Annotated in this window: 39 protein-coding genes, 2 tRNA genes and 1 pseudogene; 10 read left to right on the top strand and 32 right to left on the bottom strand. The window is 65.4% G+C overall.

What is annotated here, in order from left to right:
• Nucleotides 1–347: 347 nt before the first annotated feature.
• From F2Q65_RS16100 to F2Q65_RS16030, 15 genes are all read right to left on the bottom strand, one after another.
• On the bottom strand, nt 348–824 hold the full coding sequence (locus tag F2Q65_RS16100; protein ID WP_150094437.1) for an Hsp20 family protein: 477 nt from the start codon (nt 822–824) through the stop codon (nt 348–350).
• A 115-nt stretch (nt 825–939) separates the two neighbouring features.
• Nucleotides 940–1,980, bottom strand: coding sequence for a DUF4340 domain-containing protein (locus F2Q65_RS16095; protein WP_150094436.1), 1,041 nt, complete (start codon nt 1,978–1,980; stop codon nt 940–942).
• Nucleotides 1,981–1,983: 3 nt separating this feature from the next.
• The gene (locus F2Q65_RS16090) at nt 1,984–4,998 is read right to left on the bottom strand and encodes a Gldg family protein (protein WP_150094435.1); all 3,015 of its coding nucleotides are present in this window, start codon (nt 4,996–4,998) and stop codon (nt 1,984–1,986) included.
• On the bottom strand, nt 4,991–6,031 hold the full coding sequence (locus F2Q65_RS16085; protein ID WP_150094434.1) for an ABC transporter ATP-binding protein: 1,041 nt from the start codon (nt 6,029–6,031) through the stop codon (nt 4,991–4,993). Before F2Q65_RS16085 ends, F2Q65_RS16090 begins: the two co-directional genes overlap by 8 nt.
• A gap of 444 nt (nt 6,032–6,475) precedes the next feature.
• Nucleotides 6,476–6,766, bottom strand: coding sequence for a ribbon-helix-helix domain-containing protein (locus tag F2Q65_RS16080; RefSeq protein WP_150094433.1), 291 nt, complete (start codon nt 6,764–6,766; stop codon nt 6,476–6,478).
• 135 nt (nt 6,767–6,901) lie between these two features.
• Complete coding sequence (locus F2Q65_RS16075) at nt 6,902–8,482, bottom strand: long-chain-fatty-acid--CoA ligase (protein ID WP_150094432.1); 1,581 nt, start codon at nt 8,480–8,482, stop codon at nt 6,902–6,904.
• 139 nt (nt 8,483–8,621) lie between these two features.
• The gene (gene hemN / locus F2Q65_RS16070) at nt 8,622–10,091 is read right to left on the bottom strand and encodes an oxygen-independent coproporphyrinogen III oxidase (protein ID WP_150094431.1); all 1,470 of its coding nucleotides are present in this window, start codon (nt 10,089–10,091) and stop codon (nt 8,622–8,624) included.
• Nucleotides 10,084–10,407: a general secretion pathway protein GspF gene (locus F2Q65_RS16065; protein WP_150094430.1), complete on the bottom strand. Its 324-nt coding sequence runs from the start codon at nt 10,405–10,407 to the stop codon at nt 10,084–10,086. The genes hemN and F2Q65_RS16065 overlap by 8 nt, the downstream gene beginning before the upstream one ends.
• A complete protein-coding gene (prmB, locus tag F2Q65_RS16060) occupies nt 10,404–11,342 on the bottom strand; it encodes a 50S ribosomal protein L3 N(5)-glutamine methyltransferase (protein WP_150094429.1) in 939 nt (312 codons plus the stop codon). The genes F2Q65_RS16065 and prmB overlap by 4 nt, the downstream gene beginning before the upstream one ends.
• Nucleotides 11,343–11,530: 188 nt before the next feature.
• Nucleotides 11,531–11,995, bottom strand: coding sequence for an Rrf2 family transcriptional regulator (locus F2Q65_RS16055; RefSeq protein ID WP_150094428.1), 465 nt, complete (start codon nt 11,993–11,995; stop codon nt 11,531–11,533).
• Nucleotides 11,996–12,114: 119 nt separating this feature from the next.
• Nucleotides 12,115–12,645 (bottom strand): DUF1249 domain-containing protein, encoded by a 531-nt coding sequence (locus tag F2Q65_RS16050; protein ID WP_150094427.1) that lies wholly within the window; start codon nt 12,643–12,645, stop codon nt 12,115–12,117.
• Between the two features lie 191 nt (nt 12,646–12,836).
• Complete coding sequence (gene trxA / locus F2Q65_RS16045) at nt 12,837–13,211, bottom strand: thioredoxin (protein WP_150094426.1); 375 nt, start codon at nt 13,209–13,211, stop codon at nt 12,837–12,839.
• A 254-nt stretch (nt 13,212–13,465) separates the two neighbouring features.
• Nucleotides 13,466–15,361, bottom strand: a complete 1,896-nt coding sequence (locus tag F2Q65_RS16040) for a RyR domain-containing protein (RefSeq protein WP_150094425.1) — start codon at nt 15,359–15,361, stop codon at nt 13,466–13,468.
• Nucleotides 15,362–15,394: 33 nt separating this feature from the next.
• Nucleotides 15,395–15,856, bottom strand: coding sequence for an OsmC family protein (locus F2Q65_RS16035; protein ID WP_150094424.1), 462 nt, complete (start codon nt 15,854–15,856; stop codon nt 15,395–15,397).
• A 72-nt stretch (nt 15,857–15,928) separates the two neighbouring features.
• The gene (locus F2Q65_RS16030) at nt 15,929–16,882 is read right to left on the bottom strand and encodes an acetyltransferase (protein WP_150094423.1); all 954 of its coding nucleotides are present in this window, start codon (nt 16,880–16,882) and stop codon (nt 15,929–15,931) included.
• Nucleotides 16,883–17,075: 193 nt separating this feature from the next.
• Between F2Q65_RS16030 and ndk the strand changes: the two genes are divergently transcribed.
• The 8 genes from ndk (at nt 17,076) to der (ending at nt 25,356) form a co-directional block, all read left to right on the top strand.
• Entirely contained in the window at nt 17,076–17,504 is a 429-nt protein-coding gene (gene ndk / locus F2Q65_RS16025) for a nucleoside-diphosphate kinase (protein WP_150094422.1), read from the top strand.
• A 26-nt stretch (nt 17,505–17,530) separates the two neighbouring features.
• Nucleotides 17,531–18,607: a dual-specificity RNA methyltransferase RlmN gene (gene rlmN / locus F2Q65_RS16020; protein WP_150094421.1), complete on the top strand. Its 1,077-nt coding sequence runs from the start codon at nt 17,531–17,533 to the stop codon at nt 18,605–18,607.
• 4 nt (nt 18,608–18,611) lie between these two features.
• A complete protein-coding gene (gene pilW, locus F2Q65_RS16015; protein WP_150094420.1) occupies nt 18,612–19,403 on the top strand; it encodes a type IV pilus biogenesis/stability protein PilW in 792 nt (263 codons plus the stop codon).
• A gap of 18 nt (nt 19,404–19,421) precedes the next feature.
• The gene (locus tag F2Q65_RS16010; RefSeq protein ID WP_150094419.1) at nt 19,422–20,600 is read left to right on the top strand and encodes a RodZ domain-containing protein; all 1,179 of its coding nucleotides are present in this window, start codon (nt 19,422–19,424) and stop codon (nt 20,598–20,600) included.
• 15 nt (nt 20,601–20,615) lie between these two features.
• On the top strand, nt 20,616–21,914 hold the full coding sequence (hisS, locus tag F2Q65_RS16005; RefSeq protein WP_150094418.1) for a histidine--tRNA ligase: 1,299 nt from the start codon (nt 20,616–20,618) through the stop codon (nt 21,912–21,914).
• Between the two features lie 84 nt (nt 21,915–21,998).
• Nucleotides 21,999–22,634: a YfgM family protein gene (locus F2Q65_RS16000; RefSeq protein ID WP_150094417.1), complete on the top strand. Its 636-nt coding sequence runs from the start codon at nt 21,999–22,001 to the stop codon at nt 22,632–22,634.
• Between the two features lie 100 nt (nt 22,635–22,734).
• A complete protein-coding gene (bamB, locus tag F2Q65_RS15995) occupies nt 22,735–23,946 on the top strand; it encodes an outer membrane protein assembly factor BamB (protein WP_150094416.1) in 1,212 nt (403 codons plus the stop codon).
• Nucleotides 23,947–23,949: 3 nt separating this feature from the next.
• Nucleotides 23,950–25,356: a ribosome biogenesis GTPase Der gene (der, locus tag F2Q65_RS15990; protein WP_150094415.1), complete on the top strand. Its 1,407-nt coding sequence runs from the start codon at nt 23,950–23,952 to the stop codon at nt 25,354–25,356.
• A 94-nt stretch (nt 25,357–25,450) separates the two neighbouring features.
• Here der and F2Q65_RS15985 read toward each other — a convergent pair whose 3' ends face one another.
• The 8 genes from F2Q65_RS15985 to tig form a co-directional block, all read right to left on the bottom strand.
• Complete coding sequence (locus F2Q65_RS15985; RefSeq protein ID WP_150094414.1) at nt 25,451–27,409, bottom strand: SurA N-terminal domain-containing protein; 1,959 nt, start codon at nt 27,407–27,409, stop codon at nt 25,451–25,453.
• 126 nt (nt 27,410–27,535) lie between these two features.
• Nucleotides 27,536–27,612 (bottom strand) — tRNA-Asp (locus F2Q65_RS15980).
• 203 nt (nt 27,613–27,815) lie between these two features.
• Nucleotides 27,816–27,891, bottom strand: a tRNA-Val gene (locus F2Q65_RS15975).
• A 101-nt stretch (nt 27,892–27,992) separates the two neighbouring features.
• Entirely contained in the window at nt 27,993–28,265 is a 273-nt protein-coding gene (locus tag F2Q65_RS15970) for an HU family DNA-binding protein (RefSeq protein ID WP_150094413.1), read from the bottom strand.
• A gap of 175 nt (nt 28,266–28,440) precedes the next feature.
• Complete coding sequence (lon, locus tag F2Q65_RS15965; protein ID WP_150094412.1) at nt 28,441–30,900, bottom strand: endopeptidase La; 2,460 nt, start codon at nt 30,898–30,900, stop codon at nt 28,441–28,443.
• A 273-nt stretch (nt 30,901–31,173) separates the two neighbouring features.
• Nucleotides 31,174–32,454, bottom strand: a complete 1,281-nt coding sequence (gene clpX / locus F2Q65_RS15960; RefSeq protein ID WP_150094411.1) for an ATP-dependent Clp protease ATP-binding subunit ClpX — start codon at nt 32,452–32,454, stop codon at nt 31,174–31,176.
• A 188-nt stretch (nt 32,455–32,642) separates the two neighbouring features.
• On the bottom strand, nt 32,643–33,287 hold the full coding sequence (clpP, locus tag F2Q65_RS15955) for an ATP-dependent Clp endopeptidase proteolytic subunit ClpP (protein WP_150094410.1): 645 nt from the start codon (nt 33,285–33,287) through the stop codon (nt 32,643–32,645).
• Between the two features lie 169 nt (nt 33,288–33,456).
• Entirely contained in the window at nt 33,457–34,755 is a 1,299-nt protein-coding gene (tig, locus tag F2Q65_RS15950; RefSeq protein ID WP_150094409.1) for a trigger factor, read from the bottom strand.
• A 221-nt stretch (nt 34,756–34,976) separates the two neighbouring features.
• Here tig and F2Q65_RS20035 point away from each other — a divergent pair, with 221 nt between their 5' ends.
• Together F2Q65_RS20035 and F2Q65_RS15940 are read left to right on the top strand one after the other, a co-directional pair.
• Nucleotides 34,977–35,960 (top strand): lytic transglycosylase domain-containing protein, encoded by a 984-nt coding sequence (locus tag F2Q65_RS20035; RefSeq protein WP_170265778.1) that lies wholly within the window; start codon nt 34,977–34,979, stop codon nt 35,958–35,960.
• Nucleotides 35,961–35,962: 2 nt separating this feature from the next.
• Entirely contained in the window at nt 35,963–37,219 is a 1,257-nt protein-coding gene (locus F2Q65_RS15940; RefSeq protein ID WP_211354063.1) for a glycosyltransferase family 2 protein, read from the top strand.
• A 34-nt stretch (nt 37,220–37,253) separates the two neighbouring features.
• Here F2Q65_RS15940 and F2Q65_RS15935 read toward each other — a convergent pair whose 3' ends face one another.
• The 9 genes and pseudogenes from F2Q65_RS15935 to F2Q65_RS19720 all read right to left on the bottom strand — a co-directional run.
• Nucleotides 37,254–37,742 (bottom strand): GtrA family protein, encoded by a 489-nt coding sequence (locus F2Q65_RS15935; protein ID WP_170265777.1) that lies wholly within the window; start codon nt 37,740–37,742, stop codon nt 37,254–37,256.
• Nucleotides 37,739–39,142: an MBL fold metallo-hydrolase RNA specificity domain-containing protein gene (locus F2Q65_RS15930; protein ID WP_150094406.1), complete on the bottom strand. Its 1,404-nt coding sequence runs from the start codon at nt 39,140–39,142 to the stop codon at nt 37,739–37,741. Before F2Q65_RS15930 ends, F2Q65_RS15935 begins: the two co-directional genes overlap by 4 nt.
• 194 nt (nt 39,143–39,336) lie before the next feature.
• Complete coding sequence (locus F2Q65_RS15925) at nt 39,337–41,082, bottom strand: hypothetical protein (protein WP_170265776.1); 1,746 nt, start codon at nt 41,080–41,082, stop codon at nt 39,337–39,339.
• An 82-nt stretch (nt 41,083–41,164) separates the two neighbouring features.
• On the bottom strand, nt 41,165–41,809 hold the full coding sequence (locus F2Q65_RS15920) for a methyltransferase domain-containing protein (protein ID WP_211354062.1): 645 nt from the start codon (nt 41,807–41,809) through the stop codon (nt 41,165–41,167).
• A gap of 77 nt (nt 41,810–41,886) precedes the next feature.
• Nucleotides 41,887–42,897, bottom strand: a complete 1,011-nt coding sequence (locus F2Q65_RS15915) for a glycosyltransferase family 2 protein (protein WP_150094403.1) — start codon at nt 42,895–42,897, stop codon at nt 41,887–41,889.
• A 49-nt stretch (nt 42,898–42,946) separates the two neighbouring features.
• On the bottom strand, nt 42,947–43,519 hold the full coding sequence (locus F2Q65_RS19730; protein ID WP_211354061.1) for an IS66 family transposase: 573 nt from the start codon (nt 43,517–43,519) through the stop codon (nt 42,947–42,949).
• A gap of 40 nt (nt 43,520–43,559) precedes the next feature.
• A pseudogene (locus F2Q65_RS20460) lies at nt 43,560–43,931 on the bottom strand (IS66 family transposase); the annotation flags it as partial.
• Between the two features lie 879 nt (nt 43,932–44,810).
• On the bottom strand, nt 44,811–46,064 hold the full coding sequence (locus tag F2Q65_RS15905) for a hypothetical protein (RefSeq protein WP_150094402.1): 1,254 nt from the start codon (nt 46,062–46,064) through the stop codon (nt 44,811–44,813).
• Between the two features lie 3 nt (nt 46,065–46,067).
• Nucleotides 46,068–46,277, bottom strand: a 210-nt coding sequence (locus tag F2Q65_RS19720) for a hypothetical protein (protein WP_211354060.1), incomplete at its 5' end; no start/stop codon positions are given.

Below are 46,277 nucleotides of genomic sequence, written 5' to 3'. Positions count from 1 at the left end.
CAACGAACGTGATCGGCTGTTCTTTGCTACGCTCTGTCATTGGTCTGCTCCGCTACCTCGGTTGACGATGCTTCAAGATCATCGCTCATTGTGCCCGCTCTGGGCGCGTTGGAGGAGCGGGGCGGACCATTCCATTACCCTACGTGCTATCGTCCTCCCCTTCCAGGCTTTGCCTGGCGCAACGGAACGATGATCAAGGCCAACTTGTATACCGTCCCGTTATTGGAGGGGTTGCGCAAAAAGGCCGGACTAGGTCCGGCCTTTGTTTGGGCATTTTCGCCCGTTCAGCGATAACCCCTGGCGCCAGCGCCATGCTCAGTGCTGACGCCGGGGTTTCTCCTAAAGCGTCAAGCGGCGGCCTTGGTCTGCGCCGCTGCCGGTTCGCTTTCGATCAGCTTGCCGCTGTCGCCGCGGATTTCGATGGTCCGAGGCTTCATGGCCTCCGGGATCTCGCGCCGCAGTTCGATGTGCAGCAGTCCGTTCTCGAGCCTGGCGTCCACCACCCGCACATAGTCTGCGAGCTGGAACTTGCGTTCGAAGCTACGGTTGGCAATGCCGCGGTACAGGTAATTGGTGTCCTTGGGCTCGTCTTCCGAACGCGCGCCGGAGACGGTGAGCACGTTCTCGCGCACCTCCAGCGTCAGGTCCTTCTGCGAGAAACCCGCCACCGCCATGGTGATGCGGTAGTCGTTGTCGCCGCAGACCTCGACGTTGTAGGGGGGATAGCCACCTGGTTCGGTGCGATAGGCCGTCTCCAAGGCGTTGGACAGACGGTCGAAGCCGATCATGGAACGGAACAGGGGTGAGAAGTCGATAGTCGTCATGGACATATCCTCCAGTTGAGCAACATGTACTGATGTGCGTTCTTTCGAACCGCAGTGTTTGCAGGCCTCTATCGAGCGCCTACGTTATGTAAAGTAGTACCAGAACCAGATTATGTCAAGTCGATGGCGGAAGATTTTTTTCCTCGCCATCCTGCGCCGGTTCCGCAAGACGCGCCAGCGACAGGTCCAGCAGGCCGCCCAGATCGAACGCCGCCAGACGGTAGACCGGTCCGGTCGTCCCGACCCGCAACGCGTAGTCCTCGCCGGCCTCGAGCTCGCCGATCCGGTAGCGGCGCCCGGACCCGTCCGCGAGCTCGATATCGAGGGTCAGCAGCGGGGTTTCAAGGCCGTGCGCGGGCTGCTCCTCCAGCCCCAGCACACCGCGATAGCTGAGGGCGGACAGCGTCGTCAGCAGGTCCCCGACGACCGCCTCCGCGGGCGGTTTCACCTGGTCCTGCAGTTGCCAGTTGCCGGCCTCGTCCCGACGCAGGGTCCAGTCCGGCCCGGCGACACGGGTGATCCGCTCGCGGTCCAGTCGCAACTGGTCGCGAGACACCCAGTCATCGGCCTCGGCGGAGAGGTCGAACAGCGCGAGACGCAGGTCGTAAATGGCGTCCTCGCCGTCCAGCCGGGCAAACAGCCGGCGAAAGCCCGGTGAGTCACCAACGATGAGGGTGCGGATGTCGCCGTCCTTGCCGCGCAAGGTCAGGCGGCGCTCGAAGTCGTCGTCGGCGACCCTGAAGCGCGTCCGCGCCGCGGCGCTGGTCGCCACGGGCAGCGGACGGCGCAGCGCGGCGAGGCTGTCCAGCAACTGATCAATACGCGTGCCGCTGGCCGGGAAGTCGCCGAGCTCCGGCAGCACCCAGCCCGCCTCGCCCCGCGTCAGGGTCACGGACGCATCCCCCTCGCCGGCATCGATCCGGATGGTCGCGATCTGCTCCGGCTCGAAGCTGAGCAGCGTGATGTCCGTCGCCGCCGGCGCCATGCTGGCGCCCCTGCTCAAGAACAGTGCGAGCACCAGCTGAAGCGCCAGCACAACAAGCAGGCCAAGCACCAAAGGCGCCCGCAGGACCTGCCGCCAGCTCGCGTCAAGCCGCAGGCTCGCACGGCGCAGTGCGCTTCCGGTCGTTGGATAGTCCGATATCGCTTGGCTCATGGATCAGTCGCCTCCCGCAAGGATCGCTGCATAGGTCTGCTCGCGGCGCCGACGCAGCCTGCGATGCAGCCAGTAGACAAGGCCAAGGCCGCCCAGGGCCAGGGCATAGTTCAGGTACTCCCAGAACATGCGGCCCTCACGCCCGAGCGGCTCCAGCATGCGGCCGAACTGCCCACGTCCGCGCAGGTGCAGCAGACCGCGGTCTTCCAGCGACCATTCCACGGCGTTCTGTATAAGCTCAAGGGACTTGAGATACTGCGTCTGGGTCGCCTCGCTCGCCAAGCTGATGGCGGTGTCGCTGAGAAAGGTGGACGAGCCGATCAGGATCAGCCGCGCCGAGGACGGCGAATGCTTGACCACGGCGGAGACCGCCGGGGGTTCGGTCGAGGTCGAGGACGCCCCTGCCCCGCCCTCATCGAGCTCGGCAAATTCGGCATCGCGCTGCTCGTCCTCAGCGGAAGCCACTTCAGCATCCGCCGCCGACGCCAATGACTCGGCATCGGCCTCCGGCTCTGGCTCTGGCAGCAGCGGCGAACGCTGACCGGCGTAGGCCGACTCGAAGCGGCCCTCGATGGCCACGGCGAGCAGCTTGCGGCCGGTATCCTCGCCGCGCGGGAAACCGAGCGCGCCGTGGGCCTCGAAGTCCGGCTGCATGTCCGTCGAGTCGCTGGCCCAGGCCGCCGCGGAACTCTGCACCAGCGGCGTCACCTGGCGCTCGGCGTTGCGCTCGGCGTCGACGACGATGGGCGAGGACCAGTTCATGGTCAGCTGCCCGAGATTGGCGGTGATGCCGCTGTCCGCGGACAGCCCGTCGCCGCGCACGTCGGGAAAATAGGGATAGTCCAGGGTCTGGATCTCTTCGACCACGAAGCCTGCCACGCTCCGCTGCACCGGGATCGGGAAGGGGGTGTTCTGCGGATCCAGCACCAGGCTCGGCGCCAGCGTGACGCCCATGGTCGCGAGCCAGTCCTCCAGGCCCGTGGGCTGCTGGCGGGCGCTGATCTCGCGGCCGCCGAGGTCGACATGCAGGCCTGCAGCGGCCATGACCACAGTGCCGCCCTGCATCAGGAACTGGTCGATGGCAAACTGCTGTTTCGGCTCCAGGTCCTCAGGCGCGACCACCAGCAACAGATCGGCATCTTCCGGCACCTGACCCGAGCGCAGGTCGGTCTCGCGCAGCGCGAAGCCCTGCTGCAGGCTGTCCTTGAGCAGCGTGTAGCCGGGACCACCGCCTGCCCCGCCGCCTGCCCCTCCGAGGGCACCGCCCATGAAGTCCATCGGTGCCGGTTCCGACGTGTACAGGGCCAGCGTACGCATGACACCGGGCGCAAAGCGGCGGATCCCGGCCTCCAGTGCACGTTGCAGCCCGGCGCGGTCCAGCGACTCGGGCAGCGGCACGGGCACGGCCTGCTCACCCTGCTCCAGGACCATGTAGAAGTAGAAGGGCAGCGGGTCCAGCAGACCGAGGACGAGGGGCTGGAAGCCGAACTGCTCGGCGATGCGCTCGGCCAGCTCGGCGTCCTGGGCCGGGTCCTGGATCTCCCAGCTGAAGCGGCCGTCAGACTGGGACTCGAGCGCCGTCAGTAGAGACTCCAGGTCGGTCCGCAAGGCCGGCAAGGGCTCGGGCAGGACGCCCGCCTCGGAGATGAAGCCACGCAGCCGCACGGGCTCTTTGATGCCGCCGAAGACATCACCGCCGCCCTGATACCCGTAGAGCACCTTCTTGATGCTGCGGGTCAGGTCGTATTCCGGATTGCGCAGGCGCACGTCCAGGTCGGTCTCGCCCTGCACCTTGACCTCGATGAGCTCCTGGAAGCCCAGGGTCTCGAACTGATCGCCATACTGGATCAGGATGTCGAAATAGGAGTTGACCACCGACGACTGATACTTGGTCGCGGTCTGGAAGGCCACCGGGCGGATGCCATAGCGCTCGCCGGCCTCGCGCTCGAGCTCGGGCGAGCGCTGCGGGTCGACCAGCTCCACCTGCACCCGACCACCGCCGGCCACCTGATATTCCTGCAGCAGATCGCGCAATTGCGGCACCAGCGGTGCCAGCAGCGGGTGGGTCTCGGCGCTGAAATAGCCGCGGATCAGCAGCGGCTCCTGCAGCTGGTCGAGATAATTGCGGGTGGCGTCGGAGATGGTGTAGAGCGCGCCCTGAGTCAGATCCGCGCGCAGGGTGCCGATCTGCTGCAGCCAGAGGTTGCCGGCCACCAGGTTCAGGGCCGCCAGGGCGGTGATCAGGGTCCAGCGACGGTGCCCGACCTTTCGCGCGTCGTCGGCGCCGCCCTTGTCAGTCGCCCAGCGCAGACGCTCCAGGCTGTAGATGGTCAGCGCCAGGAAGACGCCGACCAGGCTCAGGTAGTAGTAGAGGTCGCGCAGGTCGATGACGCCGCGGGTGATGGACTCGAAGCGCGCGCCGCTGCCGAGCAGCCGCAGCAGCTCGCCACCGCCGTGCCCGACCAGGCCGGTCAGGGCCGCGGAGCCGATCAGATAAAAGATGGCGCAGACCAGGGTGGTGCCGATCAGCGCGACGATGGGATTGTCGGTGCGCGCCGAGACGAACAGACCGATGGCGATATAGGCCGCGGCCAGCAACAGCGTGGCCAGATAGGCACCGAGCACGGGGCCCCAGTCCAGCGGACCCAGGATGGCGACCGTGATCGGCAGCGGCAGCGTCAGGGCCAGCGCCACGGCCACCAGCGCCAGCGCGGCGAGGAACTTGCCGAGCACCAGCCGCCAGGTCGGCACCGGCAGGGTCGCGAGCACCTCCAGCGTGCCGGCCCGGCGCTCCTCGCTCCAGAGGCGCATGGTCAGCGCTGCGGCCAGAAAGATCAGCAGCACCGGCATCCAGTCGAACAGCGGCCGGGTATCGGCGACGTTGCGGGCGAAGAAGGCCTCGACCCAGAAGAAGACGAACAGGCAGGCGGCCAGGAAGGCGCCGATGAACAGATAGGCCACCGGGGAGCCGAAGAAGCACGACAGCTCCTTGCGGGTGATGCGAAGGATGTCAGACATGGGCGGCGGCCTCCCTTGCAGAGACCCCGGGAGCAGTCCCTGAAGCGGTCTTCGCGACGGTGCCGGCAGACATCAGTTTGCCGGAGACGTCACCGGCCGCCGTGCCGGACACGGCCCCAAAGAGCGCCTCCAGGTCCTGCCGCTCCAGCTCCAGGCCGTACAGGGCCCAGCCCTGTGCCGCCACCGCCTCGGCCACCCGCGGCGCCGCCGCCAGCGGATTGACGGCGCTGATGGCATAGGTACGGCACTGATCCTGATCCCGCACCGGTACCGGCAATTGCTCGACGTCGGTCTGCGCGCCCAGACCCAGGCCGTCGAACAGGGAGCGAACCTCCGCAAGGTCGCGATCCAGCGTCACCAGCAGGCGCGGGCGGGTGCCGATGTCGTCGAGGCGGCTGTCCAGCGCCAGGCGCCCGCCGCGCATGATCAGCACCCGCCCGCAGATGGCCTCCACCTCCTGCAGGATATGGGTGGAGATGATCACCGTCGCCTGCTCCGCCAGTTCGCGGATCAGGCCGCGCATGTGCTGGATCTGCGAGGGATCGAGACCGTTGGTGGGCTCGTCGAGGATGAGGATGTCCGGCTCGTGCAGGATGGCCAGGGCCACGCCGAGCCGTTGGCGATAGCCGCGCGACAGGGTCGCCACCGGCGCCATGGCCTTGGCGCCGAGTTCGGTACGCTCGATGGCTCGGCGCATGGCCGCCCCGCGCCGGGCGACCGGGATGCCATGCAGGGCGGCCTGGTAGTCCAGATGGTCCACCACGCTCATATCCGGATACAGCGGGCAGTTCTCGGGCAGGTAGCCGATCCTGCGCTGCACCTCACGGCGATGGGCCGCGATGTCCTGTCCGCCGATGCGGATGCTGCCGCTGCTCGGCTCCAGAAACCCCGTAAGCATCTTCATGATGGTGGTCTTGCCGGCGCCATTGTGGCCCAGCAAGCCGACGATCTCGCGGCGGCCGATGTCGAACGAGACGTCGTCCACCGCCCTCAGCTCGCCGTAACATCGGCAGAGCGCCCGAACTTCGATCATCTGCGTAATCCCTTTGGCGCCAGTTGCAGGTTGCAGCCAGTTGAACGTTGAAGCCATCGGCGTGAGCACCCGACAGGCGGCAGGGCTCACGCCGTCATGCCAATCGACGGCCGAATTTCACTGCAACCGCCGCGGCCGGCGCAAGCGCCCGAAGATGACAGTTTGGTAAGGGGGAGCGCCCGGCTCACGACGGGCACCTTTCTTGGGACACCGCGATAGGGAGATGCTGATTTATCGGGCACGACTCGTTCCCATGCGCCGCGTGGGAGCCAGCAGCAACCGAACGAGCGCGGTGCCCCAGAGGAGGTTGTCGATGCTTATCCTTCGAGCATCAGCAAACGAAGGTCACGGGCGCCATGCACCACGCGCACAATCTCGATGCCTGCGGTCCTGCTCTGCCCGCGCCGTCCGCTTGATTGTTGCCATCTGCCTCAGGATCCGGCGTCAGGCATCGTGCTGGCAAGATTCCTGTACCCCGACCAGACGGCGTCTCGCCTCGGCCTTGATCGCCGCCAGATTCCCGAGACGTCCCGGCCCGCTCTTCAGACCTTCCTCCCAGAGACGCCGCAACTCCTCGACCGCTTTTTTCTTGAGCATGCGCCTGTGTGTCCAATCGCGCAGCGCTTCACGCACAACCTCGCTGCTTGAGGCATATTCACCACTCTCGACAGCCTCACGCACGACGGCCAGCGCTTCCGGCGTCAGCGCAACACTCAGCTTCTCGACGTTGGGCATGGCGATCATCTCCCTGGGCACGAGCAGTAATCTTTATCACCTTAGGCGCGAGAAGGTTTAACCGCAAGCGCGACGTCCGGCGCAAGGCCCATACGATGAAAGCCTACCTCGTTGCCATGACGTGCAGCCGTGGGATCAGCGAACGCCGCGTTCCACCTCGCCCGAGCGGCGCAGCTCGCGCTTGAGGATCTTGCCGGCAGCGTTCTTGGGCAGGGCCGCGACGATCTCGATGCGGCGCGGGATCTCGTGGCTGCCGAGATGCTGGCGGCACCAGGCCTTGAGCGCGGCGGCAGCGGCGCCCGAACCGGAACCGGAACCGGAACCGGAATCCGGGGCGCTGGTGACATAGGCGATGGGGATCTCGCCATGGATGGGATGGGGCTCGCCGACGACGGCGGCCTCGACGACACTTGGATGCCGGATCAGCACCTCTTCGATGACCCTTGGATAGACATTCATGCCGTTGCTGATGATCAGGTCCTTGATCCGGTCCACCAGATAGAAATAGCCGTCGGCATCGCGCCAGCCGAGGTCGCCGGTGCGGAACCAGTCGCCAAAGAAGCTCTGGGCGGTGGCCTCGGGCAGGCCCCAATAGCCCTGCATCACCGAGGGACCGCGCACGCAGACCTCGCCGTGCTCACCGTCGGCGAGCCAGTTGCCCTGCTCGTCGGCGATGTGCATCTCCACGCCTCGGATCGGCGGCCCGATGGAGCCCGGCTTGCGCGGACCTGCGGGCGGATTGACCGCCGTCACCGGCCCGCATTCGGTGGGACCGTCGCCCTCCAGCACCGGCACGCGGAAGCGTTGCTCGAAGGCCTGCATCAGCGCCACCGGCATGGCCGCCCCGCCGGAGATGCACAGCCGCACGCTCGCCCAGCGGGCCAGTTGCTCATCGCCGAGACGCAGCAACACCGCATAGAGGCTCGGCACGCCGAGAAAGACCGTGGCCCGGTGCCGGCCGATGGCCTCGGTGATGACCTGCGGATCGAAGCGCGGCACAGGCACCAGGGCGGCACCGCAGAGCAGCGGCGTGAGGATGCCGACGGTGCCGGCAAAGGCATGGAACATCGGCAGGACCACAAGGATTCGGTCCGAGTCGGGTCTCAGCTCCAGCGTGTCGGCCACCGCCCGGGCGTTGCTGGCCAGATTGGCGTGGGTGAGCACCGCACCCTTGGGCCGACCGGTGGTGCCGGAGGTATAGAGGATCACGGCGGGGGCGGTAGCCGCATTGATGGCCGTCGCTGGTGGCGGCTCTGCATCCGGGGCCGGGGCCATTCGATGCAGATGACAATCGACCAGATCGGAATCGTCGTCGAAGCCGATGCCGATTCGCAGCAGGGGCAGGTCCGCCTCCTCCAGCGCCGCGCCGGCCTTGTCCGCCAGCGCCGCATGGAAGCAGAGTCCGCGCACCCCGGCATCGCCGAGCATGAAGGTGATCTCGCGCGGATTGAGCAGCAGATTGACGGGCACGACCACGGCGCCGGCCTTGAGGATGCCGAGATAGGCGACGACGAACTCGGCGCCATTGGGGCAGTACAGGGCGACGCGATCGCCCGGGTTGATGCCGCGCTCGGCGAGCCCGGCGGCAACGCCATCGGAGGCGCGATCAAGCCGCGCATAGGTCCAGTGATCGCCATCCACGAGAATGGCCGGCGCCTCGGGCCGCCCGGCCGCGACACGCCGGAACAGCGATGGCAGATCGGCGATCGATTGCATCCGGTTGCCCCCTGTTCCTGACTGCGTGGAGTGGAATGACAGCAACGCGAGGGTTCCCACGCGGCGCGTGGGCACCAGGGAACCTGCGCGAAGCCTCTCTTCTTGCCTCCGCGCCCTTCGCGCCTCTGCGGTAAGAAGATCAGATGACCTTGGAGAAGCCGACCTTGCCTTGCTTGGCCTCCATGTAGGCGTCGAAGGCCATGCAGATGTTGCGGATCAGCAGGCGCCCCTTGGGCAGCACGCGGATGCCACCGGCGTCGATCTCCAGCAGGCCATCCTTCACCATGCCGTCGAGCTTGGACAGGCTGGTGGCGAAGTAGTCGCCGAAGCGGATGTCCCAGCGCCGCTCGACGTCGCCGAAGTCGAGGCGGAAATGGCAGATCAGCCGGGTGATGACATCGCGGCGGATCAGGTCGTCGCGGTTGAGCTCGATACCGCGAAACACCGGCAGCCGGCCGGCGTCGATGTCGGCGTAGTATTCGTCGAGCTCGCGGCGATTCTGGCCATAGGTGTTGCCCACCATGCCGATGGAGGTGACGCCGATGCCGATCAGGTCGCAGTCGGCATGGGTGGAGTAGCCCTGGAAGTTGCGGTACAGGGTGCCGTCGCGCTGGGCCAGGGCCAGCTCGTCGTCCGGGCGGGCGAAGTGGTCCATGCCGATGTACAGCCAGCCGGCGCTGGTGAGACGCTCGATGGTGGACTGCAGGATCTCCAGCTTCACCTCGGGCGGCGGCAGATCCGGTTCGGCGATGCGCCGCTGGGGCATGAAACGCGACGGCAGGTGCGCGTAGTTGAACACCGACAGCCGATCCGGGCCCACCTCGATGATGCGCTCCAGGGTCTGCATGAAGCTGTCGGCTGTCTGATGCGGCAGGCCGTAGATGAGATCGATGCTGATGGAGCGGAAGCCCTGTTCGCGCGCCGCCTGCAGCACGGCCATGGTCTCCTCTTCGCTCTGGATGCGGTTGACCGCCTTCTGCACCTTGGGGTCGAAGTCCTGAACGCCCAGGCTCATGCGGTTGAAGCCGATCTCGCGCAGCAGCGCGATGGTGTCGGCATTGGCCTCGCGCGGGTCGATTTCGATGGAGAACTCGCCGCGGTCGTCGTCGGCCAGCTTGAAGTGCTTGCGCGTCTGCGCCATGAGCTCGCGCATCTGCGCATGGCTGATGAACGTCGGCGTGCCGCCACCCCAGTGCAGTTGCTCCACCACCCGGTCGTTGTCGAACAGGGCCGACTGCAGTTCGAGTTCCTTGTAGACGCGCTCCAGGTACGGCTGCGCGCGGGTACGGTCCTTGGTGGCGATCTTGTTGCAGGCGCAGTAGAAACACACCGTGTCGCAGAACGGGATATGGAAGTACAGCGACAGTGGCCCGCCGCCGGCATTGCTGGCGCGGCAGACCTCGGCATAGCGGTCGGCATCGAAGGCCGGATCGAACTCCACCGCGGTGGGGTACGAGGTGTACCGCGGGCCGCTCTGGTCGTAGCGCTGGATCAGCGCCAGGTCGAAGACGGTGCGCTGGTCCTGAGTGGAGCCTGTCGCTGCGGAACCTGTTTCTGCTGCGTTGGTTGGTGCAGCAGCGGCGGCTGCGGATTGGGGGTGATCAAGCATCGTCCTGGTCCACCTCGAGACCGCGGCGATGGGTCTCGTTGATCTGTTTCAAGAGGGTGTGGAAGGGGATATCGTCGGCGAAGCGCTCGACGATGTCCATGAACGGCAAGTCCTCGCGGCCGAAGGCGTAGGCGCCGTCCTGCATCGAACGGTACAGCGTCTGGATACCATCCTGCAGCGGATCGAGAAAGGCCGGAAAGCGCGACAGGTCCTCCAGCTCGAACTCCAGGCACTCACGCAGGTCCTGCACTTCGAACACCGCCTGCCTGACCCAGTCGACGTACTCGTCGACGCTTCTTGCGCGTCTGAGACTCATAGTCCGGCCACTGCCTCGGCAAACCGGGGATGGAACTCCAGCAGCTGGTCGCGCCGGAGCAGGAACACGCCTTCACCGCCGTGTTCGAACTCGATCCAGGTGAAGGGTACATCGGGAAACTCGCGCATCAGCACCGCTTCGGTATTGCCGACCTCCACCAGCAGGATGCCGTCGTCGGTCAGGTAGTCCGGGGCGTCGCGCAGGATGCGCAGCACCAGGTCGAGCCCGCGCTCGCCGGCGGCAAAGGCCAGGCTGGGCTCATGCCGGTATTCCTCCGGCAGCGTGTCCATCTCGGCTGAACCCACGTAGGGCGGGTTGGAGACGATGACGTCGTAGGCAGTCTCGCCCATGGACTCGCCGATGGCCGCGAACAGGTCCGACTCGATCAGCCGCACCCGCTCTTCAAGTGCGTTCAGGGCGCGGTTGCGGGCGGCCATGCGCAGGGCCGCGGGCGAGATGTCTGCCAGGTCCACGTCCGCGTCCGGCAGATGCGCCGCCACCGCCAGCCCGATGCAGCCGCTGCCGGTGCAGAGGTCGAGCACGCGGCTGATGGCCTCGGGCTCCATCCAGGGGGCGAAGCCTTGGCGAATCAGTTCCGCCAGCGGCGAGCGCGGGATCATCACATTGTCGTCCACCTCGATCTCGAGGCCGGCGAACCAGCTGCGCCCGGTGAGGTAGGCCGCCGGGCGTCGCTCGCTCAGGCGCCGCTGCAACAATGCGAGAACCTGGTCGCGCTCGGTGTCGGTAATCCGACAGGCGCCGTAGTCCGCCAGGCGCTCGACGGGCAGATGCAGCACATGGCCCACCAGCCAGGCCGCCTCGTCGAAGGCGTTGTCCGTGCCATGGCCGAAGTGCAGCCGGGCCTCGTTGAAGCGACTGGCGCCCCAGCGGATCAGATCTTGGATGGTGGTGAGTGCGTCGGTGTCGGCAGGCATGAGCATTGACCGTGCGAGCGGCGAACGCCGAAGGATACCACCATTGGCGCTGCCGCTTGCGTCACCTGCGAGCCGATTGACCTCGGTCACCCTTTGCCGGATGGCCCGGCCCGGAAACTGACCCGGCGAAAGCGGCCCCGCCGAACCGGCGCGTGCCGACAGACCCGCCGCCGGCTGCAGATGCCGCGTCAGGCCGCCTTCTGCTTGGCTGGATCCAGCAGACGGTTGGTGTCGGGGTGCTTGCGCTCGCGGCGCCCCCGCTCCACCAGTTCCGCCAGCGAGATGCGGCTGAGAAAGGTGAAGATCTCGTCACTGAGCTGGTCCCACAGCGAGTGCGTCAGACAGCGCTGGCCGTCGCGACAGTTCTCGCGGCCGCCACAGCGGGTGAATTCCACCCACTCATCGACGGCGCAGATGATGTCGGCGATGGAGATCTCCGCCGCCGGCTTGCCCAGATAGTAGCCGCCGCCCGGGCCGCGGACACCGCGCACCAGTTGCTTGCTGCGCAGGGCGGCGAAGAGTTGTTCGAGATAGGACAGCGAAATGCCCTGGTTTTGCGAGATGTCAGCGAGGGTGACCGGTCCCTGCCCGGAGTGCAGGGCGAGATCCAGCATTGCCGTGACGGCATATCTGCCTTTGGTGGAAAGTCTCATGGTGGTTCGCCTTGACGTTGTTGGCCATTTCCCACCCCACAAGTTGGTTTTTGATTGCGAATAGTCAAGCAAAAGGGTCGAGAATTTTCACCCCGGCAAGGCAGACCGGGCGACGCCGGTCAGGAGACCTGCGCGGGCTGGCGACGGCGTCGGGGCGGCTGCACCCGCGCGGAGGCCGGAAACCTGTGGCCCCGGTGCAGGCAGTAGGCCAGCCACTTGGACAGGAACAGGTTGACCTTCCACTTGGCCTGCAGCGCCGGGGGCTGGTAGTGGTTGAGCAGCGGCAGCACGGTCTGCCGCAGATCCAGCACCTCCACCTGGCCAGCGTCGTGGTAGGCCTTCAGCACGGCGTCCGGCTCGGTCGGTCGGGCGCACGCGCGGAGGCCGGCGTCGGACATGGAGCCGGGCACCGTCGGGAACAGATGGGTGAGGCGGAACAGGGTGGTGTAGCGGGCCTGCTCGCGCACCTCGAGCAGCAGGTCGATGCCCTCGCCTTCGTGGGACAGGTGGCGGCCGTGCAGTTGTGCCAGGCCTGGTGCCAGGGCATCCAGCGCCTGGTAGTTTTCCTCGCACACCTGCATCAGCCCGCCCACGGTCGGGTGCCGACCTGTCAAGTCGATCGTGGCAAGAAGCGGGGGGGCTGACTGCATGGCTGGCTGGATGGGCAGGAGGGATAGGACGCGCACTGAGCGCCTGCTGTTTCGAGATGAACGAAACGATGAATGTCGCGGGCTGGATCTTTCTGTGGATGATAGGAACAGAAAGATCCCAATCCTGCATTGGGAACGCGCCCGCCCTTTGCCGATGAGGCCCGGATCAGGCCAGACCGGAGCAAACCAGATCAGGCCTGCTGTTCGCTGCGCTGTTGCGCGATGTCTGCCCGCACCTTGTCCATATCCAGCTCGCCGGCCTTGCTCAGCAGGTCGCGGAAGGACCCCTCGGGCAGCGCGCCCGCCTGGGAGAAGATGATGACCTGATCACGGAAGATCATCAGCGTCGGGATGGAACGGATCTGGAAGTGGGCCGCGATCTGCTGCTCTTCCTCGGTGTTGACCTTGGCGAAGACGATGTCGTCGTGGTCTGCGGAGACCTTGTCGTAGACCGGCGCGAATGAGCGGCAGGGACCGCACCACGGGGCCCAGAAGTCCACCACGACGAAGCTGTTGTCGGTGATGGTGGATTCGAAGTTTTCGCTGGTGAGTTCGATGACGGCCATGTGCTTAATCCTGTGGTCGGCTGCAAGTTGTCGGGCAGTCTAACAGATCCGTGCAGAGGCGTCCGGGGCCGGCCGCTTCCCCGGCAGGCGCCAACAACGCCTTTGCCACAGCGTGATTGACCGCCAAGACGCAGAGAACGCGAAGAAAACCCAGAGTTTTTTCGCGTGGTTACTGCGTGTTCTCTGCTTGCTCTCTGCGTTCTCCGCACCCTGCGGCGTGACGCCGGAATTGTGGCCGTTTCCGGCTACGGACGTCAGTACTCGAAGTTCCAGCTCAGGCCCCGCTTCGGGTCCACCCGCACGCGTTTGCCCTGCCCCTTGCCCGCCGCCGCTGTCGCCGCCCAGGTACAGTCGATCTGCACCTGCGACCGGGTGTCGAGCCATCGCTGCAGTTCCTGCCCGCCGGCCAGCAGTACCCGGCGCTCGGCGCGCTCGATCAGCGACAGCACTGCGCGTTGCGCCGCCGCATCCGGCTGGGCGGCCAGCAACGCCGGCAGTGGCCATGGGCAGAGCAGGATCAGCCCGGCGTCATGGGCGTCCAGGGCCCGTTGCGCCAGCAGCCGAGACGGCGCATCCGCCAGCGTCGAGGCAATGACCAGGCCGCGATCGGGGTAGCGGGCGCGCAACCGCCGCAGCACGCGCTCGAACAACGGCCGCAACCGGGTATCCGCCGGAGCCGGGTCCGGGGCCGAAGCGGCCTCTGGCGCGGAAACAGGCGCAGGTCCGGGTGCCGGCGCCAGCGACATCGGCGCCATGCCGACGATGAGCATGCGCACCAGCCCCAGCCCGGAACGCGCCAGCAACGTCGGCACCAGGCGCACGGCGAAGCGGTCCAGGTCCTTCATCGGCGCCGACAGCTCGGCATAGGGGATGAGTTGCGGATGGTGCTTGCGCCGGTTGTCGCGCTCGGGCGCATACTGCCAGCCGTCCAGATAGCGGTCCGCGGCCCAGCGTGCGTGCTCGATCATCGCCAGCCGCTCCACCTCCGACGGCGCGAAGGCGAACGACTCCACCAGTTCCTCCGGCACGGCACGGCAGTCGGTCACCGCCAGCTTGGCCCAGAGGTGATCCGCCTGCTGCCGATTGGCGTCGCGGTAGGACTCCGCCAGCGTCTCCCAGGGTCGGGCAGAGGGCTCTCCGGCCGGATCGCGCCCCTGGGCCAGCGTGGTGTCGCGATAGTGCGCGTGCACCACCCGCGCCAGACGGTCGTCGCGCGCGTCGAGCAGGGTCGCCGCCTCCAGCGCCAGGCGCCGATAGGAGAACGGGATGATCTGCCCGTCCCAATCCGACAGCCTGCCGGCCAGTTCGGCGTCGCCGACCTCCAGCAGGACGGGCGGCGACACGCCGTGGGCCGATGCGATGGTCGCCACCAGTCGTTCGGCGACCTGCAGCCCGCGCGCCGGCGGCTCCACCAGCACGAAGACGCCGGTCACCGGCACCGCAGCGGGCAGGTCGGGCGGATTCGGCCGGTCCGGCAGATCGGGCAACCAGGGTGGACTGGTCGGACCGGGCGGATCCAGCGGACCGAATCGCAGTCGGCTGAAGGCCGGCGCCTGCGGCAGCCGCGCCTCGACGTCGGCCCGCCAGGCCGCAGGTCGGTCGTCGAGCAGGGTCAGCGTCGGCGGCCGATCGCCGTAGTGCCCCAATCGCAGCGCCTGCTCCAGCAGGGCCTCTGCCAGCGGCGTGCGCCCGGCCAGCAGCAGATGCACCGGCTGATCGAACAAGGGGTCGCAGGCATAGTGCAACGGCCAGCGCCGCAGCAGCACGCGTGCGGCCAGCCGTTGCAGCCGGAGGATTTCCACCGGCAGGCCGGCGGCCCGCACCGCATCGGCCAGCGGCTCGCGGCCGTCCTCCAGCACCAGCACCCGCGGCCGCCGGCGCGCGCCTTGCAGTGCGTCGGCGATGCGCGCCAGTTCGCGCTGGATGTCCGTTACACCGGCCAGCAACAGGATGTCGACGCGCCGCAACGCGCTCCCCGCCGGGTCCACCGCCTGCATCCGACGCACCCGCCGACCGTCCCGCCGCAGACTGTCCGCGACCGCGTCGGCCAGGGCACCCTGCCCGCAGAGCAGCAAAAGCGGAGATGGACGCAGACGCCTGCCCAGGACCTCCAGCCAGGCCGCTGCGGGCGCGTTATCGTCTACGGCCATCCGTTGTCGGTCACGGCCTTGGCGGATCGGGGGTCAGTCCGCCGCGTACAGCACCTTGCCGTCCTCATCCACCACGCTGACGGCGATGGGGATGCCGTCGCGGATGCTGGCGGAGACGACGCAGAAGTCCTCGAACAGCGCCTTGCAGCGGTCGAACCGCTTCGATTCCGTCAGGGCCGGTCCGGCGATGAGCCTGACCTCCATGCCGCCGATGCGCAGCCGCTTCTTCTCGTTGCGCACCAGGATGCAGGTGGCCTCGGTGCGCAGGCTGTTGTCCGGCGGCTCCTCCTTGCCCAGGCAGTACAGCAGGCTGGCGGAGAGGCAGTTGGCCGCCGCGGCCGCCAGCAGGCGCGAGGCATTGGGTCCGGACTGCTCGCCCAGCGGCGGCGGCTCGTCCATCAGCAGATCCGCCGCCCGGCGCCAGTCGAATTTGACATTGATCTGATAGCCTTCGAGCTGCTCCAGCTCGATGGTGAAACGACCTTCTTCGGACATGTGTTGCTCTCCTCCTCGCGTGGTTCTGTGTTCACCGGACAGATGCTGGTGACCCGATGCGGCCCGGGCGGTTCAAAAGGCCTCCTGAAAGGCATCGATGAAGCGCTCCAGGTCCGTCTCCGGCAGCTGGTTTATCCCGGCTGCGGCCTTGCGTCCACCGCCGGTGGCGAATTGCCTGCACAGGGCGTCGGCACCGTCCGGTGCGGCAAGCGGGGCACGCACGCTGATCACGAAACCGCCTTCCGGCAGCCGCGTCAGCAGCGCATGCGCCCGCCCGGGGGCCGCCTGCGCCAGCGCATTGGCATGCACGCCGCTGACCCGGCGGGCCCAGGGCTCGGCCGGCAACACCAGCACCGCGTGCCGATCGGTCTGCAGCAGCGGCGGCACACGACGGGCCTGCTCCATGTCCTCCGCATAGCCCCGACGCAGCAGGTCGAAGCACGGGTCCTCGCGGACGAACGCGAGCGGGTCCGCATAAGGCGCCAGCCGCCGGAACAGCGCATCCGGTGGCACATGCAGGTCCGCCACGGTAGCGCCGTAACCGTTGTAGTTGAGCAGGATACCGAGCTCCCGCAGCAGGTCCAGGTCCTCCGCGGACAGCCCCAGGGGCTCGGCGGCGCGCCGGGCCGCGGCGTCGAAGTTGTCGCCGAAGGTGCCGACCACCGCCCAGGCCCGCCGGGCGCCGTGCAGATAGTCGTCCACCAGCAGGCAGGTGCCCTTGTCCGGCAAGGTCTCCACATGCACCTCGAACGCGGGGTGCTCGGGGATGTCACCCGGAAAATGATGATCGAACCAGCGCACCCGGACACCGGCGTCCAGCAGCCGCAGCAGCGCGGGGCGATTCTTGTCCAGCGAGATGTCCAGCACCGTGACCTCGTCGCCGGATCGAGCCGCGACGCGCTCCAGCAGTGCGATGTCGCGCTTGACCCCGGTGATCAGCACCGACTCGCCGGGCTGCTCCAGACGCAACTGCTGCAGCGCGCAGAGACCATCCGCATCGCCGTTGAAGACATCGAACCGGGCCATGTTCCCCCTCCCCTGCCACCTTGACGCACGCTGAACGCCGAAGCCTAACAGATAGACGCCAACACCCGCGAACGGGTATGATGTCGGGTTCGGTATCCAGCAGACTCGGATAGACCGACGGTCTGAGCAGATGCCCAGTCTGCAGATACCCCGACTTTTCACCCATCTCAACCATCATATGTCAGGAGTCACCATGGCTGTCGAGACGACCCTCTCCATCATCAAGCCCAATGCCGTCGCCAAGAATGTCGTCGGCAAGATCTGCGACCGCTTCGAACAGGCGGGGCTGCAGATCGTCGCCGCGCGCATGCTGCACCTGAGCCGTGAGCAGGCCACCGCATTCTACGCCGAGCATCAGGGCAAGGGCTTCTTCGAGGAACTGGTGGGCTTCATGACCTCCGGCCCGGCCATGGTCATGGTGCTGAAGGGCGAGGATGCCATTGCCCGCAACCGCGAGATCATGGGCGCCACCAATCCCGCCGAGGCGGCCCCGGGGACGCTGCGGGCGGATTTCGCCGACTCCTTCACCGAGAACGCCGTGCACGGCTCCGACGCCCCGGCCACCGCGGAGCGAGAGATCGGCTTCTTCTTCCCCGAGGGCATCTGCGAGCGGACCCGCTGAGGGTCAGCGCCACCCGAGGCCACGCCATGACCGCTGCTTCCGTCATCGACCTGCTGGACCTGGACCGCGCAGACACAGAGGCGCTGCTCGCGGGCTGGGGGCTGAAGCCGTTTCATGGCCGCAACCTGTTCAAGTGGATCCACAAGCATGGCGTCGATGACTTCGACGCCATGACCGATCTGTCACGGGCCCTGCGCGAGCGACTCGCGCAGGAGACCCGCATCGGCATCCCGCGCATGGTCGCAGAGCAGCCCTCCGCCGATGGCACCGTCAAGTGGGTGCTGGAACTGGCCGACGGCCAGCGGGTGGAGACGGTCCACATCCCCGAAGACAAGCGTCGCACGCTGTGCGTGTCGTCGCAGGTCGGCTGCGCGCTGGACTGCCGTTTCTGCGCCACCGCCCGGCAGGGCTTCAACCGCAACCTCACCACTGCCGAGATCATCGGCCAGGTCTGGTTCGCCAGCCGCCGGCTCGGGCGCATGCCCACCAATGTCGTGATGATGGGCATGGGCGAGCCGCTGGCCAACTTCGATGCCGTGGTCAAGGCCATGGGCATGATGCAGGACGACTTCGGCTACATGCTGGCGAAACAGCGCGTCACGCTGTCGACCTCCGGCGTGGTGCCGAACATCCATCGCCTGGCCCAGGTCAGCGACGTGTCCCTGGCGGTCTCCCTGCACGCGCCGGACAACGCATTGCGTGACCAGCTGGTGCCGATCAACAGGAAATACCCGCTGGAAGAACTCATTCCCGCCTGCCGTGCCTATCTGCGCGGCGACCGGCGCCGCCGCATCACCTGGGAGTACGTGATGCTCGACGGCGTCAACGACAGCGACCGCCACGCCAAGTCGCTGATCCGGTTGCTGGAGGGTACGCCGTCCAAGGTGAACCTGATTCCGTTCAACCCGTTTCCGGGCAGCGGCTTCGGCACCAGCCCGCCGGAGCGGGTCGAGGCATTCCGGCTGCGGCTGTTGCGCTCGGGCCTGGTCACCACCACCCGCAAGACCCGCGGCGACGAGATCGCCGCCGCCTGCGGCCAGCTGGTAGGCAGGGTCCAGGACCGCAGCCGTCGCACCCTGCCGGTGAGCCTGCAGCAGCACTGACGCTATGGCTGCAAGGAGCATGCGCCCGCCCCGTGCATCGACCGGCCCGTCTGCCCGCGCATCGCTCGCCGTCGCCCTGCTGTGCGCCCTACTGGCCGGCTGCGCAAACACCCCGCAGCAGCAGGAGATGGCAGAGCTGGCGCCCAAGGAGAGCCCGGCCGACCTGTACGTGAACATGGCGGCGGCCTACTATCAGAGTGGCAAGCTGGACATTGCGCTGGAGCGCGGACTGCGTGCCCTGCGCGAGGACCGCAAGAACCCGAAGGCGCATTACGTGCTGGGCATCGTCTATCAGGCGCTGGGCAAGACCACCGAGGCGGCGCAGTCCCTGGCCGAGGCGGTGCGGCTGGATCCGGACAATCCGGATTTCCACAATGCCCGCGGCTCGCTGCTGTGCCTGCAGCAGCGCTACGGCGAGGCGCTGGCGGAGTTTCAGCAGGCGTTGCAGAATCCGCTGTACAAGACGCCGGAGGTGGCCCTGGTCAATGCCGCCGACTGCACCCGACGCGCCGGCGATGCCACCGCGTCGGAACGCTACCTGCGCGAGGCCCTGAGCCGCAACGCCCAGTACGCGCCGGCGCTGATGGCCATGGCCCGGCTCAACTACCAGCGCGGCGCCTACCTCGACGCCCGGGGCTACCTGGCGCGGTATTCACGCTCCGGTCCAGCAACGCCCGAGGCGCTGCTGCTGGCGTACCGGATCGAGACCGCCCTGGGCAACCGCAACGACGCCAAGGCGCTGGCACGGCAGCTGCGCCAGCGCTTTCCGGATTCGCCCCAGATCATGCAACTGTAACCGGCACGACCCGCAGACATGTCTTCGCCCAACCCGCCCAGCGACATCGCCAGCACCCTCAGCGACGAGCCGTCAGCGCCCGCGCCGAACGCATCGGAGGGGCCCGGCGCGACCCTGGCCCGCGCCCGCGCCGCCCGGCGGCTGAGCGTGGTGCGCATCGCCACCGAGCTGCGACTCACGCCCGAGGTGGTGGAAGCCCTGGAGCACGACGACTACGCGCGCCTGCCCAGCCCGGTATTCGTCGCCGGCTACCTGCGCAGTTACGCTCGCCTGCTGGATCTGGACCCACAGCCCATCGTCACCCGCTTCCATCAGCGGCATCCGGACGCCGAGCCGCCGTTGCCGCGGGTGGTGGCCGAGGTCAAGGGCCAGATGAAGCCCCGCAGCGGCACGCCCTGGCTACTGGCGTTGCTGCTGGCCCTGGTCGCCGGCGGCGGTTATATCTGGTGGAGCGGCTACCAGCGCTCGGGGCCGCCGGAGGCGTTCTGGGCGGATGCCCCGGCGACAGGTCCAGCCGGCACCGCCGACGAGGATGCCGCTGCAGCCCGCCCCGTGCCGTCCCCCCCGGCGCTGAGCACGGAACCGGGGCATGCATCGTCCACGGACACCAGCCAGGAACCACCGAAGTCGCCGGCAACGCGCGCCACCGTCGACGCGACCGGGATCGGAGCGAATGGTGACGGTGCCGGCAGCCCAAGCCTGGGATCACGCACGAGCGAGATCGAAACCGGCGGCAGAACCGGTTCCGTGACAGGGACTGACACATCTGGCACCACGACCGCCGGCCCATTCCCAAGCGTCACGGCAACCGGCTCCGATACGAATCGCGACAGCGGAGATCCGGCGGAGCAAGTCCCCGGCGAAAGCGCCGGCCGCGGGGCAGGCACGGCGGCGTCCGCCGCCGTCATCGACGACGGCCAACGGGTCGAGATCGCCTTCAGCGGCCCCTGCTGGGTCGACATCCGCGACGCCTCCGGCGAGGTCCAGCTGTTCGGCGAGATGGCCGATGGCGACCGTGAGATCCTGGGCGGCGAGCCACCCTACTCGCTGGTGATCGGCAACGCCGTCGCCACCGAGATCCGTGTCGGCGGGCAGCCCTTCGACGTCAATGCCGTGGCCCGAGGCAATGTCGCCCGCTTCGAACTCGACCCGCAGCAGCTGCCGCTGCCGGCCGCTAACGCGCCGACCACCGACTAAGGCCCCATCGACGTCATGGCAAAGAAGATTCAGGCCATCCGCGGCATGCACGACGTGCTGCCGCAGCAGAGCCCCCGCTGGCAGTTTCTGGAGGACCGCGCCCGCGCCGTGCTTGAGCGTTACGGCTACGCCGAGATGCGCACGCCGCTGGTGGAGGTGACGGAACTGTTCAAACGCTCCATCGGCGAGGTCACAGACATCGTCGAAAAGGAGATGTACAGCTTCGAGGATCGCGGCGGCGACAATCTGGCCCTGCGACCCGAGGGCACCGCCAGTTGCGTGCGGGCGGCCATCGAGCACGCGCTGCTGGACCACCCCCAGCGCATCTGGTACCGCGGGCCCATGTTCCGCCGCGAGCGCCCGCAGCGCGGTCGCTATCGCCAGTTCCACCAGATTGGTGTCGAGGTGTTCGGCCTCGACGGCCCCGACGTGGACCTGGAGGTGATCCTGCTGACCCGCCGGCTGTGGCAGGCATTGGGACTCGACAACCTGCGCCTGGAGCTGAACAGCCTCGGCGATGCCGACGAGCGGGCACGCTACCGCGAGGCCCTGGTGGCCTACCTGCTGGCGCATCAGGACGCCCTCGACAGCGACAGCGCCAAACGGCTGCACAGCAACCCGTTGCGGGTGCTGGACTCAAAGCATCCGGACATGCAGGCCGTGATCGCCGCCGCGCCGAGCCTGCTGGACTTTCTCGGCGAGACCAGTCGCCGCCACTTCGACACCCTGTGCGCCGGGCTCGACGCCGCCGGCGTGGCGTTTCAGGTCAACCCGCGGCTGGTGCGCGGGCTGGACTACTACAACCGCACCGTGTTCGAGTGGATCACTGAAGACCTGGGCGCCCAGGGCACGGTCTGCGCCGGTGGACGTTACGACGGCCTGGTGGCCCAGCTCGGTGGCCGACCGACCCCGGCGGTTGGCTTCGCCCTTGGCGTGGAGCGGCTGATCGAGCTGCTGGATGCCGACTGCGTCACGCCAGGCCCGGACGCCTATCTGGTGGCGGTGGGCGAACAGGCGCAGAACCAGGCCCTGCTACTCGCCGAGCGCCTGCGCGACAGCATGCCAGGCCTGCGTCTGCTGTGCCATTGCGGCGGCGGCAGCTTCAAGAGTCAGTTCAAGAAGGCCGACCGCAGCGGCGCCCGGGTTGCGCTGGTGCTGGGCGAGGACGAGCTGCAGCAGGGCACCATCGGCGTCAAGCCACTGCGCCACGACGGACCACAACAGCAGGTCGCCATCGCCGATCTGCCGGCCCTGCTGGCGCGGCCGGATACCGAACCGACGCCGGCGGCGCAACACGCATCCACCGATCAGTGACCAGCGATTTTCGGCTACCCGATCACTGACCATCGATTACTGATCATCGATTACCGATTACAGGGCAAGACGGAGAGTGCACCCATGGCAGAGCTGCTGACGGACGAAGAAAAGGTCGAAGCCATCAAGAAGTGGTGGAAGGCGAACGGCGTGTCGGTGGTGGCGGGCGTCGTCATCGGCCTGGGCGCGGTGTTCGGCTGGCGCGGCTGGGTCAGCTACCAGACAGGCGTGGCGCAGCAGGCGTCCATCGCCTTCGAGCAGTTGCTGGCCACCGCCGCCACCGGTCAAGTGGAGGCCACCGAGCTCCAGGCCGGCAGCATCGTCGACGACTTCGGCGGCACCCCCTATGCCATGTTCGCCGACCTGGCCCTGGCCCGGACGCGGGCTGACGCCGGCGATCTGCCGGGCGCTGCGCTGGCGCTGGAGGCCGCCATCGGGCGCGCACCGGAGCCCGCCCTGGCCCGGCTGGCGGCGCTGCGCCTGGCGCGGGTGCTGATCGCCGACGACCAGCTGGAGCGCGCCGCGGACGTCATCGACCAGCACGACGACGACGCCGCCTTCGCGGCGGACTTCGCCGCCCTGCGCGGCGACATCGCCCTGCGACAGGGACGTGCGGATGCGGCCCGCACCGCCTACCGTGCCGCCATCGACGGCGGTGCCGGCAACAGCCGGCTGATCGAGTTGAAGCTCGAGAACCTGCCGGCCACCGATGCATCCTGAGGGCCGGCGCATGAAGGCCACCAGAACCTCCAGCACATCACCGGCGCCCACGCGACGGCCAGTGTGGCCGCCCGGGCTGCTGCCAGTCGTGCTGCCAGCCATGCTTTTGGCCGCGCTGCTGTCCGGCTGCAGTGCCGTGCCCTGGATCGGCGGCGAGAAGGATCCGACCCCGCCGACGCCGATCGACAAAAAGCTGACGCAGGAAGTCAGCCCGCGGGTGCTATGGAAGACGCGCATCGGCAAAGGCACCCGCGAGCGGCAGCTGCGCCTGATCCCGGTACTGGCGGACGGCAAGCTGTTTGCCGCCGATCCCGCCGGGCGCGTCGTCGCGGTCTCCCCCGCAGACGGTCGCGTGCTGTGGGAGTACAAGACCGAGCGCAAGGCCCGGATCCCGTTCAGCGGTGGCCCGGCGGTGGCGGACGGCACCCTGGTGGTGGGCTCCAGCAACGGTGATCTGCTGGCCCTGTCAAGCCGCGACGGCACGCTGAAGTGGCGCATCCGTCTCGGCAGTGAGATCCTGGCGGTGCCGCTGATCGTCAACGACCTGGTGGTGGTGCACACCATCGACGACAGCGTCTACGGCATCGCGCTGGCCGACGGCAGTGAGCGCTGGCGCTACGACTATCCGGCACCGGTACTGACCCTGCGCGGCAGCAGCACGCCGGCAGAGGCCGATGGCGGCGTCATCGTCGGTCTTGCCGGCGGTCGGCTGCTGTACCTTGAACTGGAACAGGGCATGCCGGTGTGGGAACTCACCATCACGCCGCCGCGCGGACGCAGCGAACTGGACCGCATCGCCGACATCGATGCCGATCCGGTGGTGGTGGGCAACATCGCCTATGTGGCCACCTACAACGGCGACCTCGCCGCGGTGGACATCGCCGCCGGCATGATCCTGTGGCGTCGGGAGCTGTCTGCCCACGCCGGGCTCACGGCCGACGGATCCGCCCTGTATGTGACCGACTCCGAGGACAACCTCTGGGCCGCGGAACCGACCGACGGCGCTGGCCTGTGGCGACAGGAGGGGCTGCTGCACCGACGCTTGACGGCCCCGGCCCTGAGCGGCAACGCCCTGGTGGTGGGGGATATCGACGGCTACCTGCACCTGGTCTCGCGCCGCGACGGACGCATGCTGGGCTACACCCGAGTTGCCAAGGACCGCATCGGCCACCGACCGGTGGTGGCCAACGGCATCGTCTACATCTACGCCAACGACGGCACCCTGGCGGCCGTGCGCATCAACGCCGCGGCCGGCGACCAGGCCGGCGATCAGGCACCCGCCGCGGCTGCGGCTTCCGCCACACAGGACTGAGCCATGCTCCCGGTGATCACCCTGGTCGGACGGCCGAATGTCGGCAAGTCGACGCTGTTCAACCGCCTCACGCGCACCCGCGATGCCCTGGTGGCAGACTTCCCGGGCCTGACCCGCGACCGTCAGTATGGCGTCGGCCGTGTCGGGCCGGGCCCCTATGTGATCGTCGACACCGGCGGTATCAGCGGCGGCGACGGGGTGGAGTCGCTGATGGAGCGCCAGGTGCGCCTGGCCATCGAAGAGGCCGACCACCTGCTGTTCATGGTGGACGCCCAGCACGGGCTGAGCCCGGCGGATCAGGACATCGCCCAGGTGCTGCGGCGCACCGGCAAGCCGCTGACGCTGGTGGTGAACAAGATCGACAACATCAGCCAGGACCTGGGCAGCATCGAGTTCCACGCCCTGGGGCTGGGCGACCCCGTGGCCATCGCCGCCGCCCAGGGTCGCGGTGTCAGCGCGCTGCTGGAGCAGGTGTTCCGGCAGTTGCCCGCGGAGGCCGGGGCCGATGACACGGCCGACGGCCGGGACACCGCCGAGCAGGGCACCCAGATTGCCGTGGTGGGCCGGCCGAATGCCGGCAAGTCGACCCTGATCAACCGCATCCTGGGCGAGGAACGGGTGGTGGCCTTCGACAGCCCGGGCACCACCCGCGACAGCGTGTTCATTCCCTTTGCACTCGGCGAGCGCCGCTACACCCTGATCGATACCGCCGGCGTGCGACGCCGCGCGCGGGTCAGCGACGCCATCGAGAAGTTCAGCGTCATCAAGACCCTGCAGGCCATCGAGGCATGCAATGTGGTGATTCTGGTGCTGGATGCCCGGCAAGGCATCGGCGAGCAGGACGCCACCCTGGCCGGCCACATCGTCGACAGCGGCAAGGCGCTGGTGATTGCGGTGAACAAATGGGACGGACTGGACGCGGAGCTGCGCGACCAGATCCGCGACATGATCAGCCGCAAGCTGACCTTTCTGGACTTTGCCGCGACCCACTTCATCTCCGCCCTGCACGGCAGCGGCGTCGGGCTGCTGCTGGACGAGGTGGATGCGGCCTTCGCCAACGCCGTGCGCGACCTGCCGACGCCACTACTCACCCGCCTGCTGGAGGACGCGGTGCAGGAGCATCAGCCGCCGCTGGTGCACGGCCATCGCATCAAGCTGCGGTATGCGCACCAGGGCGGGCGCAATCCGCCCATCATCGTCATCCACGGTAACCAGACCGGCGACCTGCCGGATGCCTATCGGCGTTATCTGATCAACCGGTTTCGCAAGGCACTGAAACTGGCCGGCACACCGCTGCGGCTGCAGTTCAAGACCGGCAGCAATCCCTACGAGGGCAAGCGCAACACCCTCACGGCGCGGCAGGTCAAACACCGCCAGCGCCTGAAGCGCTTCGTCGGGCGAAAGCGTTAGAGCGGGCGCTTCAGTAGCCTCTGTCTTCACCGCCGGGTGAAGGGAGGCAAAAAGGGCTGAAGGGTGACTGCGACTGCAGTCACCCTCCTCGGGCTTACTGCGCTACGTCTTCGGCGCCGAGGGGTTCGCGTTCGATCTGCGCCCGTGACTCCAGGTCGTCCAGCAATCGGTCATAGGCCGAGCGGGCCAGCGCGCTGGCCAGCACCCGTGATTCCGCCGCGCGCGCGTCGGCAGCCATGGCCGCAGGATCACCGTCGATGACCTCGAACAACTGCACCACCACCACATCGCCATCGGCGGTGACGGTGCTGGCGGCCTGAGGCGAACCGGAGTCCGGGGCCGGTCGCGGCAGGGAGAACGCCAGATCCAGCACCGCGGGATCCACATCGGCGGTGTTGCGGCCCACCGGCCCTGGCGCCAGGATCGCCGGGCCACCCTGGCCTGCATCCACCTGCGCCTCGGCCACCTCCGCCAAGGGCTCCCCGGCCTCCAGGCGCTCTACCATGGCCATCGCGGCGGCCCGGGCGGCATCTGTGGCACGGCGCTCCTGGATCAGCGTCAGCACCTGCTCTCGCACCTCCGAAAGCGGCTGCACCGACGCAGGCCGATGCTCGTCGACCCGCAGCACGATGGCCTGCATCGCCTCCGGATCCGGCTCGATCAGATCGCTGTTGCTGCCGATGGCCAGCACCTCCTCGCTGAAGGCCGCCGCGACCACACGCGGGCTGGCGAACAGACCCTCGCCGCCGGCGCGATCGAACCAGTCGCTGGTCTGCACCGACATATCCAGCGCCTCGGCGGCGGGGATCAGGCTGTCCGGCGACTCATAGGTCAGGTTGGCCAGCCGTTCGGCCAGATCGAAATAGGCCGCCTCGGCGTCACCCCGGCTCAACTCCGCCAGCAACTGCGCACGCACCTCCTCGAACGGCAGCGGCGCACCACCTTCCACGGCGGTGACCTCCAGCAGGTGATAGCCAAAACGGCTGCGCACCGGCTCGCTGAGCACGTTCGCTTCGAGGGCGAAGGCGGCCTGTTCGATGGCCGGGTCCAGCACGCCCTGATCGACCATGCCCAGATCACCGCCGGCGGCGGCACTGCCTGGATCTTCAGAGGCCTCGGCGGCGATGTCGGCGAAAGGCTCACCGGCCAGGATCCGCTCACGCAGCGCCTCCATCCGCGCCTTGACCGCTGCGGCGGCCTCGTTATCCGCATCCATCGGCACCGTCAGCAGGATATGCCGCAGGCCACGCCGCTCCGGCTGCACGAACTGCTCGATCTGCTCCTCGTAACGCGCACGCAGCAGTTGCTCGTCCACCGCCTCACTGCTGCCGGCCAGGCTGTTCGCGTCCAGCAGCAGGTAGGAGACTCGCACCTGCTCCGGCACCTGGAACAGGTCCTGATTCGCATCGTAGAACGCCTGGATCTCGGCATCGTCCGGGGCCGTCTGCGGGACATACGCGTCACGACCGAGGCGCACGAACTCGAACCGGCGTTGTTGATCGAGCAGGCGGATGGATTCGTCCACCTGCCCCGGCAGCACGAACTCGGTGCCGCTGACGGCCCGCGACAGTTGGGTGGCCAACAGACGCTGGCGCAGCTGCTCCTCGTACATCGACGGCGTCAGACCCTGCAACTGCAGCACCCGACGGTAGGTGTCGTTGTCGAACGCCCCGTTCAGCTGGAACGCCGGCTCCGCCAGGATCGCCCCGCGGACCGCGGCATCCGATGTGGCCAGACCCATGGCGCGTGAGGCGTCCAGCAGCACGGTGTCGCGGATCATGCTGTCCAGTACCTGATCGCGCAGGCGCAGACCGCCGAACAGGTCCGGGTCGTAGGCATCGCCAAGGCGGTTGCGCAGTTCCATGCGCGTGCGCTGGACGTTCTGGTTGAACTGGCGCTCGGTAATCTCGTGGCCGTTGACCTTGGCCACCACCGGATCGCCCCCGACGCCGAGATACGACTGGATGCCCCACAGGGCGAAGGGAATGCTGATGAGGATGACGATCGCCCATGCGACCCACCCCTGCGCCCGCTCTCTGATCTCCGACAACATGATCGCGCCTCGGGATGCTGTAAGTCTGCTGGTTGGAGGTGGCACGGCATCTGGGCCGTACGTTTTCGGACGTGCACAAACAAAAAGCGGGGTACCTGCAACAGATACCCCGCTTTCTATCGGCATTGGCGGAGTGGACGGGACTCGAACCCGCGACCCCCGGCGTGACAGGCCGGTATTCTAACCGACTGAACTACCACTCCTAATGTTTGCGCTTCCAGCGCTGCTACCAGGGCCGGTCAGTACCCGTGGCAACCATTGTCAGACTTGTGTCTGCGTCCCTCGACGTAAGCCCAGTATCTTAATGGAAAGAATCGCACTGGTCCAGCTTTTTTTTCGTCGTTCTGGGCGACGGTCCGGCCAATGAGCAGATTGGTTCTTGCAACCCGTTTTCCGGCCCGCGTTTTGGTGGGTGCTGCAGGGATCGAACCTGCGACCCTCGCCTTGTAAGGGCGATGCTCTCCCAGCTGAGCTAAGCACCCGGTATGTCCATGGACGGCGGAAGCGTCGCCAAGTCCATGGGTGGTCGGACGATATCGGACCCCGTCACTGCGGTGTCCTGCGCTCCCCCGACCCGAACTCCTTACTGTACGGCGTCCTTCAGGGCCTTGCCGGCCTTGAACGACGGCGTCTTGGACGCGGCGATCTGGATCACGTCGCCGGTCTGCGGGTTACGCCCGGTGCGCGCCGCGCGATGCTTCACGGAGAAGGTGCCGAAGCCGATGATCGACACGGTGTCACCTTCCTTGAGGGCGACAGCGACGGAGTCGGTCAGAGCGTCCAGCGCGCGGGCCGCGGCCGCCTTCGGAATGTCTGCCGCCTCTGCCATGGCATCGATCAGTTCAGATTTGTTCATACGTCCTCCTGTGTCGTGTAAACACTCGTTACGGAAGTCCAGCCTGATCGACGCAGCAACAGCCGCCTTTCGATCGTCTCCGCCGCGGCTCGAACGAGTGCGGGGATTGTTGTCGAGCACCCGCGCGACTGTCAAGCAATGTTCCAGCTGCCCGACGAGCCGCCAGGCCGCGCCATCAGTGATGTGTGCGCACGCCGCCGCGCTTTTTCTCGTCCTTCTTGGCCACCGGGGGTGCCTTCTCCGCGGCGGTCTCGTCAGCGGCCACCGTAGCGTCACCCTTCGCGCCGGGTTGTTCACACAACGCCACCTGCAGCACTTCGTCTACCCAGCGCACCGGCCGAATATCCAGACTTTGCTTAATGTTTTTTGGAATATCCACCAGGTCGCGCGCATTCTCGTGCGGGATCAACACGGTCTGGATGCCGCCCCGATGGGCCGCCAGCAGCTTCTCCTTGAGGCCGCCGATTGGCAGCACCTCACCCCGCAGGGTGATCTCACCGGTCATTGCCACATTGGACCGCACGGCGATCTTGGTCAGGGCAGACACCAGTGCAGTACACATGGCCACGCCGGCACTGGGGCCATCCTTGGGCGTCGCCCCCTCGGGCACATGGATGTGCAGGTCGAACTTCTGGTGGAACTCTGGATCGATCCCCAGGGACTCCGCACGGCTGCGCACAACGGTCATGGCCGCCTGGATGGACTCCTGCATCACGTCGCCGAGCTGGCCGGTGTAGGTGAACTTGCCCTTGCCCGGTACCAGCGCGGACTCGATGCGCAGCAGTTCGCCACCCACCTCGGTCCAGGCAAGCCCGGTGACCTGCCCCACCTGATCGTGTTCTTCGGCCAGGCCGAAGCGGAAGCGGCGCACCCCAAGATACTTCTCCAGCGCCTTGGGCGTCACCGCCACGGTGCTGTCGCGTTTCTTCAGCAGCACCTCCTTGACCACCTTGCGGCAGATCTTTGAGATCTCGCGCTCAAGGTTGCGCACCCCGGCCTCGCGGGTGTAATAGCGGATGATGTCGCGCACAGCCGCCTCGCGGATGGCCAGTTCGCCGTCCTTGAGGCCGTTGTTCTTCATCTGCTTGGGGATCAGATAGCGCTCGGCGATGTTGACCTTCTCGTCTTCGGTGTAGCCCGACAGGCGGATCACCTCCATGCGGTCGAGCAGCGCCGGCGGGATGTTCAGCGTGTTGGCGGTGCCGACGAACATCACCTCGGACAGGTCGAAGTCCACCTCCAGGTAATGGTCGTTGAAGCTGGAGTTCTGTTCCGGGTCCAGCACCTCGAGCAGCGCCGAGGCCGGATCGCCACGGAAGTCCATGGCCATCTTGTCGATCTCGTCGAACAGGAAGAAGGCGTTGCGCGAGCCGGCCTTGGACAGCAGCTGGATGATCTTGCCCGGCAGCGCGCCGATGTAGGTGCGCCGGTGGCCGCGGATCTCCGCCTCGTCGCGCACGCCGCCCAGCGACATGCGCACGAACTTGCGGTTGGTAGCGCGGGCGATGGACTGTCCCAGCGAGGTCTTGCCGACACCCGGCGGCCCCACCAGGCACAGGATCGGCCCCTTGAGCTGGCGCACCCGCTGCTGCACCGCCAGGTACTCCAGGATGCGCTCCTTGACCTTTTCCAGGCCGTAGTGGTCGGCATCCAGCACCTTTTCCGCCACGCGGATGTCGTTGCGGATGCGGGTGCGCTTTTTCCACGGCACCGACACCAGGGTGTCGATGTAGTTGCGCACCACGGTGGCCTCCGCGGACATGGGCGACATCAGCTTCAGCTTGTTCAGCTCGGCGCCGGCCTTCTCCTTCACATCCTTGGGCATGCCGGCGGACTCGATGCGCTTGCCCAGTTCTTCCAGCTCGTTGGGCACATCCTCCAGCTCGCCGAGCTCCTTCTGGATGGCCTTCATCTGCTCGTTGAGATAGTACTCGCGCTGGTTCTTCTCCATCTGCCGCTTCACGCGGCCGCGGATGCGCTTCTCCATCTGCAGGATGTCGTTTTCCGACTCCATCAGCCCCATCAGGTGCTCAAGCCGCTGCTGCACGTTCACCATTTCGAGCACGTGCTGCTTTTCGTCCAGTTTCAGCGCCATGTGCGCGGCCATGGTATCTGCCAGGCGACCGGCGTCATCGATGCTGGACAGCGAGGTAAGCACCTCCGGCGGCACCTTCTTGTTCAGCTTGACGTACTGGTCGAACAGGCCGACCGCCGAGCGCATCAGCACCTCCTGCTCGCGCTCGTCCACCTCCAGCACCTCGTCCAGGGGCCGAACCACCGCGGCAAAGGCGTCCTCGGCGGTGATGAAGGACGTCGCCTTCGCCCGGCGATGCCCCTCCACCAGCACCTTGACGGTGCCGTCGGGCAGCTTCAGCAACTGCAGGATGTTGGCCAGGGTGCCGATGCTGTGCAGATCCTTCACCGCCGGGTCATCGACATCCGCGTTCTTCTGCGCGATCAGCAGGATCTGCTTGTCGCTGGTCATGGCCGAGTCGAGCGCTTTGATCGACTTGTCGCGGCCGACGAACAACGGGATGACCATGTGCGGGTAGACCACCACGTCGCGCAGCGGCAGCACCGGCACCTCCTGCTCGGCGGTCATGGGGTAGTTCTGGTCGGTTCGGCTCGTGCCCATAGAATCAGTCTCGGGTAATGCGCGCGTGGCTGGCGTGGGCTGGTCCACCCTGAGGTACAACGCACCAGTCGCACGCCGGTTGTAGACGTTGCCCAGTACCTGATTGGAGGTTAGGGCATGGGGCAGACGGTTCAATCGGCAGCGCGAATGGATGGCACCGATCGGTCGTGTCCAAGGCCAGCACCGATGACGGGCATGACACCGGTTGCAGACGCCAACGGCCAGCGCCCGTCACCGGCGCAGCCGTCGGGTTAGCCGTCAGAACGGACGCGCTCAGTCGGACGCAGCCAGCCGCTGCTGCGGCTCGCCACCGTCGTAGATGATGAAGGGCTTGTTCTCGCCATCGATAACGGAGGAGTCCACCACCACCTTGCTGACGCTGTCCATGGAGGGCAGATCGTACATGATGTCCAGCAGCACCTGCTCCATGATGGTGCGCAGGCCACGGGCGCCGGTCTTGCGCTCCATGGCCTTGACGGCGATGGCCCGCAGGGCATCTTCACGCAGTTCGAGCTCGCAGTTCTCCATGGAGAACAGGCGGCCGTACTGCTTGTACAGCGCGTGCTTCGGCTCGGTGAGGATGCGGATCAGGGCGTCGACGTCGAGTTCCTCGAGGGTGGCCATCACCGGCAGGCGGCCGACGAACTCAGGGATCAGACCGTAGCGGATCAGGTCCTCCGGCTCGACATTGGCCAGCAGCTCGCCGACGCGGCGGTCGTCATCCTTGCTGTGCACCTCGGCGGAGAAGCCGATGCCACCCTTGCGGCTGCGTTGCTGCACCACCTTGTCTAGCCCGGCGAAGGCGCCGCCGACGATGAACAGGATGTTCGAGGTGTCCACCTGCAGGAACTCCTGCTGCGGGTGCTTGCGCCCGCCTTGGGGTGGCACCGAGGCCACGGTACCCTCGACCAGCTTGAGCAGTGCCTGCTGCACGCCCTCACCGGAGACATCGCGGGTGATGGAGGGGTTGTCGGCCTTGCGCGAGATCTTGTCGATCTCGTCGATGTAGACGATGCCGGTCTGCGCCTTCTCGACGTCGTAGTCGCACTTCTGCAGCAGCTTCTGGATGATATTCTCCACATCCTCGCCGACGTAGCCCGCCTCGGTCAGGGTGGTGGCGTCGGCGATGGTGAAGGGCACGTTCAGCAGCCGCGCCAGAGTCTCTGCCAGCAGCGTCTTGCCCGAACCGGTGGGGCCGATCAGCAGGATGTTGCTCTTGGCGATCTCGACGTCTTCCTTGGCGTCTGCCGCCTCCAGGCGCTTGTAGTGGTTGTAGACGGCAACGGACAGGACCTTCTTTGCCTGCTCCTGGCCGATGACGTACTGGTCCAGGCTTTCCTTGATCTCCCGCGGCTTGGGCAGCCGACTGGTGGCCTCGCCCATGCCCTCCTGCATCTCTTCGCGGATGATATCGTTGCAGAGCTCGACGCATTCGTCGCAGATGAACACCGACGGGCCGGCGATCAGCTTGCGGACCTCGTGCTGGCTCTTGCCGCAAAAGGAGCAATACAGCAGTTTGCCTTCGTCAGGTTTTCCGTGACTATTACCGCTCATGGATGATGGTCTCTCCGGGGGACGATCGCGCAGGGTGCAATGGAGCGCACCAACAGGCAGACGCCCCAATCATAATGGTTTGACGAACCATGACAAGACGTAGACGGACCCGATGCCTGATGCAGGACAAGCATCGGGGGCCGCCGCCGCCCGCCATGGGCCGTGAGGAGGGGAGCCTGGAAGGTCGATCAGGGCTTTGCCGGCGCTTCGCCGCGGCTGTCGAGCACCTTGTCGATCAGGCCGTATTCCATCGCGGCCTCGCCGCCCATGAAGCGGTCGCGCTCGGTATCCTCGGCGATCTTCTCCAATGGCTGCCCGGTGTGATGGGCCAGGATATGGTTCAGTTGATCGCGAATGTGCAGGATCTCGCGGGCATGGATGTCGATGTCCGTCGCCTGCCCCTGGAAGCCGCCCAGCGGCTGGTGGATCATCATGCGCGAATGCGGCAGGCAGAAACGCTTGCCGGCGGCACCGCCGGCCAGCAGCAGCGCGCCCATGCTCGCCGCCTGGCCGATGCACATGGTGCTGACATCCGGGCGGATGAAGCGCATGGTGTCGTAGATGGCCAGCCCTGCGGTGACCGAGCCGCCCGGGGAGTTGATGTAGAAGTGGATGTCCTTGTCCGGGTTCTCCGACTCCAGGAACAGCAACTGTGCCACCACCAGATTGGCGACATGGTCCTCCACCGGACCCACCAGGAACACCACCCGTTCCTTGAGCAGGCGCGAAAAGATGTCGAACGAGCGCTCGCCCCGGGCGGTCTGCTCGATGACCATCGGAATCAGTCCGAGGGCCTGCGGATTCCAGCTCGACTGAGCCAATTCGGGATTCATGCGTGTGCTACCTCGCACCATGGCGGTAATAATCCTGTCTTTGGCGGTATGTCGGGCCGCGCCGCCAGATCGCAAGGCGGAACGCGGCCGGATTGCAAGCCGGATCGCCAATGGGCTCGCAGGCGCGTTGCCGGCGCAACCGCAGCGGCGACCCCCGCCGACAGGCCAATCAGTCGCGCTCGCTGCGGGTGACCGCCTCGAACGTCGACGGCTCGTCGACTACCGTGGCTTCCTCCAGCAACCGCTCCACCATCATCTCCTCGGTGACCATGGCCTCGATCTGCTGCAAGCGCTGCGGATCGGCGTAGTAGTAGTCGATGACCTCCTGCGGCGTATCGTAGGTGTCGGCCATTTCCTCCACCGCGGCGCGCACCCGCTCCGGGTCCGCCGTGATCTCATGGCGCCGGACCGCCTCGCCCGCCAGCAGGGCCAGCACCACACGACGGCGCGCGCTGTCGGCAAAGATGTCGTCCGGCAGCTGAAACCCGCCGGCGCCACCACCCATGTTGCGCTGCATCTGCTCCTTGAAGCCCTTGATCTGCTCGCTGACCAGGGCCTGCGGCACCTCCATGGGGTTGGCCTCCACCAGGGCGTCCAGCACCTGCTCCTTCACCTGCGCCTCGATGCGCTGCTTCAGCTCGCGCTCCATGTTGCCGCGGATATCGGCGCGGAACTTGTCCATGTCGCCGTCTTCGACGTCGAAGGCGGCCATGAAATCGGCATCCAGCGGCGGCAGCTCGACCTCGGCAACCTCCTTGACCTGGACCTGGAAGCGGGCCGGTTTACCGGCCAGTTCGGCCACGTGGTAGTCCTCCGGGAAGGTCACCTCGACCACACGCTCGTCGCCGGCCGCCGCGCCGACCAGCTGCGCCTCGAAATCGGCGATCATGCGTCCCTCGCCCAGCACGATCTGGGTGCCTTCGGCGCTGCCGCCCTGGAAGAATTCACCGTCAATGGTGCCCTGGAAGTCGACGGTCAGGCGGTCACCATCAGCGGCCTGGCGATCCACCGGCGACCAGGTCTTGCGCTGCTCGCGCAGCCGCTCGATCATGGCGTCCACGTCGGCCTCGGTCACCTCGGCCACCGGGCGCTTGATCTCACGGCCGGCCAGGCCGACCAGTTCCACCTGGGGCATGACCTCGAAATTGGCCACATAGGCATAGCGTCCCGCGGCCTGGTCGATGTCCGGCTCGATCTCGGGCATGCCCGCCGGACGCAGCTCCTGCTGGCTGATGGCCTCGGGGTAGGTCTTCTGTACCGTCTCGCTGAACACCTCGTCGCGAACACTCTCGCCGTAGCGCTGGCGCAGCAGCCTTACGGGGGCCTTGCCGGGACGGAAACCCGGCAGCCGCGCCTGGCGTGCGAAATCGCGCAGGCGCTTGTCCACCTCCTGCTCGATCTCCTCCGACGACAACTCCACCCGCATCCGGCGGACGAGGCCCTCGCCATTCTCGACAGTCACTTGCATCTGGGTCATCTCCTGATCTTGGTGCCCGAAAACCTTGCAAAAGCTCGCCAGTATATCCGCCGGACCCCTCGCGAGCAAAGCACGGAATGGACGGCTTGCGCATGCGTAACCTGCTGGCTAGTCTTCAGAGCAGGTGTGCGCTGAGAACCGCGTTTGCGGTTTGCGTGCGGATTTTTCGGCAGGATGCCCATCCACCAAGCGGCTTCCTTATGAAGCGTCGAATGCCCCACCGCCCGTTCCATCCCGACCCGCCCGTCGACTCCGTCGACGCGCTCGCGGCACCGCTCCGTATTCGGCCTCTGCTCGCGGCCTGCGGCCTGATCGCGCTCGCCTGCGGCCAGGCGGCAATGGCCGCGACGGACACCGAGGCGCATCGCTTGCTGGACGCGGGCCGGCGCTTCGAGCACGGCGTCGGCGCCCCGCAGGACATCGACCGCGCGCTGCGGCTGTACTGCAGGGCCGGCGATCTCGGCCTGGCGGAGGCCAGCTACCACCTGGGCTGGCTCTACAGCAGCGGTCGCGTCGGCACGGTGGACGAGGTGCTGGGCGCCGCCTGGTACAAGGCCGCCCAGGCCGCCCGGCATCCGCAGGCCGAGACGCAACTGCGCCAGCTCGGCGCGCTCGATGCGCCGCTCGACCAGCCGCCCGAGTGCGTACTCAAGGCCGCGTTGCGGGAACGACGCCTGCCGGCAACCGCCACCCAGCCGGGCGCGCACGCACCGCCCATGGCAGACATCGCCCCGCTGGCCGCGCGCGAGATCGGCCACGCCGACATTGTGTCGCTGGTCCGCTACCTGGCGCCGCAGTATCGACTGCCGCCGGAACTGGTGCTGGCCGTCATCGCGGCGGAGTCCAACTTCAATCCCGACGCCCACTCGCCCAAGGACGCCCGCGGCCTGATGCAGCTCATCCCCGAGACCGCCGCGCGCTTCGGCGTGAGCAACCCCTGGAACCCCATCGACAACCTGCGCGGCGGCATGGCCTACCTGCGCTGGCTGCTCGATCACTTCAACGGCGACCTGGAACTGGCCCTGGCCGGCTACAACGCCGGCGAGAACGCCGTCATCCGCCACGGCGGCATTCCGCCCTACCCTGAGACCCAGGCCTACGTCCGGCAGATCAGGCAGCGCCTCGGTCGCCAGTCCACCGGCCCCGTGTCCGTCATCCGTGGCCAGCACATGGACGGCCAGGGCGATGGGGGTTGAGTATGGCCGCCCGCCAGACAGCGCCACAGGAAGAACCCGATATGCAACATGACCGGCCGGACGCATCGCATCCGCCACCTGCCGACGTCACTTGCGCCGTCACCGTGCTGATGCCGTGCCTCGACGAGGCGGCAACAATCGGGCGCTGCATCGACAAGGCTCGACGCTTCCTGCAGACCCACGACATCGCCGGCGAGGTACTGGTAGCCGACAACGGCAGCAGCGACGGCTCCGCTGAGATCGCCACCGCCCGTGGCGCGCGCGTCCTTCATGTGCAGCAGAAGGGGTATGGCAATGCGCTCATGGCAGGTATTGCCGCGGCCCGGGGAGAATTCGTCATCATGGGCGATGCGGATGACTCCTATGATTTCGCCAATCTGGAACCGTTTGTGCAGGCCCTGCACGGTGGTTTTCAACTGGTCATGGGAAACCGTTTTCAAGGCGGTATTCGCGCCGGCGCCATGCCCCCCTTGCATCGCTATCTCGGCAACCCGCTGCTCTCCGGGGTCGGTCGCATCTTCTTCAACAGCCCGGTTGGAGATTTCCATTGCGGCCTGCGCGGATTCAGCCGACAGGCGATTCTTGGTCTCGATCTCCGCTCCACCGGAATGGAGTTTGCCTCGGAAATGGTCGTCAAGGCATCCATTGAAGGCCTTCGCATCACGGAAGTGCCGACGACATTATCCCCGGATGGTCGCGACCGGCCACCGCATCTGCGAAGCTGGCGCGACGGCTGGCGCCATCTCAGGTTTCTGCTGCTCTACAGCCCCGACTGGCTCTTTTTCTACCCGGGCATCGTCTTGTTTGCTGCCGGCCTGATGGCTTCAGCCTGGCTTCTGCCAGGACCGCGAACAGTGCTCGGCCTCAACCTTGACATCCACACTCTGCTGTTCGCCGCCGCCGGCATGATACTGGGCCTGCAGTCCATCTCCTTCGCGTTTTTTGCAAAGCTTTATGGCATGCGGGCCGGTTTCCTGCCGCCGACAGCACTCGGACTCAAGATTGCCGAAAAGTTCCGGCTCGAGCACGGTCTGATTCTCGGGCTTATCATTTTGCTTGGCGGCATCTCCGGCTCCGTCTTCGCTGTTGGACGCTGGGGTGCCGAAGGATTCGGAGACCTGGTCCCCGGCTCAATGATGCGCCTGATCATTCCGTCAGCCACCGCCGTCATCATCGGTGTGCAGATCACGCTCAGCGCGATGCTTTTAGGCGTGCTGCAAATTCCAGTTCGCGACCATCAAATCGCATCTAAAAAATGACAGCGTATCAGCAATTTTCGACTCCAGTCTGACGTCAGATACCGACCGAACTGCCCGTGAACGCAAAGAACCGCACGCCAAGAAAGTTGAATACCATTGCGCTCAAAGAGCCTGCCGCCAACGGCAAGACCGGCCATGCCCCCAGTGATGGCCACTGTAGAAGAAATGCGGAATAGACACCCAGGTTCAGCAGCGCCCCGACGGATTGCACCGTAAAATAGCGCGCATATTCCCGCTTGCGATTCGCCGAGGAGCGGTGCGTGAACGTAAAACGACGATTCAACGCCCAGGTAGCAGACACCGCGAGCGAAAACGAGAGCAGACGGGCTTCATACAGGCCCCAGTCACCAGCCCGCACCAACACAGTCAGGATGACCGCTTCAACAGCGAAGCCAACACTGCCAACAATGGCGAAGCGCCACACCTCCGCTGCCGTATGGACGATCCTGCCTCGCTGGTGCTTGGGCGCTGAAGGCTCATCATCCCCAGCGATCGATCGAAAGCCGCTACGGTAATGATTCACGGAATCCAAAACCGCGTCGGCAGGCCCAGCCGCTCCCCGGCGGCCTTGAGCGCTCGCTTGGCCCCGGCATCGCCGTGCACCAGACGCACCTCGCGCGGCGGCCGCGGGATGTCGCCGATGAACCGCAGCAGATCCTGCTGATCGGCATGGGCCGAATAGCCGCTGAGCGTATGCACCTGGGCACGAGTATCGTAGCGGCGACCATCGAGCATCACGTAGCCGCCGCGCGGGCCATAGCGCTGGATGTCGCGCCCCGGCGTGCCGGCGGCCTGGTAGCCGACGAACAGGATGTCGTGGCGCGGATCCTCGAGCATGGCCTTGAGATAGTTCACCACCCGGCCGCCGGCGCACATGCCGCTCGCGGCGATGACGATGGCGGGGTGTCCGCTATGGGCCAGGTAGTTGACCATGCGCGCGTGATCGCTGTGGGCATCCACCGTCACCAACTGCTCGAAGGCTAGCGGGTGCCGGCCTTCGGCCACCCGCCGCTTGGCCTCGGCATCCCAGAGCGCACGCAGACGCCGGTAGCCGGCGGTGAAATCCGCCGCCAGCGGCGAATCGAGCACGATCTGCACGTCATCCCATGTCAGCCGCTCGCCATGGGCGTCCATGACCGGCTCGCCCTGATGCTGATGGATCAGTCCTTCTAGCTCGTAGAGCAGCTCCTGGGTACGGCCAATGCTGAAGGCCGGGATCAGTACCGTGCCCCGGTTGCTCAGCGCGTGCTCAACGGTCTGGCGCAAGTGTACCGCACGCGTCTCCCGGTCCTCGTGACAACGGTCGCCATAGGTGCTCTCCAGCACCAGGATGTCTGCACGCTCCGGCGCCTGGGGGTCTGGCAGCAGCGGGGTATGCGGCGCACCGAGGTCGCCGGAGAACACCACCCGCGTCTCCGTGCCAGTCTCATGCAGGTCGCACTCCACATAGGCCGAACCCAGGATGTGCCCGGCCGGCTGCAGGCGGATACGCAGACCCGGCTCACCCGCCACCACCTCGTGCCACTGGCCATAGGGCAGCGCCCGGATGCGCTGCCGCAACACCGCCAGCACACGCTCGATGAGACGGGCATCGCGGGTGAAGCCGACCTTGAGCGCGTCCTCCAGCACCAGCGGCAGCAGTTCCGCCGAGGCCGGACTGCACAGGATGGGACCACGGTAGCCCGCCGCCAGCAGGTAGGGCAGCCGGCCCACATGATCGATGTGAACATGGGTCAGCACCAGCGCCTGAATCGGCGCCACCGCAAAGCGCACCTGCAGACGCTCCGCAGCCGCCCCGTCCGGCCCCGCCTCGGCACCCTGGAACAGCCCGCAATCCACCAGCAGCGAGCGCCCGTCGGCCAGCATCAGCTCATGACAGGAGCCGGTCACGCCATCAACGGCACCGTGATGTCGAATTTCCATGAACGTGGCTCCTGCCAGTGTGCGTCTACTCTTCGATACCGGGACAACGCCACTATAATGCAAACCCTGGTTCCCGTTCAGGTTTCGGTGAAGACTGATCTCCCCAGCCGCACCGCGAATCGCATTCGAACCCGAGGTCCGCCGAGGCTGGGCGACGGAGCAATCCATGAAGCCACCCAACGGCAAACGACGAGCTACGCGAGCGCTCCGAACAGACGACCCCACAACCAGCGCCCGAGGAGAACGAGCAACACACCAACAACCACCAACAGCGCAACCAACGAAACCCAATTAGCTACCCGCTGCAGCGTCGACAGCTCGAACGCGAACGGCCGGTAACTGGCAAACCGCAGGGCCTGCTCGCGCTGATCCACGCGAAAGGCGTCCCAGGGCTCGCAGCCGTTTTCTTCCGGATAGAGCAGGCAGGCCGGATTGCGCAGGTTGAGGGCGCCATCGCCCACCTCCTGCAGGATCGGCCCCTCCCGCAGCGGCTCGGGCTTAAAGGCCTCCAGCCGATAGCCGTAGAGGGGGTTGTAGCACCAGAGCGGCGACTCGCCCCGCACCAGCGCATCCATGGTCACGGGCTCACTGCGCGTCGGGTCGCGCGCGTCGGCGATGCGGTGGATGCCCGGCTGCGCCTCACCGAGCTTGACGGCCTGGTAAAAGGCCACCGCCGCCGAGGGATCAAAGGTCGCCTGCTGCTCATAGAAGGTCCGATCCTCCAGCGCCGTCAGCAGCGGCACACCCAGGATGCAGGCCAACGCCGCGGCCCGCCGGAACTGGAGCTGTTCCAACGCCATGCCCGTCCAGAGCGCCAGCAGCGGCAGCAGGACGATCAGCCAACGAATGGGCGCCGTCGTGGTGCCCACCACCGGCAGGGACTTGAGCACGGCGTTCCAGCCCGGCGAGTAGAAAAGCAGCGCCAGCGGCAGCAGCAGGATCAGGGTCAGCATGGCCAGCGCCGGTGCCGCACGCATCCAGACCCTCCCCCCGGCTGAGCGCGGACGACTGCGCGCCCAGCGCACGAGTCCGACCAGTATCACCAGCAGCGGAATTAGCGTCACACCATAGGCCATTTCATGAGGCAAGAGCACCCATTCCTGGCTACGCCAGTCCTCTTGAGCGATGCCGAAGGTTTGCTGACTCGGCATGAAAAGTGCCATCAGGGCAACTTTCGCGATATCACCGAAACTGTCTAGCCCAGGCAACGGATAGAGGTTGTGAGGGAACCTGTTAATCAGCGTGATCGCACCGACCAGCTTTGTCGAACAGAGGGCCAGAGCAAGCGCAGCAGCGACAATGCCACGGCGAAAGGCCATCCAGAGTGCACCCGGTCGGCGTATGTCCAACATCGCCACAAGTGCGAGCACAGCCAGGGCCGAGGGAAGCACCAGGACAGCCATGCCGGATTGCAGCCAATAGGCAAGCACCAGCCCAGCGGATAGTGTCATGGCCAAATCAAATGATCGCAACCTATCCGATTGCCTTCCCCCAGCCAAGAGGAAGGCCGTCAGCGGCACCAACATAAACGCTTGAAAGGTAACGTGCCCAGCGAGCATACGGTGGCAAAAAAAGCCGTTAAACATGAAAACTGTGGCTGCAACCAATGCCCCAAGCAAAGACAGTTGAAATCCGTTGCGGCACAACACATACATCCCCCAAAAACCGGCCGCAGCCATCAATAGAGACGACCAATAGACGGCACGTAGTGGGTCGACCAGAAATGTTAGGAGTTGAGGCAGAGAAAAATAAACTGACTGAGGGTCCGCAAAGAATGCCTGCCCACCACAAAACGAAGGGGAGAACCAGGGTATCGTCAATAAGCCATTCTGACGAAACCACAGATAGCCGTCGAGCAAACTCGGGATAAAAAAGGCGTAATCATGTCCCAGCTTATCCTCGGAGTTTGGAAAGTAACCCGCGAAAAGCAGATGCAACAACCATAAACCCAACCCAAACCCTACCGGAGGCAGCAAGATCGAAGATCGTTCGACATTTTGGCATAGGCCCGCTTTCGCCATACTATTCCTTACGTGCCAGGCACAGCGCTGTAAGCCCAGCCAGGCGATTATGTTGATACCAAGCTAACTCCAGCCGGCAGACGGTAGCGAATGCTTCATTCACCACCTTATAATGCTTTCTCAATTGGGACCGGGGCGCGCTAACGCCACCGCGGCCGAGTCGTCCTAACCAGCGTGTAGCTGCAGCCACGGGCAGCAATGAGCCATAGAAGTAGCAGCCACACAACCGCCTAAGACCTGCGGCTTCGACAACCGCTTCCAGTTGTTCCAACCGATATCGACGACGATGTTCGAGAAACACGTCATGGTCGCTCCAAAGAGACTGAAATGCTGGCACGGTTATCACGAAAAACGCACCTGTCGCGACTTTCTCGACTACGTCGACCAGCAAGCCAAGATCATCATCCACGTGCTCTAGGACATCCATTAAGAGCACTAAATCAGCCTGTGATTTCACAAAAGCGCGCCGGAATAGCAACGACTTGCCAACCACCGAGGTATCTCGCTCCGAGTTATAAGCGGGATCCACGCATAAGGCTGACCGAGCTGTCGTTTGACGTAGCAGTTTATCCGAAAAGAAACCAGTGCCAGCGCCAATGTCTAGAATCTCCCGTATCTGCACACTCCTAACCGCATGCAGCAGCATGGAGGACTTTGCTCCATAGTACCAATGAGATTCTATTGTCTCGGCAAGGAGGTCTGCTTCTTTTAAGTCCATGAGATTTAAGGTGTGCGCTCTACGGATCGCTGTTGAACGTCTGACGCCAGACCGGGCCCACCTTGCAAGGATTCCACGATGAACAATGGTCGCGCCTTGGTCTCCATCATTACTCTGCCGAGATATTCACCAAGAATACCAACCGACAGCAATTGAATTCCGCCCAAGAAAAGCACGGTAGTGAGCAGTGACGCATAACCAGGTAGATCAACGCCGAATACCAGCGTCCTGATAATGATAAAGGAGCCATACGTAAAGGCCAACAGCGCCGCTGTCGCGCCGACATACGACCAGATACGTAAAGGCACCGTGCTGAAACTCAAAAGGCCATCCAAGGCAAAATTCCATAAACGCCAATTACTCCATTTGCTCGTTCCTGACGCACGGGACGGTCGCTCAAACCGCACACCTATGGAGCGATAACCGACCCAAGCAAAAAGGCCTTTCATGAAACGACTGCGCTCATGCAGCTGATTGATAGTGTCCACGACCCGTCTGTCAAGCAGCCGAAAATCACCACTGTTCTCAGGTATGTGAGTTGGCGACAACCAGTTGAACAGCTTGTAGAACAAGCACGCAGAGACTCGCTTGAACCAGCCGTCCCCATAACGTGTCACTCGCTCGCCGTAGACGACATCGTAACCTTCACGCCAACGGTCGACGAAGACCGGGATCAGCGCCGGGGGGTCCTGCAGGTCGACATCGATGGGGATCACCACCTCGCCCAGTGCATACCGCAACCCGGCACTTAGGGCAGCCTCCTTGCCAAAACGCCGCGATAGGTTGATCAATCGGACACGCGAATCACATACCGCCTGCGCAAGAATCTCGTCCTGAGTCCCATCCGTTGAGCCATCATTTACAAAGAGAATTTCGTATCGCCAACCACGCGTAGCTAGCTCCACCCGAACCACGTCGACGAAGCCCGCGACCAAATGCGCCTCGTTTAGGACAGGGACCACAAGAGAGATGCTGGGTGTCCCGAGACGCGAATGGAAGTTATCTTCCTGATTCATCAGACGAACCAATACTTGAGGGAGCTCGGGGAAGAAAAAACGTACTCGTTCAGACCCCTGGCTGAGGCAGAGGCGGCAACGGGCGACCCGCACGTCGCTCGGTGACGGCCTCGGTGAGGTAGACCCAGGGCGAATGCCCACGCTGGCGGCAGGTATCGATCACGCTGGCCAACAGGGCGAAGACGCGTGAACCGGTTGCGGTGCGGGTGCCGTGGCTGATCCGTCGGCTGATCACCCAGTGGCGCAGGGCGCGCTCGGCGCTGTTGTTGGTCAATGGCAGCGTCGGCTGCTGGAGCACGCGAAAGATCGCCTCCCAGTCGTTGATCAGTTCCGTCGCCAAGGCCTGGGCCTTGTGGTGGCGATGCCGATACTGCGCACTGCGCGCAGCGCGCAGTCGCGCGAGCGCCTGAGCGTGAGCGGGTGTCTGATCGGCTGGCGGCTGCGGTCCCTCGCGCGCGGCATGGATGGCCCTCATCAGCGCTTCCAGAGTGCGGCGCACCAGGCTGCCGAAGTGACGGGCCTCCTCGTCGCCGCTCTCGATCAGGCCCTGCGCCTTGCGCAGCAGATGCGCCCAGCAGCGCAGACGCTTCGGGTCGTCGCGGTCGGTAGGAGAACCAGCCATCGCTCATCAGCCAGCCTTGAAAGCCGGCCAACAGGCGCGTGACGGTGGCCTTGCCGCGCCCGGCGATGACGTAGACGGTGGTCGTGGTGGTGAGAAACACCCACAGCCACGGGCGCTGGTCGCGTTGCGGCCAGGAGGTCTCATCGGCATGCAGCAGGCCAGCGACGCCCTGTGCCTCGACGTCGGCGCAGAGCTCGGCGATCAGCTCCGCCTCGGCGGGTGCGACGACCGCCCCCGTCTCGTGCAGCGTCTGATGCAGGGTGCCAATGCTCAGGTGGACCCCGAGCCAATCATGCAGCAGTTCCTGCATGCGCGCCCGCGAGAGGCGAAAACGCAGATTCAGGGCGACGATGAAGCTCGCCAGCCCCAGACCAACCAGGCGCCATTCGCTCAGGGCAATGCCTTCCAGCATCTCCTCGCCCTGCGCCGGCTGCGCTCGGGTGCTGTGGCCACAGCCGCAGGTCACCTCCAGGTAGCGATGATCCACCAGCTCCAGGCGCAGACCCGGCGTGCCAGGGTCGCCCCGGTGCAGATCGATCGACTGGAATCCGGTGTAGACCGTCCCCGGCACCTCGGGCGGCAGCGCTTGCCCACACCGCGCACAGCACGCCGGGCGATGCCGCTCCTCGCGCTGCGCCTGAAGCACCTGCGTGCGGCCAAACCCCGGCGCCCCCGGCTGTTTGCCGGGCTTGCGTCCGCGCTGGCTGCCAGCGTGCGCGGATGGCTCGCCCGCGTCATTCAGATCGGCCAGCAAATTGACCGACAACCGGCGCAGCGTCGCCTCCGGCATTCCCTGCAGGAGGTCTTCGTCGAGTTGCTGCAGATCGTGCTGGCTGAGCTTCATGTCCGGCGGCGAAGGTGCGGTGGCGTCAGCAGAACGACTAGGCTGTTATAACGCTATGCTCGCACATCGAGCGCGAGCTGTCTTCCAGGCCGCTGATTTCGGGGGAGGGGTCTGAACGATTACCCACGGCGATCTCACCGCAATGGTCGGCGCCCGCTTCGCAAGCTCTGTTTACAAACTGAATCCATTTTCCGGAATTTGGGCCACGCAAAGTAGTGACGATTCCTCCTCACATGGGAAAAAAGAATGAATGAGCGTTTACGCAACTTTTCCAAAAAAAGTACGCGCAACCCCGTTTGCAGGCTGTAATGAAAGGATACTCAACGGAGCAATCCCAGTTTACCGCGCACGTGACATCCACGAAGAAAGAAAATTCAAACAGTCTGTCGCGGCTCACGGGCCAGCACCAAAAAAGTTCGCCACTGCACGTCAGGAAACCATTTCCGGTTATAAGAAAATCGCACCAAATCCGTGCATCAGCACTGCCAACGGAATCAGTTTTTTTAATATCGATCTTCTAATACTAGATGGGCCGCCGAGCTTCGTCCAGTGAAGATAACAAGCAAAAAATAGCGGCGCCGATGCCGTTAAAGCTTCAAGTGGATATCGATAAAGCGTAATGTTGGCAGGGTTAAAACGATTCATCTTATATTGCAACAACAGGTAGATAAAACCACCAACTGCAGCTCCTCGGATCGCCCAACTGCTATTGTTCCAGCCTCGATGGATGCCAGGCAAAAGGGCCAGCAAGAATGGCGACCAGACAAGAAAGCCGGATCGAAAATCAAAAAGACCGCCAAAAATATTCTCCAGGTATGACAGAAAGTCCGGGTTCCAAATCCGCTCCACGAATGTATCGGCATACCCACCAATCACCGAAAATTTACCGAAAACAAACCAATGGTAGAGAGCGAGCAGCAAGACACCCAGTGACGAACCAATTCCAGTCAACAAAAATGGGGGAATTCTTTTATTACCAAAACTTCCCAGCAGCCCCATAGAGGCGGGGATCACCGCTAAATGCGGTCTTGTCAGAATAGCCAATGCCAGCGCCAGACCGGAGCAAAAGAACCTACTATTTACTGATAAGTAGACGCCAAGCGAAATCCAGAACATTGCTGGTCCATGCATAAATAACTCGCTCGATGCGACGGACCACGCGGACGTGCCTAATCCCGCGGTATATGCTGCGAGCCATGCCTCGGGCCGGGCGCCCTGAGACGTAAAGATCAGGCCGAGTAACCCTACCGAAGCAGCTGTGTAGATGATTGCAGCAAGCGTTGCTGGCCATAATTCGGGCAGAACAAGCTGTAATGGAGGCAGGTCGACAGGGAAATTGATGATCTCGTGCGTTATCAGCTCTTCCGACGCCAGCGCATAAAAAGGAGCGGCCGCAAAAGCGGCTCCAGGTGGAACTGCCGAGACAGCGCCGTAGACCCCCATTCTTAAGGCCGTCATTCTGCGCGATGGCGCATAATCTACAAGCGACTCATAACCTGGTAGAAATGGCGATAAATTATGGTATAGATGCCAGGCGGAAATGGCATTTATTGCGGCATCTGCATCATAAGGTAACTCCCAATCCGCAGTTATGGAGTAAAGAATGGTTAAGGGAAAAAAAATTGATAGAAAAAAAACCCATGTTGGTCCGTCAATTACCCTCTTTATTATAGCATTTTTTAACACATTAAGAATTTTCATAAATCAAGCTTTCATTACCTTCAAATCGAAATATAATGACTTACTTACGTCGCGGCCACTATGTCTTGCAATGTCACCTTCTGTGAAGATATTGGCTGACGAACTAAATGAATCATGGGAGGGGCCCCCCGGGCCGCCGGGGACACGGGTGGTGAGCCCGGGGGCTGCGGCAGTAGCAGCGAAAAATGGAAAAGGGCGATGATATTTTGTGGG

The sequence above is a fragment of the Thiohalocapsa marina genome (assembly GCF_008632335.1).
Classification (GTDB): Bacteria; Pseudomonadota; Gammaproteobacteria; order Chromatiales; family Chromatiaceae; genus Thiohalocapsa; species Thiohalocapsa marina.
Note: the sequence above shows the minus strand (reverse complement) of the source record. Positions and strands in the feature narration are given on the sequence as shown.

What these genes read in the sequence shown, in the direction of transcription:
- F2Q65_RS16100 (WP_150094437.1), bottom strand. Translation starts at nt 824, where the DNA reads ATGACGACTATCGACTTCTCACCCCTGTTCCGTTCCATGATCGGCTTC.
- F2Q65_RS16095 (WP_150094436.1), bottom strand. Translation starts at nt 1,980, where the DNA reads ATGAGCCAAGCGATATCGGACTATCCAACGACCGGAAGCGCACTGCGC.
- F2Q65_RS16090 (WP_150094435.1), bottom strand. Translation starts at nt 4,998, where the DNA reads ATGTCTGACATCCTTCGCATCACCCGCAAGGAGCTGTCGTGCTTCTTC.
- F2Q65_RS16085 (WP_150094434.1), bottom strand. Translation starts at nt 6,031, where the DNA reads ATGATCGAAGTTCGGGCGCTCTGCCGATGTTACGGCGAGCTGAGGGCG.
- F2Q65_RS16080 (WP_150094433.1), bottom strand. Translation starts at nt 6,766, where the DNA reads ATGCCCAACGTCGAGAAGCTGAGTGTTGCGCTGACGCCGGAAGCGCTG.
- F2Q65_RS16075 (WP_150094432.1), bottom strand. Translation starts at nt 8,482, where the DNA reads ATGCAATCGATCGCCGATCTGCCATCGCTGTTCCGGCGTGTCGCGGCC.
- hemN (WP_150094431.1), bottom strand. Translation starts at nt 10,091, where the DNA reads ATGCTTGATCACCCCCAATCCGCAGCCGCCGCTGCTGCACCAACCAAC.
- F2Q65_RS16065 (WP_150094430.1), bottom strand. Translation starts at nt 10,407, where the DNA reads ATGAGTCTCAGACGCGCAAGAAGCGTCGACGAGTACGTCGACTGGGTC.
- prmB (WP_150094429.1), bottom strand. Translation starts at nt 11,342, where the DNA reads ATGCCTGCCGACACCGACGCACTCACCACCATCCAAGATCTGATCCGC.
- F2Q65_RS16055 (WP_150094428.1), bottom strand. Translation starts at nt 11,995, where the DNA reads ATGAGACTTTCCACCAAAGGCAGATATGCCGTCACGGCAATGCTGGAT.
- F2Q65_RS16050 (WP_150094427.1), bottom strand. Translation starts at nt 12,645, where the DNA reads ATGCAGTCAGCCCCCCCGCTTCTTGCCACGATCGACTTGACAGGTCGG.
- trxA (WP_150094426.1), bottom strand. Translation starts at nt 13,211, where the DNA reads ATGGCCGTCATCGAACTCACCAGCGAAAACTTCGAATCCACCATCACC.
- F2Q65_RS16040 (WP_150094425.1), bottom strand. Translation starts at nt 15,361, where the DNA reads ATGGCCGTAGACGATAACGCGCCCGCAGCGGCCTGGCTGGAGGTCCTG.
- F2Q65_RS16035 (WP_150094424.1), bottom strand. Translation starts at nt 15,856, where the DNA reads ATGTCCGAAGAAGGTCGTTTCACCATCGAGCTGGAGCAGCTCGAAGGC.
- F2Q65_RS16030 (WP_150094423.1), bottom strand. Translation starts at nt 16,882, where the DNA reads ATGGCCCGGTTCGATGTCTTCAACGGCGATGCGGATGGTCTCTGCGCG.
- ndk (WP_150094422.1), top strand. Translation starts at nt 17,076, where the DNA reads ATGGCTGTCGAGACGACCCTCTCCATCATCAAGCCCAATGCCGTCGCC.
- rlmN (WP_150094421.1), top strand. Translation starts at nt 17,531, where the DNA reads ATGACCGCTGCTTCCGTCATCGACCTGCTGGACCTGGACCGCGCAGAC.
- pilW (WP_150094420.1), top strand. Translation starts at nt 18,612, where the DNA reads ATGGCTGCAAGGAGCATGCGCCCGCCCCGTGCATCGACCGGCCCGTCT.
- F2Q65_RS16010 (WP_150094419.1), top strand. Translation starts at nt 19,422, where the DNA reads ATGTCTTCGCCCAACCCGCCCAGCGACATCGCCAGCACCCTCAGCGAC.
- hisS (WP_150094418.1), top strand. Translation starts at nt 20,616, where the DNA reads ATGGCAAAGAAGATTCAGGCCATCCGCGGCATGCACGACGTGCTGCCG.
- F2Q65_RS16000 (WP_150094417.1), top strand. Translation starts at nt 21,999, where the DNA reads ATGGCAGAGCTGCTGACGGACGAAGAAAAGGTCGAAGCCATCAAGAAG.
- bamB (WP_150094416.1), top strand. Translation starts at nt 22,735, where the DNA reads ATGCTTTTGGCCGCGCTGCTGTCCGGCTGCAGTGCCGTGCCCTGGATC.
- der (WP_150094415.1), top strand. Translation starts at nt 23,950, where the DNA reads ATGCTCCCGGTGATCACCCTGGTCGGACGGCCGAATGTCGGCAAGTCG.
- F2Q65_RS15985 (WP_150094414.1), bottom strand. Translation starts at nt 27,409, where the DNA reads ATGTTGTCGGAGATCAGAGAGCGGGCGCAGGGGTGGGTCGCATGGGCG.
- F2Q65_RS15970 (WP_150094413.1), bottom strand. Translation starts at nt 28,265, where the DNA reads ATGAACAAATCTGAACTGATCGATGCCATGGCAGAGGCGGCAGACATT.
- lon (WP_150094412.1), bottom strand. Translation starts at nt 30,900, where the DNA reads ATGGGCACGAGCCGAACCGACCAGAACTACCCCATGACCGCCGAGCAG.
- clpX (WP_150094411.1), bottom strand. Translation starts at nt 32,454, where the DNA reads ATGAGCGGTAATAGTCACGGAAAACCTGACGAAGGCAAACTGCTGTAT.
- clpP (WP_150094410.1), bottom strand. Translation starts at nt 33,287, where the DNA reads ATGAATCCCGAATTGGCTCAGTCGAGCTGGAATCCGCAGGCCCTCGGA.
- tig (WP_150094409.1), bottom strand. Translation starts at nt 34,755, where the DNA reads ATGCAAGTGACTGTCGAGAATGGCGAGGGCCTCGTCCGCCGGATGCGG.
- F2Q65_RS20035 (WP_170265778.1), top strand. Translation starts at nt 34,977, where the DNA reads ATGCCCCACCGCCCGTTCCATCCCGACCCGCCCGTCGACTCCGTCGAC.
- F2Q65_RS15940 (WP_211354063.1), top strand. Translation starts at nt 35,963, where the DNA reads ATGGCCGCCCGCCAGACAGCGCCACAGGAAGAACCCGATATGCAACAT.
- F2Q65_RS15930 (WP_150094406.1), bottom strand. Translation starts at nt 39,142, where the DNA reads ATGGAAATTCGACATCACGGTGCCGTTGATGGCGTGACCGGCTCCTGT.
- F2Q65_RS15920 (WP_211354062.1), bottom strand. Translation starts at nt 41,809, where the DNA reads ATGCTGCTGCATGCGGTTAGGAGTGTGCAGATACGGGAGATTCTAGAC.
- F2Q65_RS15915 (WP_150094403.1), bottom strand. Translation starts at nt 42,897, where the DNA reads ATGAATCAGGAAGATAACTTCCATTCGCGTCTCGGGACACCCAGCATC.
- F2Q65_RS19730 (WP_211354061.1), bottom strand. Translation starts at nt 43,519, where the DNA reads ATGGCTGGTTCTCCTACCGACCGCGACGACCCGAAGCGTCTGCGCTGC.
- F2Q65_RS15905 (WP_150094402.1), bottom strand. Translation starts at nt 46,064, where the DNA reads ATGAAAATTCTTAATGTGTTAAAAAATGCTATAATAAAGAGGGTAATT.